Below are 57671 nucleotides of genomic sequence, written 5' to 3' on the forward strand. Positions count from 1 at the left end.
CTAATTCTGTACAAATGGTTCCACACAATGAATCGAAAGCATCTGATGGGATGTTCGTGTGAATTATTGTTATTTTCTGTGATCTTCAATCAATATTTAACTGTTGAATGTATTCTAAAATTAATTCCTTAGCAATTCCTTGCAAATAGTCAAAATGTTCTTCTCTTATAATAGTCGATGTACTACCATGTGCAGCTGCAGAATTACTTAAATCCACTATTTTTTTATCAAAGGTACACGTTTGAAAAGTATGAATTTGTTAAGTGCATTTTCTACCTTTAGTTTTATAAAAATTAATTCTGTCTTATAGATTGATTTTACATGTTCTTTTATTTCACCTTGGGCTAGAATCGAAATTGGAACTATAGGTTTTATGAAGAAGTGGTCTCTGGTGAAAAGATAGAGTCCCGGAAAGAAAAGCAGAAGTTACTTCGGCACGTTTGAAGACCAACTCTATGAGGGCGTAATGGTCATGGATATTGACCGTTTAGGGCGTGAAGAAAATAAGGACTGGGCACTCATAAAAGATACGTTTTTGAACTCAGAGACGGTAATCATTACACCCAACAAAATATACGATCTGGAAATTGACAATGACGATGTATCATTGATATCATGCCCATTTTTGCCCGAATAGAATACAAAACGATTAAACGAAGAATGACGCAGGGCAAAGAGGCCGGAGCGAAGAAAGGCATGTGGACAAACGGAAAGCCCCCTTTCCATACTATTATGATAAGAACACAAGTTCAGTACTGGTAGAGGAAACGAAGCGTCAGATTTACCGAGCAATTGTTGAGAAATATTTTAATGGAAAAAAACTTGGGACATATCGCTATTTGGCTGATGGATGACAAGATACCTCAACAACATTAAGCCGGATGGAAAGAACAAAGGCTGGTCAAATATTACGGTTCAACGGTTGCTGGCAAGCGAAATCCATTTGGGTTACATTACTTATGGAAAAACCCGTTCCAAGCGTGGTCAGGTGGAGCTTGTACCCGAAGAAGAGCGGATTAAGTCATGGGAACACATGAAAAGCTAAAAACGCCGGAAGAACATGAAGCGATTATGGAGCGGCTGCTTAAGAACAGAATGCTGAACCCGAATTCCAGGAAGAGTATTTTTCCGTTGTCAGGCTTGTTGAATTGTGAAAAGTGCGGTTCATGGATGAGATTCCGAGTGGGAGAGAACAAGAAGCAGGGGCAGCACTGGAGTGCACTGTGCTATCACCAGTATAAAGATGGCAGCAAATGTGAGCAGCGTGGCAAAGTAATGGATGCCGATTTTTTCAATGCTCTGTATGATCGTATTATCCATGTAGACCCAAACATTCTGCGGGAGATTGAGTTACATGGGAGTCGTTACAATGATACACAGGTCATTATCGAGGTGCTATTGTAGACTTCTGGAATAAGTTCCAGAAGACTCTTTTCGTATGGTACAATATACCTAAATTAGCTATTATCAGACATAGAATCGTAAATTAGAAGCACATTAAGTTTTTCTGCTGATTTTGGAAATCGATAATTATAAGTATGATTTGATCGTTATATCTCATGAAACGAGGAGGTTAGCCATGTATATACATAAAATGATGATTAATAATTTTAGAAATTTCAAAGAACAAGTAATAGAATTTAATGATGGAGTGAATGTAATTATTGGTCATAATAATGCTGGAAAGTCAAATTTACTTAAAGCATTAGCTTTGGTACTTGATTCTCAAGGAACAAAGCGATTGAATGTATATGATTTCAATAAAAATATTACACTGGCAGAATTGATAGAGAATCCACCTCAAATTAACATATCTTTAGTAATAAAGCAGAGCTTAAATGAAAATTTAAATTCTGATGATTTAGTGACAGTTGGGAATTGGCTTACCAAGTTAGACGAACCATATGAGGCAGTATTAACCTACGATTTTTTTCTTCCTGAAAAAGAAAGAGTTAGTTATGTAGAAGCTATTAGAAATGCCCCTGATCTAGATATAGCTTGGAAAATAATCAATCATGACTTTATAAGGCACTATGTCTATAAAATATGGGGTGGAGATAAGACTGCTCAAAACGTTGCTGATAGTGAATCATTACAGAAGTTTGATTTTCAATTTTTAGATGCAATCCGTGATGTTGAGAGAGATATGCTTTCAGGAAGAAATTCTCTTCTTAGAGATGTGTTCGACTTTTTTATGGATTACGAAATTAAATCAGATTTAGATAAATCTGAGGAAGTAAAGAAAATAGAGATTAAGCAGAAGAAGAAGGATTTTAGTGAGATTGCAGATACGTTATTACGTGACTTACAAAACAGAATGAGTGTTGGTAAGGAACAGATTTTATCATATGCCAAAGATACGGGAGCTTCATTTAACAAAGCAATACCTAATTTTGAAGGAAGTCTCTCAGATGTGGAAATTTTCTCTGCACTTAGGCTTATTGTTGAATATGAATCCGGCATAAAGATACCGGCTACACATAACGGTCTCGGGTATAATAACTTAATTTTTATGTCACTGCTTTTATCAAAAATGCAAGTCAATGCAGACGGAAAATATTTAGGGAGTAATGCGAAGGTATTTCCGATATTGGTAATTGAAGAGCCTGAAGCACACCTGCATCCAGCCATGCAGTATCAGTTTTTAAAATTCTTAAAGAAAAATAAAAATGAAAAAAAGGTTAGACAAATTTTTGTTACCACGCATTCAACGCATATTACCTCCTCTGTTTCTCTAGATGAGATGATTTGTTTGCATAGCGATGGAGGAAACACCTCTGTTGGATATCCTGGAAAAGTATTTCCCACTGATGAAAGTAGTAAAAAATATGTACAGCGATTTTTAGATGCGACCAAATCAGATATGCTTTTTGCTCAAAAAGTAATTTTAGTAGAGGGTTTAGCAGAACAATTGTTGCTGTCAGTTTTCGCGAAATATGAAGGTGTTTCTTTAGAAGAAAATCATATTGCAGTTATAAATGTGGGTGGTAGATATTTCAATCATTTTTTACATCTGTTTGACAGTGAGAAAATAAATACTCTAAACAAAAAAATTGTTTGTTTGACAGATCAAGACCCTGAAAGAAAGAAAAAATCATCTAACACTAATTTCAAAAAATGCTATCCGTTTGAATATGACGCTAATACTAAAGAGTATGAGTATAAAAGAAACACTTTATCATATCAACCAGGTACTCACCCTAATATTGCATTTTTTAGTCAAGATGAAGTTGAAGGAAAGACACTTGAATATGATCTGATTTTATTTAACCCTTCCCTCGAAATATTAGTGACAGATTCTATGAAAAATCAAGATGAAATTAAAAACTTAATGAAGCTTTATACAGACCAAAAACCACAGACAGATTACGAATCCATACTGAGAAAAAGCGATGAGAATGATAGAATTATTGAAGGTATTAATCAAAATACTTCTTGGAGCGAGAAACAAAAATGTAGAGGATTAATTGCTTCACGATATCTTAATTCAGTAGGAAAAGGAGAAAACGCTTTGGAGCTTGCATATATTTTGGATAAAAATTTAGAAAACAAAGGAACTGATAAATATAAAAAATTTATTGTTCCTGATTACATAAAAGAAGCCATCGCGTGGTTATGTAAATGATCCCAATAAACTCTGATACATTGATTCCTATTGAGCACCATTTTCGAGTCTCTGCGGGTCCAGGGGCAGGGAAGACTCATTGGTTAGTTGAACATATTAAAAATGTTCTCCATAAATCAACAAGATTAGAGAAAACTCGTAAAGTAGCGTGCATTACGTACACGAATATTGGAGTAGAAACGATTTTAAACCGTTTAAACACTACAATAAACCAAGTTGAAGTATCTACTATCCATAGCTTTCTATACAAACATATTGTAAAACCATACGCCGTTTTCCTTGTTGATGATTATGGATTAAATGTGGAAGCAATGGACGGGCATGATGATATTATTTTATCAAATTATTCTTTTTTAAACGAATGGAAAGACCGAACTCAACAGCAAAGATTCAAGGAAGATAAATTAATTGTTGAAGCTTTTAATTCAACTCAATGGAAATTTGATGATTTAGGAGCTTTAGTAGTAAAGCCTGATTATCCTCGTAAGATTGGTAAATATTCTATCAAGAATGATTCGTACTATGAATATAAAAAAATGGCGTGGGAAAGAGGTATAATTCACCACGATGATGTACTCTTTTTTAGTTATCAATTAATTAAGAAGCATCCATTTATTTTAAAAGTGTTACAAGCCAAATTCCCATACTTTTTTGTTGATGAATTCCAGGATACAAATCCTATACAAGTGAAGATTATGGGGTTAATTGGAAAAAAAGAAACGGTAGTTGGGATAATTGGTGATAAAGCTCAGTCTATTTATAGCTTTCAAGGAGCAGAACCATCTCGGTTTCATTCATTTAACTTAAACAACATAGTTGACTATGTAATGGAAGATAACAGACGAAGTACAAATCAAATTATAGATATTTTAAATACAGTACGTGAAGATATAAAACAAAACAAATACAGAAACATAAACGGAGAAAAACCCATAATCATTGTGGGAGAGCGGCTTGCTGCCCTTAGAATAGCTAAAGAAAAGAGTAATAACGAGTCGGTAAATTCTTTGTCAAGAATAAATATAATCTCGAATGCAATGAAAAAGGAAATTAAAGGAGATTTATTTAACAATAAGCTAATTGAAGCACTTTTAACCGAAGATAATCCTAGCAGTAGCAATAAATACAGAAGTAAAGTGATTATTGCTTGTATAAAGTCAACTGAGTTTGCTCGCCAGAACGAATTTAAAAGTGCAATAAAAGAATTAGAGAGAATTTTCAAAGATAAGAATGACAAAGATAAAGGAAGAAAAGAAGCTCTGAAACATCTTTGTGTACTCCTTTCTCAGTTTGGGGACTTTAAAGAAAAAAGCCTACTAGAATTCCATTCTTTTGTAAAAAGAAAAATAAAACCTGATATATCAAATTTATTAAGGGGCGCAGCTAAGACTTTCTATGAAGGTCATAGTTACCAGCAATTGGCTTTGTGTGTAAGAATTGATGAAGATACAAGCAGACACAAAACAATTCACAAAGCAAAGGGAGATGAATTTAAAAATGTCTTGGTTGTTCTAAAAGAAGAGAGCGACATCGAATTTTTACTTAATCCTAACTTAAACGATAACGATAAAGAAGAGCAAAGAATAAACTATGTAGCAATAAGCAGAGCTACCGATCGTTTATTTATCAATGTGCCAACATTATCCGAAAAAGAGTCGAAGAAATTAAAATCACTGTTTGACATTGTAAGAACTGAAACATAAATATTTCATTAGCGATTAGAATCATTTCACAGGAAACAAAGAAATTAAACGTACTCATTCCCAATTAATGAAATAACTAAACTAATGACTCCCAGAAGTTTCTCGGAGTTTTTAGCAGATAATAGGGAGAAGAAAATGATAGACGAGTTATAGAAATACTATAAGAGTAACTTATCAACCTATTCATTAGTGTTCAAGTATATGCCATTTTTAAATGCTATGGTCTCATTCCTGTTCGTATTACTTATAATTTCCGGCTACATTCTGATAATAATCTTACCATTAAGTTTCGCTGCTCCAAGTTATGTTAAAGGGACAGCTATTTTTTTCGGAGGAATATTGATTCTGTCAATACTAGTAATAAGTATTTTCAACACAAAGGCTAAAAGAATTTTGAATAATCATTATTCTATTCAAGTTAAAAAAGGGGGGTGGAGAACAGAGCAGTTTGAAAATATGCAGAGAAAATTTCTTACTGAATATTTGAAAAGTAAGGGATTATATTCTGAGGAAAAGTTGAATTTATTAATTAAAATATTAGTAAAAGAAATCGTACGAAGTAAACCCCCAACCTTTTTAGCTCCCGGTGCTTTTTTAGCGTTATTTATACCTGTTTGGTCACAGTATGCTATATTCTTTTTTAAAGCTTTTATAGTACAAAATTCAATGAATCAACCAGTGTTTTTGTAACTTTTACTTTAGTAGCATTATTTATTTCAGTATGTATAGGAACTTTTAAAGCGATGTTTAGTTTAGTTGAAGATTTTTTCATGATAGAAATAAATATTAAGAAGAGATTTTTGGAAAAAGTGGAAGATGCGTTGCTCTTTTATAATGATACATGTGTTGATTTAGAATACGTTCTTAACAGAAGTAATTAGAATAGTGAAACTACTACTCTTGATTAATTGGAAATATTATTAAGAGAGAGAGAATAGATGGTTGTTTGAGATAAGATGGAAACATAATGCTAGAGTTAATTCGAAAGGGTTCTTTAGATCGGCTTATATGACACGGATCAGGGTCGGAATAATTATCATCTAAGGAGTTTTTATTATGAACGAAGAGCAGAAAATTAGAGAACTAAGTTATCTTCGCAATCAAAAAGAGAATCCTACGTCAGGTAATTATAGAAGATATATGGTGAATACTTACAACTATATTTTACAAAATTCCAATGCAGGAAATAAGGGTTGGAGCAAAGCAAATACTCGGGAAATGCTGAATTTTGTATATGAAGGAACTCCGGATCATATGGGCTATGAAATGGTGGAGAAATTCAAAAAAACTCTTAAAGATTTAGGATATATTAAGACAGTAAAAGAAGAGAATGAGTGGCGTACGTACATACTCAAAGAATTAGACTTTTAACTGTTTAAGGAGAATTATGAAAAATACAACTATTATATTTGAAAAGGCAAATAAAACATTCTTAAATAATGAAGTGGATTTGATTCTTAGTGGCGTCTCAGAACGAACATTATGCGGTTCGTTAATGAGATATCTTCAGGAAGAGATTAAAGAAACTAATTATTCGAAATATCACGTGGATGTGGAATATAACAGAAACAAAGGGAAAGTAAAGACCATTATAGATCAAAACATCGAAGTAATACCTATTAATTGTGATATCATAGTGCATAGCCGTGGCGAGATTCCTGAACAAGATAATTTAATTGCAATAGAAATGAAAAAATCTACAAATAGAAATTCCGAAAAGATAAAAGATAAGAACCGTTTAATTGCTCTAACTAAAGATACATTCGATAATGTTTGGTCATTTGATGGGACAAGTCTTCCTGAGCATGTGTGTAGATATAAATTAGGTGTTTATTACGAAGTCAACATTAGAAGAAGGGAAGTTTATGTTGAGTACTATAAAAAAGGGGAATTGAGTTCTACAAAAACATTTGAGCTAAAATCTGATTGCAATCATGAAAGGTAACCCATATCATATGGAGTTACCTTTTTCTATTCTTACACTCTCCCTAGCTTTTTGGATAAACTAACCCAGAAACTGATACTTTACCTAAATCCCATCGAAAAGAGGTAATGCCCCTTTGACAACTTACAAAGTAACCGATAGATTATCAAGGAAAAGTCATTATATCTGCTGCAACACGCTCATAACCCGGTGAACTGGGTTCTTTGGACAGAAGAAGCTTTTGAAATCTCCATGAGCGACAATAAGTCTGTCTTCTTTTTGGCTAGACCATTGATCCTCGTACCTCTCATTGATGAATCGTTAAGAGCAGCCATTATACTTAGCACCAATATTAACGCCGAAACTATGTTTTAACGGACATTTTTGAGGGTGTCGATTCATTGCGGATAAGGTAACAAGCAATAAAAAAGGGGATGCATTGCGATCAAGTTTGGGCTTCCGACCGCTGCCGCTTCTCCAGTCCCAATCTTGCTCTCCGTTCCCCTTTCTTATTGCTTACTAAGCCCGCAATTAATCGACAATCGTTCAGAGCAGCCTGTTATACTTAGCACCAAATACAGGTCAACATTACCATACATCTGTTCTAAGACCGGGGCATCGTCACTTTCTAACGGTCACAAATGTCCCTTAGCAATCACTAACGCGTAATTCTGTTTTCTAACGGACAATTTTGGCCATTAGGGCAGGTTTTCAGTAATAGTATCCCTCTAATAGCCGTATTACGGTCATTTATGTCCGTTAATTGCCAAGAACGCTGCTTTTTCGGCTGTAACGGTCATTTGTGACCGTTACAGCTCAGTCCCTGTTTCCTGATCACTTTGAAACGAAATTCAACTAACCTGAAAGTTTTAAGCGTATGCCCGCACCTCGATGATTTCAGCGCAAGGCTCTCCGTTCGTTGCAGTTACTGCAATTCTAATGCGTTCAGTTGTAATCGCCGCTTCCAGCGCATGAATATGCTTACGTTTATGATTGTTTTTAAATTCGCCCACCACTTGCCATTCGCCCGCTGCAAAAGCCTCGATACGATAATCCTTTACAAGGTTTGGAATAACCTCGAAAGGTGTTTTATGATGATGCAGGTTAATCAGGTCTTCGTTGACATCATCATTAAACGTCAAGTGAAGCGTGCTTATTTGAACAGGTTTAGCCCAGTTCAGCTCTAGCCATTCTTCATGCCCTTCCTTCATAGGCGCCGAGCTCCACAAATGCGGCCCGCCGTAAGGCCGGACAAAGCCATCGATCGCTTTTTCAGGTGCAAAAGCAGCAGTAGCAGCAAGGCGGAAGCAAGGTATTTTGCGCTCGAAAGGGCGGGTTCCCCATAATACAGCCGGCTGATCATGTGAGCGGTCCTCCAGCTGCTTGTCTACGGCAGGCTTCGTGCCCTTTAAATAGGCAAGGGCGCCTGTTCGGGTGCTTCCGGAGAAGTGAAGCTCCAACGCATCATTGGCTTTAATAATAATAAAAGCGTTTTGCGCAAATGCCGGCTTCCACTGTAAATCAAGCTTAACCCATTGCTTGCTGCCGCTTGATATGCTGACAGAGGCCGATGTCTGCAAAACGTTTGGCACGTAGTTTTCGGCGCGGCCTGTATCCCATAGCTCTACGGTTAATGTTGTATCTTTGCTGGCATCAACAAGAAGCTCTAGCCCGTTAATTTCTGGATCTGCCGGAACTGTCAATCCGATGTCGCTGGACAGTGCAACTGTTTCGTTACTTCGCTGGACTGCGAGCTGCGATAATGTGCTTGATGCATTTACGTTTGCTGATAAAGCCAAGTCTTTTTCGTCTTTGTTAGATAATCCGATAACAGATGCATCCTGGCGAAGCAGCGTTTGCTGCAATTCCTGCAAATGATGATGATAAAGCTCGCTAGGCGTTACAGCTTTATCAGCGCATAAAGCAGCGCCTGTTCCAGCAGCCTCGCCCAACAATGCGCAGGTTGCCATAACGCGCGTGGAACCGAAGGCAACATGCGTAGCGCTTATATTGCGGCCGGCCATTAGCATGTTTTTCACATTGATCGAGTAGAGAGAACGAAACGGTATCGAATAAATGCCATCCGTGTGCAGATGCTTGGAGCCCGATTCCGTCGCATACATGCCTTGCGGCGGATGCAAATCGATCGACCAGCCGCCGAAAGCGACATTATCCTCGAATGGCAGCTGCGCAAGCACGTCGTTCTGATTTAGCACATATTCGCCTACAAAACGGCGGTACTCACGCTTGCCAGGTATGGAGCCGACCCATTCCAGCGTCATATTGTCCGCATCAAATTTTCCTGAGTTTTTAATATAATCCCAAATGCCGTATATGACAGACCAAAGCTCATCACGGATTTTTTCGTTATCATGGACGGTGTCATGCTCGCCGCCCCATTCGATCCACCAGTATGCACAGCCATTGTCGCCGCTGCGAATAACCCGGCGTTCAGGTATGGTCGTCTTCGTAATGTCCTTGGTAAAGCTGGGCGCCACATATTTTACGGGATGACCGGCATCCTTTGTGTAAAAAAGCAGTGTGCTGCCAAGCGTAATATCGTCGGCGACCAGCGGTGCCCATTCTTCGTTATATTCTTCCTTGGCCTCGCGCCCAATCCGGTGCTTGGCGCCAGCCAAAAACCCAACCAATCCATCACCTGTACAGTCAATAAACACTTCGCTCTTATAGCGGATTCGTCTTTCTGATCCCATCATCCAGCCGGTAACGGAATGGATTGTACGGTCTGACTCATCTCCGCTTGCATCAACCTCATGAACGTCCGTATTGAGAAACAGCTGGATAAGAGGCTCTGCCAGAACAGTTTCATAAACGACCATATCCCAATAATAAGGATTGCCGTCCATATTGCGGAATTGATTCTCTACAAATAATTCACCCATAATGCCTGTTTCACGTGCATAGCGGTGAACGCCATGGCCCGTTGCTCCGCATACCCATACACGAACCTCACTGCTGGAATTTCCGCCAAGCACAGGCCGGTTATTGATAAGCGCTACGCTCTTGCCAAGCCGTGCTGCAGCTATCGCAGCGCTGACGCCTGCAAGCCCGCCGCCGATAACTGTAATATCTGTTTTTACGATTTCCTCTCTCACCGTGCTTCACTCCTTTAGTTAAAACATATCTATCATTTCAAATATTAATTTATAACATTGTTATTTAACATACATTCAATTATCATTAAGCATATACTTTATTTCACTTTCAATCATTTTGGAGGGGCAGATGCGGAACAACTGGTCGTTACTTCCGAAAGCTTACGTCTATTGGCATCAAAAACAGCAGTTTTTGTTGGATCAGGATAGATATAATAATTGGACAATGTTTGCCGTTGAAGAGGGTGTATTTCAGTTTGAAATCGGTGCGCATAGAGGAGAAGCTTTCTTTGGCGATATCGTCGTATGCCCGCCCGGGCTAGTATTTCATCGCAAAACAGTAGAGCCGCTAACTTTTCATTTTGTGCAATTTACATGGGATGTGGAGCCGACTAAAGAGCAAGCGGAGCAGATGACTGGTAAAATTACATTCATAGATACAGAAAGACTCGCGTCCACCTATCGGTATATACGCAGCCTTAACTTGACGGCCGGACAGGAGCAAAGCGGCAATCGCATCCGGCATTTGCTGGAGGATATCTGGTGGTTATATGGTCAGGAAAGCGGTAAAGCAGATAGGAATAGAGAAGAGGAAGCGGACGATCAGATGCAATATGCCCAACAATGGCTGCTGGCGCACGCCTTTGAACCGCTTTCTATCAGCAAGCTTTCTGATTTGCTAGGCATTAGTGCTGTTCAGCTTACGCGGAAATATAAAAGAAGCTTTCATATGACGCCGTCTGATTATGTAACCGGGCTGCGAATGGACCGGGCCTGCAGTCTGCTTGAAGAAACGACGCTTACGTTGGACCGGATAGCCCAGCAATGCGGTTATGAGAACGGGTTTTATTTGAGCCGCGTGTTTCGCAGCAGAAAGGGGCTTTCTCCGTCCGTTTATCGAAAATTGTATCAAGTATAGACGGCTTGAAAGACTTATTTTGAAATGCGATCCATATTTAGGTATGCTTAAATAAGAAAAATATTGTGCAAGACTGGAATTGTATTCATGTTCATTGGGGTGAAGAGATGGAAAATATTTTAGAGGTCAGTCATCTTACCGGCGGCTACAGCCCGCGCAGGCCTGTACTGCATGATATCGATTTTTACGTAAAGCCGGGAGAGATGATCGGTTTGATCGGACTCAATGGCGCTGGCAAAAGCACGACCATCAAGCATATTCTCGGGCTTATGGAGCCGCATAAGGGCGAAGTGAAGGTAAATGGCGTTACATTAAACGAGGATGCGCAACAATATAGAAGCTCGTTTGCTTATGTGCCGGAATCTCCGGTTTTGTTTGACGAGCTTACTGTCGAGGAGCATTTGCGTCTTACGGGGATGGCTTACGATGTGCAGAATCAGGCAGAAAGCCGGTCAGAGGGATTGCTCGACCAGTTTCAAATGCAGCCGAAACGCAAGGCATTCGCTGCCCATCTCTCCAAAGGGATGAAGCAAAAGGTAATGATTATGAACGCGCTGCTGGCAGCTCCGCAGCTTTATATTATTGACGAGCCGTTTCTAGGGCTGGATCCGCTCGGCATTCGTTCCTTGCTTGATCAATTGGTTGAAGTGAAGCGGCAGGGCGCGGCTATATTGATGAGCTCCCATATTTTATCAACGGTAGAGGCGTATTGCGACAGGCTGCTTATTATGCATAATGGGCGGCTGGCTGCACAGGGCACGCTCTCGGATATACGGCGTGCAGCGGGGGCTGACTTTAAGGAAGCTTCATTAGAGGAGCTGTTTTATTATTTTGTAAAGGAAGGGGCGAGCTAGTGTCCGTTCAAAGCGCATCATTAACTAAGATTTGGACTAGCAGATCGAGAGCCTTCCTGAAGGAGATATTCCCTTACATCAGAATTATGAGCATGAGCGGTCTGCCTGCCGTTTGTTCACTGTTTATTATATATTTTCTAATTAGTTATTTTTCTTTTATTCACAATATACCCGCAGGCTTCCCAATTGAAGCACTGGGTATAGCGTTACTGACGCTTGCACTTTGCTGGAGCCCGCTGCGCACCTGGCTTGTACAAGCCGATATTGTATTTTTGATGCCTAAGGAGCATCAGATGAAGCTCTATATGAAGCGTTCATACCGCCGCTCACTCGTGCAAGGAATACTTCTGCTCGCTGTCATTTTATTGTTTTATTTGCCCGTTTACAGGCAAGCTGCTGAGCCTAATTCATTATGGCTTATCGCTGTTGCTGCAGCTGCTGTGAAAGCGGGAAACAGCTACTTTGGCTGGCGCGAGCGCCGCGTCGTTTACGACGGTGCCCGCATCTTGCTGCGCTGCCTGCGCTGGCTGCTTACTGCAGCCGCTGTCGCAGCATGGCTGATTGCAGCCTGGTGGCAGGCGCTGCTATTCAGCCTGCTGCTAGCTGGTCTGCTGGCAGCGCTGCACAGGCTGCCAGTCCGCTACAGCTTCGCTTGGGAAAGATTGATTCGTGAAGAAGCAGCGACGCGCAAAAGATATTATTTGTTATTCGGCATGTTTACAGACATTCCGGCGCTTATGACCCGCCCTCATCGCCGCAGCTATCTGGCGTGGCTGCTAGGCAAAATTAAATATGGCCCACAGCACGCTTATATTTATTTGTACGCAGCCGCTATTATTAGGCTGGAGCTTAGCGGCATCATTATGCGTTTGATCGCCCTCGGCAGCTTTGTACTGTATTGGGCAGCCAGCGCGGCAGCCTGGTCAGGCTATGCAGCGAGCCTAATAAGTATATTTTGCTTGCTGCTTATCGGCTTGCAGTTGGGCAGCCTTATGCAGCTTCATAAAGAATCTGTCTGGAAGCATGTATACCCGCTATCCGAGAAGGACAGGGTGAAGCAGTTTATTACAGTTGACCGATTTGTATTATTGATCAGCGCGGTTTGGTTATGTGTGGTGCAGGCCGTTCCGCTTATGCTGCAGGGACTTTATACGCCTGTAATTGTAAGCGCAGTGTTCTCTGTTCTGTATATGGCATGGCGACCTAAGCGTATCGAGAAGAAGCTGACCAAGCTGCTTCAAGATTATTGATTATACCAAGGATAAATGGATTCACCGACCTTTGGAAATAACCGATGAAATAGGGAACAGGTAATAAAAAACGCGAGCTTCGGGCTGATCCAGCCTCGAAGCTCGCGTTTTTTATTATTTTGCCGACAGTTCGCTTGCCGCTTTGTAAATAGTATCGAACAATTCTTCCAAATACTCCTCTTCTATACAGGAGAAGGCTACACGCAGATCGGTTTCGCCAAGCGCAATGGTGCCGATGCCGTATTCATTTAGCAAGTGGAGACGAACCGTCTCTGCTGAAATATTAACCAGCTTCAGGCACATGAAATAGCCGGAGTTAAACGGATAATATTGAAGCGTGTCGCTATAACGTCCGCTATCAAGCAATTGCTTAACGCGGTTTGCTCTGCCTTTCATAATGTCGAATTTTTGCTGCTTCTGTTCTTCAAATAGCGGCGATTGCAGAGCGCGCAGCACAAAGGTTTGAGAAGGATGCGGGCCGCTGGAAATCGTGGAGCGGATAATACCGAGCGTTTTTTGCTCCAAAGCAGATAAAATATCGGCAGAGGAGGAAGCGTACGTAATAAAACCGACACGGAAGCCCCATACATATTCTTCTTTGGTTGCGCCGTCTATTTTAACCGGTAGAATGCGCGGATGCAGATCGGCTAGCTGCGAGAACAGCGATTCCTGCAAGGAATCCTCGAAGAAAAGGCCGAAGTAAGCATCGTCTGTAACGGCCACGACATTAATGCCGGCCTCAGCTGCTTCCTTCAGTACAGCTACGATTTCCTGACCCTCCTTCGGACCAGGCGTATAGCCAGTCGGGTTGTTAGGGAAATTCAAAATAACGATTGCTTTTCCTTTATCCTTCTGAGCAAAGAGCGCTTCGCGTAGGCCTGTGCTGTTGAATTTCATAGCATCATTGTAAAGCGGGTATTCAACAATTACAGCGCCGCGGCGAACGCCAAAAGTCAGCTCGTAATTTTCCCAATTTTTATTCGGTATAATAACAGCGTCATCAGCATCTGCGAATAAATCAGCTACGATGCTAAGGCCATGTGTAAGTGCGTTAGTAACAATTGGATTGCCGAAGTTCTTCGTTGCAAGCGATGGATTGTCCTTGATCATTTTGGCTTTCCATGCGGACCGCAGCTCAGGCTTTCCAGCTGGCGGAGCATATTCATAAATATCCTTTGGCTCATAAGCGCTTAAAGTTTCCTGAATCACTTCAAGGTGCATAGGCTTGCCGCCTTCAGTTGCGATTCCGATTGTGGCATTGAATTTGGATGCTTTGGTCTTGGCTTCAGCAGATTGGCTAAGGATGCCTACTTTTGGGAAGTAGATAGCTTTTCCGAGCGAAGAGAGCATCTCGCCAATATGCGGGTTTTCCTTATTAAGCGTGTCATTTAATTGCTTTGCAAGTGAATTCATGAACATCATTCCATCCTTTTAGAAATCAATCATTAGCATACAGAATATTATAGCACTTTTATAGGCGGCAAACTATGGTTTAGCTTATTTTGGAGCAACAAATGTCCCTAATCGCTCGCCCATTTTTACTTTGCTGCCAAGGCTGAGGTCGGCTCTCGGTTCAAAGGTATTGTTTTCAAGCAGCAGCACGACTGTGGAGCCGAATTCAAAGTATGCGAGCTCGCTGCCTTTTTGAGCTTGATCGGAGAGCGGAAGTGCATATTGAATGCTGCTTACATTCATCGCCCCCACCTTTACCACTGCGATTTCGCCGGTGTCATGCTTCATATAAGTAATAAGCCTTTCGTTGCGGCTCAGCACTCGTTTCATGTGGGTAAGTCCAAAGTCGTTGACCGGGTAAACTTTGCCGGCAAGATGCTTGCGCCGCTCGATTAAGCCATCGACAGGAGAGTGGATACGGTGATAGTCGGTAGGGCTCAAATAAAGCACGAAATAAAAGCCGTTATGGTATAGCCTTGCATCCTCACTGCTGTTAAGCAGCTCACTGACGCTGTAATTTTGGCCTTTTACACTCAGCATAAGCCCGTCTTCAATCGAACCAATGCCAGTTATAAGCGCATCGACCGGGCTAACGCAGCTGTCAGGTGCAGGATCGATAGATCTGGCTCCCGGCTTTAGGCGCCTGGAAAAGAAAGCGTTTAAGGTACGATATTGATCAATTGGCTTTTCAGCCTCTTCGATTTTTATATTGTACATTTTCGCAAATCGTGCAATAAAAAGACGGCTGGCAGCTGATTTGGAAAATGCTCCGGTTAGCTTGGAAATCCATTTGCGTGAGCTGAGCTCAGTCATAGATCGAAGCAATAATTTTGACATAGAAAAAGAGGTCACAGCCTTTCTAACAATAGGAATAATTATGCATACTGGTCATAGTGTGACATATGCATTTTGTTTTATCAATACTAATTAACATATTGTTCAAATTGAAATGGTTGCTAGCTTAAAGAGCATCGAGTATGATTTAGGAAAAGATTTGTGAGGGAGATCATTATGACAACTGGAACGACGCTCAAGCTGCCAGAGGCATTAATATTTGATATGGACGGAACACTGCTGGAAACGGAAACCTTGCTGACCGGTGTCAATCAAAGATTGTTCGATACTTTGCGCGAAGAAGGGCTTTATATGGAGGAAGCGCCGCCTGTTTCGGCGCTGCTCAGCTGCCTCGGCATGCTGCTCGAAGATATTTGGAAAACGATTATGCCCGGCAACTCCGAGGAAGCTCGCGAGCGTGCCGATGAGCTGCTGCTGCAATATGAGATTGAAGGATTGGCTGCAGGGGAAGGCGAGCTTTATCCGGGCGTCGCAGCAACGCTTGCCGCGCTTAAGGAAAAGGGAGTTAAGCTGTTTGTTGCCAGCAACGGGCTGGAGCAGTATGTACGCAAAATTGTCGAGCACAAAGGCCTTGGCCATCTGTTTACAGACTTGTACAGCGCAGGGGAGTATAACACTTCGTCCAAGGTGGATTTGGTCGCTATGCTGATGAAAAAGCATGGGCTAACTTCAGCATGGATGGTAGGGGACCGCTCCTCCGACATAGAGGCTGCACATGGCAACGGCATTGTCGGCATCGGCTGTGTTTATGCAGGCTACGGCAAGCCGGACGAGCTAGCCAAAGCAGACGCTGTTATTGCTCGCTTTGAGGAGCTGGCGGACATGCTTGATCAAGCCAAAGCCGCAGTTTAATCAAGGATAAAAAAATCACCCTATAATCAACTGTCTTAATTGCCTAACGGTTGCCAGACAGGCTATTTCGATTATTTTAGCTCATTTGAAAATGTAATGGTTGTCATGAGCGCTATTGTACCCTTTCTCGAGCAAAATCAGTGCTTTTTGGTAAATTAAGTGCAATAGCAACCGTTAGAAAATTTAAACCATCATTTTTGCACGAATAGCGATTGTGGCAACCCTTAGAAGTTCATTAGAAGCCATCATTGCTTAGTATATTAAAAAAAGTCCAATCCGCTGCTGATCTTGCCAGCCTGGATTGGACTTTTATTATTTTTTTATGCACCATAATGCGTATTTAAGCGGATTGGTGATTGCTTTCTGGTAAACCTCGGTTTCCCCAGCTTGAATAAAAACCTCTCTTGCAGGCTTAGGATTTACTTCAATCATCCATATATGACCGTTGCGGTCAATCGCAATATCGAAAGCAAGCTCGCATAAGCTGCCGTAAGATTTTTCCAGAAATTGCGCTGCATCTACCCCGAAGCGTTCAGCCTCCTCCTTAATGGAGGAAATGGAGGATTCGTCATTAATCCACTCGCGCAGCAGTTTTTCCATAGGCACTGCTTTTCCGCCGCCGTGCAAATTTGATGTAATGCTGCCTTGAGCGCCTACACGTCCTGCACAACCGGTTATTTGCCATTTTCCTTCGTCGTTTTTCTGTACGAGCATTCGATAATCATGGACGCGGCCGTTATCAAGCTTCAGCTGAATGCCCTGTTGCGCAATGTAGCGCGTGCTTTTTAAATTCCAAGAAGATATGAAGGTGATGAGCGCAGCAAGGGTAACGCGTCTTGGACGAATGATTTTGCGTTGCTGATCCCGGCCCTGCACATAATATAAGCCGCTTTTCAATCTTTCTATGCGCAATATGCCTCTTCCGCCAGTACCGCTTATCGGCTTCATGTATACGATCGAAAATTTGCGCAGCATATTCGTCACATCGGAAGTGCTGGATACATATTTGGTCACCGGCAAATAAGGCTTGAACTGTTCATCCTTGTTTAATGTTGTATGAACCGTCCATTTGTTGCGCAGCGGCTTATTTAAAAATTTCAAGTGACGATAATGGGAACGGAATTTTAGGAGCTGCTGGAATCGATGTGATTTTTGCAGGCGGCAGCGATCGTATATTGCATGTGGAAGGGAGGTCCATTTTCTTTTCCAGGTTTTATTTTTTGGATTAAAAAAAAGGGCATGAATACGATTTTTTGAATAATTTACATCTTGAGGGGTAAAGACAAAAACTTGAAGACCAAGCTGCTGTCCAGCTATTGTCATTTTTTCATAAATGGGTCTTTCCTCAAGAGCTCTACCTTCATTAAGATAAAGCGTTAGAATGCCAAGTACTGGCGGAGCCATCTTGAAAACCCCTTTCGAAACGCAGCGTCGATTTCCCTGTTGGTCCCTTGTGAAGCTGAACAGCCTTGAAGCCAAATTTAAAGCAAAGCGCCATGCTTGCAATATTATCTGCCGCAACATTGCAGGTCAGTTTGCCTTGCGACTGCAGCAGGGCATTCATAATTGCGCTGCCTGCCCCGCGGCCGCCGGCCTCGGAATGGGCGACAATAAAGCAGCCGTCCATTCCGTAATTATCTGCAAAGCCTAATGCAATTGGCTTACCTTGATGTCTTACTGCGGCAATGACAGCCGGGCTTCTGCCGTCACTATTTGTCACTAGTTTATTGGGGTCGAGCTGTTGCAGCGCTCGAAAAGCGCTTTTCGTAATTTTTTTTCTGCCATGACGTACGATAAAGGCCAGCCACATGCCTTTTTCCAGCATCCATTGCTCATTAGTAAGTTTTGTTGCGAGAAACACTCGCCTCAGCTACTTCCTTTGATTTCTTGTTCATTAAATAGTGGCTGTATTGAAAAATTCTTTCTAATGATTTTTGACGAATTTGCGGCTCATCGAATTTCATAGGTTTAGCATTGGCCTCAAATATCCATATATTCCCTTCTATATCTACACCCAAATCCATAGACATTTCTCCAAGCTTCCGTCCGGAGCCTCTTTCGATTTGACGAGCTACCCGCAAAGCAGTAGATTTTACATCGGCCAATATGTTGACGGAATGTTCATCATCAAAGGAATAACGGAGCAGCTTCTCCGGCTCCTCAATTTGACCGCCGCGCGGCACATGAGTCGTAATGCTGCGTGCTCCTGCAAGCCTGGCTCCGAGCCCGGACAGTTCCCATTTGCCGTATTTGTTTTTTTGAACCAAGGCGCGCAGATCATAGCTGCGGTCCTGGTATGATGCGAGTTTAATGGCTTGCTGTACAATATATGCTTCCCTGTTTCGCTGATTTTGTATTTTTAGCCATAGCTTTCTCATCGTGGAGCAGTAGTAGGTGGAGCTTTTTTTATTTAGTTGAATTTTCAGCCTGTAGGGCAACGTTTTTTCGGTCCGATAAGCGACGGTCATAATGCCGTTGCCTGCCTTGCCGCTAACTGGCTTCAAATATAGATTGGCATGCTTCTGCAGCATCCGATCCAGCACTTCGATAGATATGAGCCGGCGGGTATTAGGAACTAGCGACATCGTTTTTTCTGATTTATTCAGCCATTTATAAAGGCGCCATTTGTTGAAGTAGTACGGATTGAATAAAAAGAGATTAGGATAATCGCGGCAAGCCTTGAGCTTAGCTCTGACTGCAGGCTCTTTTTCATGCTCCCGCTGCGGAATCCGATTATAAATGACATTAGGAAAAGGCAGGTTTTCCCGCTGCCATTTGTTATTCTCTTCGTCAAAAATAAATCCTTTGAGATGGCTGCGTCCTAAAATCAGATTTTTTACAGTCAGTACATATACAATAAAGCCCATGCTGCGGCCTTTATTAATAATATCGATGAAATTTGCTCGGTTGCCTAAAAATGAACGTTTGTTATTATCGACAGTTAGAATAGCAAGTACCGGGGGATTCACATTGGGCTCTTTATTTCTGAAAGCTCTAACTGTAGCCATTAGCTGCTCCCTCCATTAAAACGGCTTAAATATAAGCAGTGATCAAATATATAAGATAAGGAATCACGACCTTCGGCTTTCAGCGCAGGGTGCTTGAAAATGGATCTTCCTGGCTTGGCATTGGCTTCGAACATCCAAATTTCACCGGTATTGTCGATGCCGATATCAAGCCCCAGCTCGCCAAGGCGGTGCGGATAATTGCGTTCAATCGCCTCAGACAGCTTGATGGAAACCTGCTTGGCGCGTTCCAATACTTCGTCAGCCTTGTCGCCAAATGTTCGATGCAGCGCGTGCATAGGCGTCAGCAAGGACCCGCCGCTCTTTACATGGGTGGTGACACTGCCGCGTCCCGCTTTTTTTGCTCCTATTCCTGCAGGAACCCATTCGTTTTGCCCGTTTTTATGCATATGAAAACGGAAGTCGATCGGGCATTTATCCATTTCTATAAGCCGAATGCCTTGCTGAACGACATAGTTTTCAAGCTTGCTGCCATGTCTGGCCTGCAGCATGCGCATTAAACTGCCAAAGTTTTTAAAACGCATCAGGACATTTTGATTATTGCGTCTGAATCTGGCAAAATAGCCGCGTCCAGGCTGGTAGGTAAGTCTGTAAATGCCGATACCAAGACTGCCGCCTGTTGGTTTGTAATAAATAAATTGATGCTTTTCCAGCATTTCTTTAATCGTTGCCGGTGTCGGATTGTTTATAGACTCCGGCAAATGCACCAGAGCCTCCGGATCATTGTCCAGCAATCGATACACATCCGATTTATTCAAGAAACTCCAGTTAAAGAACGGGATAGAATGATTGACAAATCTTTCCCGAAAAGCGCGCAGGGAGGTGGAGGCCTCAGCTCTGCGATTAGGCAGGCGGTTGTAAACAACATCAGGCAAAGGAACGACTTTGCGAGTCCAGCCGCCTTGTGGATTTAAGAAAAAGCCATTGACGGTTTGCTGCCGCCAGTTAATATCATTGGGGGTGAAGCCGAATATAAAGGCTCTTTTTTCTCCAACGCGAATGATTTGCTTTACTAAACTTGCCCGAAGGCCGAATGGATAACTCTCTCCTGGCCGCAAAGTATCAGTTAAAATACCGACAAGCGGGCCAATTCTAATCTCGTCTGGACCAACCGTTTGAATAGATATTTGTCCTATCTTTGGAACGCGAAGAGCTTGCCGGACTCCTGAGGAAATATAGATAACTTTGCTGGATCGATTTAGCTTTCTAATCGCAGCTTTGACGGTTGCATTTCCCATTACAATATGAACCGCTCTTTTTCCTTCAAGCTCGAGCTGTTTGAGCAACGGATTGGACAAATAAATAACATTGTCGTATTGAGAAGAGAAGCGTATGTTACAAGTTGTCAAACTCATCGATGAACCTCCTGAACGTTGAGAGGCCGCAGCCTGCTATTGTTAGCTATGAGCTGTTGGCGGCCTTGATTTGCGACACGAAAAACATGATTGGGTTTGGAAATGCCATACAAATATTTGGCGTAGTGCAAGGGCTGCAGGATGGATAGCGATTGAGCGGCAATATCTCCGGTCGCTTTAAAGCTGCTTCTGCCCGGCTTGGAGTTTACTTCGAGGAGCCAGAGCGCCTGCTGCTGATCCAAGCCAAAGTCAAAGGCCAGCTCGGCAAATTTGCCAAGCCGCCGCTCTAGAGTATGAGCTGCCTGCACACAAATGGCTGTTAAAGTGTTGCGCAGCAGCTCAAGCTCTTCTTTGCTGTACCGGGAAGCAAGGAATTGGTCAATCGGGTAGGCGGTGCCGCCTCCATGCAGATTCGAAGTAACTCCGCCTGATGAGCCGCAGCGAATTGCTGCTCCTGTCAACAGCCAAATTCCTTTATGGTCCTTCTGCATTAGAATTCGGATATCGAAGGGGCGGCTCATATGATCGGTTAATGATAATAAAGGCTGCATAATATAGCGTCTGCTTTTAATTATTGTATGGAGCTTTTGGAATAGTGCTGCTGTATTTTCAATATTTTGCATAAAAGGGCGATTGCTCCTCGTGCGGCCTCTAATATGAATGCGCTCGGACGCTGCTTGTTTTTGTATGCTGATAATGCCTCTGCCCTGCATGCCGGAAATAGGCTTAATAATAAGGCCGCCAGGTTTTTTATTTAGCTGCTCTATCATTTGCAAATGCGAAGTGAGCAGCATTGTCTCGGGCAAATAGGGCAGAAGCGCATCGTTTTGCTTGAGTATGCGGTAGACCTTCCATTTTGACGGCAGAAGTGCATTGAGCCGCTTGAACGGTTTCTTGCAGTGCATAGCATGCAGAAGCATCCGGTTGCTTAGTGCTGCAGCTGGGCTGGAGGCAAAGCTGCGGTCATAGATCAAGTCTGGAAGCGGAACCTGCTGTTTCCGCCACCCCGTCGCCAAATACCGGTAACCAGTCAATAGGCCACGCTGGTTATAATCGGCAGGCTGAAACAAATAAAGATCAATGGCTAATGTTTTGGCGGCAAGGGCAAGCGCCTTGCACAATTGCGGTTCGCCAATCGTCAGCTCTTCAGTCCCGTGATCATATGCCAGAGAGGAAACCATTACGCCAAGTTTTAAGGTTGATCGCTCAGCCATGCTGCTTTGCCCCTTCCTAAAATTTGGATAAATATTTGGAATAGGCCAGCAGCTTCTTGACAGAGGGGCGAATCTTGCCTTCCTGCCAGGGAGTGTTGTCGTTTTTAGACGGTTTTGAATTGACTTCCAGAAGCCATATTCGCCCAGAGCGGTCAAGGGCAAAATCAATTCCGAGCTCTCCGAAATGCCCCTCAATGCCATCTTCTATCCCCTGCGCAATTAATAGTGCGGCCTGTCTAAGACGGCTGGCGATTTCGTACCCGCTTGAGCGGCCCAGCATATTGGATCGGCTAATCGCTTCCTCCACCTTGCATAACGTTCCGCCGCGCGCTAAGTTGGATACAAAATGCTGATTGCCAGCAATTCTGGCTACTACCGAAGTAACAGACCATTCGCCCAACTTGTTTTTTTGCACTAATGCCCTGAAATCAACCGGCCTTTTTTGAATTTCTATCAGCTGCAGGCCTTGCTGCACTTGATATCTGCTTCTTTTTTTACTGAATAAATTGGCATACAGCTTTTGCAGGCTGTTGAACTGCTGCTTGCGGCTGCCGCTACTCGTTGCATGCTGGGCATGATAGCTTGTTTGCTGATCATGTGAAATGCGTATGATGCCTCTGCCCATGCTGCCTGTAACCGGCTTAATAAACAGCGTGTTATATTTGGAACTCATATTTTTTAAGGTGGCGAGGCTTTTAAGGGGCTTTGATTCCGGCAAGTAGCGATTAACGCTGCGATTGGAGCTCAGGGCACTGAAAACTTCAGTCTTATTCAAAAATTTCTCATTAAAAACAGCCGTATTGTGATGCTGCACGGCATTTTGCAGAAATTTCTGCACACTGGGCAAATTTTCTAATTTTCTAGTCGTTAAGCGATTGTATATGACGTGAGGCAGCGGCATGGGGTGCTTTCTCCAACTGCCGCCGTTATACGTCCAGCCTTGTACGTAGGAGACTTCATGATTTAATTGATTTGGGGTGAAGAAGAAAACCTGCCCGCCTTGCAGGCGGCATGCTTCAGCAGCTTCCATGCAAAACTGTGTGATAGCTCCAAAGGGATTATCAGGCGTATCCGGGTATTCTCTGCTCACAAGGATGCCGATTAACGGGCCAAGTTCTAGCGTCGTATTATGTGCTGTATATTTTAAGTGCATATAATGTTTCGTTTTCGGGCTAAAGCCTAATATTTCGCCTACGAATGGATTTAATTTAATGCCGTTTTGTTTTTCAGCAGGAATAATGCGCATTTGCTTCCTGTAGGAACCAAACTTTAAATTGATCGGCTGTGCCGAAGGGATTTTCCATTGCTTAACCAATGCTTCGCCTAATGTCATTACGTCATTCTGAAGCAGGTTGGAAGGGGCTATCCCGACGGCAACTTTTGTTTTGGACATGATAAAACTCCTTCCAGTCAGGAAACCTGGCTGCTGCCTAAACGAATTGCGACTGAATCGTAATACCCTATCATATGAGGACATAAATCTCTTGGTGAATGCATGGAATAGGATAAATGCAGGGGATTTGGGAGAGGGTCAAGCTCATTTTTTGAATGTTGAGAGGACGTCGGAACCGTTTATCCTTAAAAATAAAAGATCGAGCACAAGGGCTTGCGCTGCCCGAGCTCGATCTTTTACAGGTCTTTGAATTGAACCATTTGTTTAACCAGCTTATAAATGACCTCTTGTTCCTTTAAGCTTAGCCCGTTTAATTGGTGAGAAATTTTTTCGGCGTAATCTGAGTCATGCTCTTCTTTAGGTGAGGAGGTTTGCAACGATACGATTTTCTCCAGCGGGGTATTAAGGGCAATGGCGATTTTACCCAATACGTCGATCGTCGGATTTTTTTCGCCACGCTCTACTTGTCCCATATAAGAAGCGTTAATCTCAGCCCTTAACGCAAGCTGTTCCTGGCTAAGCCCTTTAGATTTGCGGATATTTCGAATATTATCGCCAATTTGCCTTACAATATTGCTCATAAAGTCACCTCAGCCTAACGATAGAGCTTTGTATTGACGGCAACAACGTTATATAGGATGTATATTTTTTAGTGACTATAGTCATTGACCAAAAGTGTGAATTTTATTATAATAATTACAAATATTTCAAATATGATAATATTTTCTTTCTTTTGAAATTAAATGAAATTCCCGAAGCTTGAAAAGGAGATATGAGACAATGACAGATGAATCTAATCTTCATCGTAAAGTGCGAGCATATTATTTTAATGCTGCTTTTCAAATGGAATTTTCTTACGAATTTTCTCACCGCTTTATGAAAAAGGCTTCCGCATACGGTTTTTTGAATTGCAATGTGAATGCCCCCATGCAAGTAGTAGAGTATCAAGTAGATTTGGAGACTGACTTGATCATCAGGCCTTATAGCGAGCATAATACATTTCTATTCATGAACGAATACAAAGCAATTCCTCCGCAGCGGGTAGTAATTAAAGATTATGTGATTTACAAAATGAACTATAAGGTGCCGATTACATATGACTGGAAGCAATTTATACAGGAGGGGGCTGATCATGCCGTTAGCCTGCCTATGATGCAGCAGCTGCTGCGCAAGCAGCTAATTTATGATGAGAATAAAGTTCCCATGGATATTTCAATTAAGGTGAACAGCCTATATGTGGAATGGAAGTAGCCGCGCGAAGTTTCCTATTGCATCTGAATCTCCTATAATAAGCAATAAGAGCAGGTTGGGAGGTATTTTAACGATGACATTACAGCATAGCGCCGAGGCTGGGAGCAAGCACGAGCAAGTGCTTCAATATATACAAGGCTTGCAGGTTGGGGAGCGGATATCCGTAAGACCGACTGCAAAGCTGCTGAAAATTAGCGAAGGAACCGTATATAAGGCATTCAAGGAAGCAGAGGCTATCGGTCTGGTTAGCACGCGAGAGCGGATCGGCACTGTCCGAATCGATCGCAAGCGCCGTGATGCTGTAGAACAGCTGACATTTGGCGAGGTTGCAGACATTGTGGAGGGACGATTGTTTGGCGGCGGGCTTGGACTGGATAAGACGCTTCATAAATTTGTTATCGGAGCGATGGAGCTTGATGCAATGCTTCGATATATCGATGAAGGAAGCCTCTTGATCGTAGGTAACCGAGTGAACGTGCATCGCTGCGCGTTGGAGCAGGGCGCCGGTGTATTAATTACAGGAGGCTTTGAGCCAAGCAGCGAGGTAATCGCCTTGGCAGAAGAACGCAGCTTACCGCTGCTGTCCACCAGACATGATACATTTACAGTCGCTTCAATGATCAACAGAGCGATGTATGACCGGCTTATTAAGCGCAAAATTATTTTGATTGAAGATATTGTAACCTTTAGCAGGCCTGCTGATGTTTTGCACACTAGCCATTCAGTTGCCCGTTACCATGAGCTTTCCTTGGAAACCGGCAGCACCAGATTTCCTGTGCTGGACGACCGGGGCAAAGTTGTCGGCATGATGACCGCTAAGGATGCAGTCGGCGCTTCACCTGAGAGCGGCATCGACCGCATCATGACGCGTCATCCAATAACAGCTGCGCCTAATATTACACTTGCCTCGGCAGCTCATACTATGGCTGCTGAAGGAATTGATATGCTGCCGATTGTGGACAGGCATCGCAAGCTGCTTGGTGTCGTGACGAGACAGGAAGTGCTCGATGCAATGCGTTTTGCCGGCAAGGAGCCGCAGTCGGGCGAAACGTTTGAGGATTTAATGTGGAACGGATTTTTACTAGAGGCCACGAACAAAGAAGATGAAGCGGGAATTGCCTATTCCGGCAGAATGTCGCCCCAAATGTCAGGAACGCTGGGCATGGTGTCGGAGGGGTTGCTTTCCACCCTTATGGCGCAAGCAGCCAGAAGAATGATTAAAGAAACGAGTAAGCGGGATTTTCTTATGGAGAGCATGACAACCTACTATGTAAGGCCTATTCAAATTGACAGCGAGATTATGATTAAGCCTTCCTTGCTGGAGATGAGCCGTAAATATACGAAGCTGGAAATTGAAGTACAGGACAAGCAGGGGCTGGCGGCCAAAGCGATGATGACAGCCCAAATTATTGATCCTTATTAAGAGGACCGAGAACAAGATTGGGACTGGAGAAGCGTCAGCGTCTGTTTTGTAAGCTGATTTTTACCTTTAGAGAAAAGTTGTCGATTCATTGTCACAATGAATCGACAGCGGTTGGCAGCATGAATCTGCTACATTTTTTCTTGCTCGATCCGTTTGCGAAAGATGGAATGGTTGCGCAGCCCTGCGAACAGATTGAATATACCAAGCACAAGGAACAAGGCGCCTATTACGATGCGCATTGTTGACTCAGCAGATAGCAGCAGCTGTACGCCTGCGATAAAAATAAGCATAATTCCCATGCTTATATTCATGCGGGCAGTATGCAGACCTCTTATGTTCTGTGCTTGTTCCCGGCGTCCTTTAAAGCTGAATACGACGGACAGCACGAGTGTAATCATAATTCCAGGCGCAAAAAACCATTGCAATAATTGATCCATCTAGCAGTGCACTCCTTTGTAGTGGGAAATCATCTAAAACTGATAAGCATTGTAACATAAAAAAGGCCGCAAGTCTCATGAAGACGGCGGCTTTATATATGTACGAACAGTTATCCACACATACAGTACATTGTCTACAACCAGAACCGTTTTGATTTCTACCACATAATCCTTCTCATACACATCGTTATATACTTTTCGTTCCAGTAATTTTCGGGCGAATTGAGCGTTGGAGTCTATCTCGTAAATGCTCTGTCCGAGGAAGCTGGACAAATCTTCTCTTAATCGTTTAATGATTTCTGCTTCGGTCACTTTGTCGAGATGCGGGCGCTGTGATTGCGAGCCTGCCTCGTTTTCAATGCGGGGAGTAATGCTTTTAATAACAGTATGCTGATTTTTATATTGATTCAATTGCTTTATATCATCTTCGTACTGCCTTATTTTAGCGAGCAGCTCGATCCGATTATTAACCAGATTATCCATCTGCACGACATAGAGTGAATGATAGATAAGCGCGCCGATAATAAATCCGATCAGCAGCACGCCTATGAGCTGCATGGCTCGTGTGAACTTCTCGAAAGGAGGTACACGCACGATTATGCAGCTCCTTTGCATACCAGCTTTATTAATTCTGTTGCCAAATGCGCACCTAGAAAAGCAAATATTATAAAGCAAACCTGCTGAGCAGCCGGGGAAAGATGGCCGCCTGTAATATTGCTTTCAATAACCCGGATAGGGTCTACTGAGCCGCCTATCGCAGCTACGATAGCCCATATTTTCAGTCTCGTGGCAGTGTCGAGCATAACGGCTGCAGGCGGCATAAACATAAATGCAGCGCCAATGCTTGCAAGCAAGGAGCCTCCAAGCACGATTCCAAACGCTATAAAAAAATCGAGTCCGGCTTTAGTTAAAAAATAGCTCACCGCGATCACCTCACTATAATCCCTACACTACCATTGTATGGGCGTGTCCACCCTGAATATGATAAACTGAGAATAACAATATTCGTGATTTTAGCGGAAAGGATTGAATGAGATGAAAGGCATGAACGTTGAAGATGTCATAGACGCTCAATCCTTCGTGCATTTGCACGTTCACAGCGAGTACAGCTTGCTCGATGGCGCTGCAAGAATTCGTGATCTGGTTGATCGTGCCGCTGAGCTGCAAATGGAGGCGCTTGCGCTTACTGATCATGGCGTACTGTACGGCGCAATACCTTTTTACCGAAAGTGCCGCGAGAAGGGGATAAAGCCGATTATCGGCTGCGAGCTATACTTGACTACCGCATCGCGCTTTGAGAAAGGCAGCCGCAAGGAAAATCCGATTTACCATCTTACTGTGCTGGCCAAAAACAAGATCGGTTATCAAAATTTGATGAAGCTTTCATCTATTGGCCATCTGGAAGGCTTTCATTATAGACCGCGTGTAGATCTGGAAAGTCTAGCGACTTATTCAGAAGGTTTAATCTGTTTAAGCGGCTGCATGGGGGGCGAGCTATCTCAACTGGTGCTGCAGGATAAACTGGAGGAGGCGGCTGCCGCCGCAGCAAGATATAAGCAAATTTTCGGCGATGACTTTTACTTGGAGCTGCAGGATCATGGAATACTGGAGCAGAAGCGGATAGCCCAGCATCTGATCCAATTGTCTGAGCAGCTTGATATTAAGCTGGCAGCAACGAATGACGTCCATTATTTGCGCAAGGAGGACGCTGCGGTACAGGATGTGCTTATTTGCATTGGAACTGGAAAAACAGTGCAGGATGAGGAAAGAATGCGCATGACGACTAATGAGCTTTATTTGCGCAGCAAGAGCGAAATGGCCGCTTTGTTCCAGCATGTCCCGCAGGCGATTTCCAATACGGTCGAAATTGCCGACAAATGCTGTCTGGTGCTGGAATTTGGTCAAGCGTTACTGCCTGTATTTGAACCTGTGCCGGAAGGCAGCAGCTCTGCGCAATATTTGGCCAAGCTGTGCGAGGATGGGCTGCATCAGCGCTATGCCACGCTGCCGCAATGGCAAGCGGATGAAGCTTTTGTTCGGATGGCGAGGGAAAGGCTTGCTTATGAGCTGTCTGTTATTGAGACGATGGGGTTTAGCGATTATTTTTTAATCGTATGGGATTTTGTTAGATTTGCACACGAGAAAGGCATTCGAACCGGTCCGGGCCGCGGATCATCGGCCGGCAGCATCGTAGCTTACGTGCTCAATATTACAGATGTAGATCCGCTGAAATATAAATTGCTATTTGAACGCTTCCTTAATCCTGCTCGGATTACGATGCCGGATATCGATATTGATTTCAACGATGAGCGCAGAGATGAAGTGATTGCTTATGTCGCAGCCAAGTACGGCGAAGAGCATGTGGCGCAAATCATTACATTTGGTACTATGGCCGCGAAAGCAGCAGTCAGAGACGTGGGACGGGCGATGAATGTTCCGTTTCAGGAAGTGGACCGGACGGCCAAGCTGATACCCAACCAGCTTGGCATTACGCTGCCGGAGGCGCTGCGCGCCAGCTCTGAGCTTAAGGAGGTATATGAGCGGCAGCCTAGAAGCCAGGCGATGCTGCAGATGGCGATGAAGGTCGAAGGCATGCCGCGCCATGCATCTACCCACGCCGCCGGCGTCGTTATTTCGCGAGAGCCGCTTACCCACTATGTTCCTTTGCAGTCTGGCGGCGAGCATAGCCCGTTAACGCAGTATTCCATGGAGCATCTGGAAGCAATCGGACTTTTGAAAATGGACTTTTTAGGTCTTCGCACCTTATCGATTGTGGAGCGGACCATCTATTGGATTCATGAGCTTTACGAGCAAGAAATCGACTTTCGCCAAATCGACGATGCCGATCCGCTTACGTATGCCATGATTGGCAAAGGCGAAACAACAGGCATCTTTCAAATGGAGTCCGCCGGCATGAGAAGGGTGCTGCGCGAGCTTAAGCCTACTCAATTCGAGGACATTATTTCGGTGCTTGCCTTGTACCGGCCTGGCCCTATGGAGTTTATACCGAAATATATTGCGGCCAAGCACGGCAAGGAGCAGATCGTTTATCCGCATCCTACGCTTGAGCCGATATTACAGGACACGTATGGCATTATCGTCTATCAAGAGCAGATTATGCAGATTGCTTCGACGATGGCTGGCTTTTCGCTTGGTGAGGCGGACCTGCTGCGCAGAGCGGTATCCAAAAAAAATCGTGAAATTTTGGATGAGCAGCGCGGCCATTTCGTAAGCGGAAGCTTGGAAACCGGCTATTCAGAGTCTGATGCTAATCTAGTGTACGATATGATTGTACGGTTTGCTGATTATGGCTTTCCGCGCGCGCATGCCGCGGCATATGGCGTGCTTGCCTTTCAGACAGCCTGGCTGAAGGCGCATTACCCTATAGCGTTTATGGCCGCGATGCTGACGTCTGTAACGGGCAATTTCAGAAAAATAGCTGAATACGCCGATGAATGCCGGCGGATGGGCTTTGCTGTATTGCCGCCTGATATTAATACAAGCTTTGTTACGTTTACACCTGCTGAAGAGGGGATACGCTTTGGACTGGCTGCCGTGAAAAACGTTGGTAAGCAGGCAATCGAAGCGCTGCTGCAGGCCAGAAGCGAAAGAGCTTTCGACAATTTGCTCGATTTGTGCAAGCGGGTTGACCTGCGCGTTGTGAATAAGCGGGTGCTTGAGTCGCTAATTCAGGCAGGCGCATGCGACAGCCTGCCCGGTCATCGCTCGCAGCTGCTTGGCGGGCTGGAGGAGATGATAGAAGCAGCTCAGAAATGGCGCAAGGAAAGCGAGGAGCTGCAAATTGAATTGTTTGGCCTGGAGGAAGTGCAGAACTGGGATGTCGAGCTGCCCGACGTAAGGCCGTTTTCTCTAAGCCAAAAGCTGGAACTGGAGCGCGAGCTGCTGGGCATGTATTTATCCGGTCATCCGCTTGACGACGCAGCGGCTCTTCTTGACCCGCTGGAGCTTGACAGACTCATCGATTTAAGCGATGCGGCGGACGGATCAATTGCTGTTATTGGCGCTATGGTGGCGGATCTCAAGCCATTTACGAATAAGAAAGGCAACGCGATGGCTTTTCTCAGCCTGGAGGATCGCGTCATGCGCGTGGAGGGCGTTGTTTTTCCAGCAGTATGGAAAAGAACCGCCGACAAGCTGGCGAAAGGCGAAATCGTCATTGTTCAAGCGACGGTGCAGCATGAAGAAGAGGATTACAAGCTGCTTATTGAGCAAGTGCTTCCGATAAGCCCTCATGATCCGGCGCTTGACCAGAAGGTACGCCAACTGAAACGGCAAGCGGACGCGCGCGGTGCACGCGAGCGCTCAAGCCAGGATGCTGCTGGAAAAGCTCCGATGAAGGAAAGCGCAAGCAGCCAGTTGCGTCAGTCACCACAGCAGGATTTGCAGGCGGGGAAGCTGCAAGAAAGAAGCAGGGAGCCAGACCGCACGCAAGAGCAGGCCAAAACGCGCAAAGATGCAAGAAAGTTATTTATAAAAATTACAGCAGAACATGATTATCCGGAACAAATGCAGCGTCTCAAGCAACTGCTTACGAGCTATGGCGGCGAGCTGGATACGATATTGTTTTATGAGCATAAGCAGCAAATGATCGCCCTTAATGAACAATACCGCGTCAGTCCGTCCCAAAATTTAATAGCAGCCATCGAGCACTTGCTCGGACAAGGCACTGCAGTTATAAAGTGAAAAATAAAGCTTCTTCATGCACAATCCAACATCTCCTAGCATAAGCATAGAGATACAAGCAGCGAAAGAGGGATGATTGGATGAAAGAAATAGAGAAGCTATTGGAAAAACGCGGCGTTGCTTTGCAGGATATGGTTGATATCGTGTTTTCGTTGCAGCATCCTTATAATGCGAATTTGACTAAGGAAGAGTGCTTGAACAGCATACATTCTGTCATTGCCAAGCGTGAGGTGCAGTATGTATTATATACGGGCATAGCACTGGATGAGCTGGCGGAGAAAAAGCTGCTGCCTGAGCCGTTGCAATCGATTATGGAGCGCGATGAATCGCTTTATGGCGTAGACGAAACGCTCGCGATGGGAATTACGAATGTTTATGGCATGATTGGGCTGACGAGCTTTGGTTATTTGGACAAGGTCAAGCCAGGAATTATTCAAAAGCTGAATAATAAAGGCAGCCATATTCATGTGTTTTTGGATGATCTCGTCGCAGGAATCGCAGCGGCAGCTTCAGCTAGAATTGCACATAAGGACCCAAAAGCGCAGTTATATCATTTGCCCGATTCGCTATGACTATGTTATCATTGTGTAATATATGACCATTGACGGGAATGGGTAAGTTTGAATGGTACGCTTTGCTTTAGCAAAGTTTCAGGGGGTACTAAGATGTGGACAGTAATTTACATCGCGCCGACGGCTAAAATGGCAGAGAATATCAATAAGAGGCTTACGGAGGAAGGTTTTTTAGTGAAAATCCGCCCCGTCAATCTGTCTAAACAGCAATATGAGATTCTTGTGCCGTCAGGTGAACTTGAAGAAGTTCAAGAAGTTTTTAATGCAATTATGCGGCCGTAAAAGAACATAACTATTGCTCCTTGAGAGGTGTCAAAGTGCAAATTAAGGACTTATTTTCGAAGAAAAAATATGCAACAATTCCATCGGGAAGATCCAAGCGAGACATACCTGAAGGATTAATGAATAAGTGCGCCAAATGCGGCACCATTCAGTACAGCAAGGAACTGGAAAAAAATCTTAAGGTATGCTCCTCCTGCGGGCATCATTTTCGTTTGAGCGCTTTCGAGCGCATCGCTATGATAATGGACGATGGACATTTTGTAGAGTACGATCCAGACATGGAGTCTTTGGATCCGCTTGAATTTCCGGGCTATGTCAGCAAGCTTGAGCAGCAGAAGAGCAAATCGGGCTTGCGAGACGGGGTTGTTACGGGAGAAGGCGCAATCGGAGGCTTTTCTGTCGTTGTAGCTGTCATGAGCTTTGACTTCTTCAGTGGAAGTATGGGTTCAGTTGTAGGCGAGAAAATTACTAGAGCGATAGAAGCTGCTCATGAGAAGCGTCTGCCGCTTATTATTTTCTCAACCTCGGGCGGCGCGCGCATGCAGGAAAGTATTTTGAGCTTGATGCAGATGGCAAAGACGAGCGCAGCATTATCCAAATTCCAAAGCGACGGCGGTCTCTTTATTTCAGTCTTTACCGACCCGACGATGGGCGGAGTGTCTGCAAGCTTTGCGAGCGTAGGTGATTATATACTTGCTGAGCCTGGCGCTTTGATCGGATTTGCGGGCCGTATCGTGATCGAGCAAACGATTCGCCAGAAGCTTCCTGACAACTTTCAGACGGCGGAATTTAATTTACAGCATGGGCAGATCGACAAGGTCGTTCACCGCAAGGATATGAAACAGATGCTAACGAAGCTGCTTGATATGCACTGTGTAAGGGAGGGAGCGACTCATGGCTAATGAGCTGCCATTTGAGAAGCCAATTAACGATCTGCGTCAAAAAATTGTTGAGCTGAAAAGCTTAAGCGAAGACAAAGGGATCGACTTCACAGAAGAGATTTTACGGCTGGAGGAACGCTGTAAGCAGCTGGAGCACGAGTTGTATAGCGAATTGACCGCTGCACAAAAAATGCATATGGCTCGTCATCATCAGCGCCCTACCTCGCTTGATTTTATTCATAGTATTTTCGAAGATTTTATCGAGCTGCATGGCGACCGTTTGTTTGCGGACGATCTAGCCATTGTAGGCGGACTAGCTAAGCTTAATGGGGTGCCTGTTACCGTTATCGGGCATCAAAGAGGTAAAGATACACGCGACAATATTGCCAGATTTTTTGGCAGTCCCCATCCGGAAGGATTCCGCAAAGCATTGCGACTAATGGAGCAGGCTAACAAATTTAATCGCCCAATTATTACATTCATTGATACTAAAGGCGCATATCCTGGCAATACTGCTGAAGAGCGGGGACAGTCAGGTGCTATTGCTTATAATTTACGTGAGATGGCAGGCTTTGGCGTGCCTATCATTTGTGTCGTTATCGGCGAAGGCGGCAGCGGCGGCGCGCTCGCGCTCGGCGTGGGCAATCGTGTTCTGATGCTTGAAAATGCGATTTATTCTGTAATATCTCCAAATGGAGCTGCTTCCATTCTGTGGAAGGATGCCTCGAAAGCGGATCAAGCGGCGGAGGCTATGAAAATTACAGCGAAGGACTTGCTCGAGTTTGGCATTATCGAGCAAATTATTGACGAGCCTGAAGGCGGAGCGCATCGCGATTTGGCTTTCCAGGCGGAACAGGTGAAAACTGCGGTATGGGAGCATCTTCAGGAGCTGCTTGCAATGGACAAGGCCCAGCTTATTGAAGACCGTTATGAAAAATTCCGCAAGATTGGCTATTATCAGGTTGTAACTTCTGAGCCGATCCCGCAGCAGCATGAAGAAGCGATCAGCCACGAGGATGAAGCCGAACAGTCGAATGACACAGGTACGGAGACCGTGCACACGACCTTAACATAATCTAAATATGTCGAGTCTTCGAATCTTTGTACTTATCACTGTACAAGCTTTATGAATCGTGTAATGATAGAATTGAAAATGAATCTAAAGGTATGCAACGGAGGAAATAACAAATGCGCAAAACGAAGATTGTTTGTACAATTGGACCTTCCAGCGAGTCGTTGGAAAATACGAAAAAGCTAATTCAAGCAGGAATGAACGTAGCGAGATTGAACTTTTCGCATGGAGATTTCGAAGAGCACGGCAACAGAATTAAAAACATTAAATTTGCTAACGAGGAAATGGGAACTTCTGTAGCTATATTGCTTGATACAAAAGGCCCAGAAATTCGTCTAGGTTCTTTGAAAGAAGAGTATGAGTTAATTCAGGGCGAAGAAGTTACGCTTACAACAGAAGAAATTGTCGGCGATAACAAGCGTATGCCTGTAACTTATAGCAACCTGCCAAATGATTTGACAGTCGGCGCTACAGTTCTCATTGACGATGGCTTGATTGGTCTTTCGGTTGAGCGCATAGAAGGTACGGAAATTTATTGCCGCGTCATTAACAGCGGTCCTGTAAAAAGTAAAAAAGGCGTGAATGTTCCAGGCGTGAAAATTTCATTGCCAGGCATTACTGAAAAAGACGCGAACGATATAATTTTCGGCATCGAGCAAGGCATCGATTTTATTGCGGCATCCTTTGTCCGCAAAGCAAGCGATGTTCTTGAAATTCGAGAATTGCTGGAGCGTCATAACGCAAAGCATATCCAAATTATTTCTAAAATCGAGAACCAAGAGGGCGTAGACAATCTGGATGAAATCATCGAGGTTTCTGACGGACTTATGGTAGCCCGCGGCGACCTTGGTGTAGAAATCCCGCCAGAAGAGGTTCCTCTAGTTCAAAAAAATATGATTAAAAAATGTAACCGCGCAGGCAAGCCGGTTATTACAGCTACGCAAATGCTTGATTCCATGCAGCGCAATCCGCGCCCGACACGTGCGGAGGCTAGTGACGTTGCCAATGCGATCTTTGACGGTACAGATGCGATTATGCTATCCGGTGAAACAGCTGCCGGCAAATATCCGGTCGAGTCCGTACAAATGATGGCTCGCATTGCGGAGCGCGCAGAAACGGCTCTTGAGTATCAGGAAATTTTCTTGAAGCAAGCTAGCGCGCAGCAAATGTCTGTAACAGAATCAATCAGCCAATCTGTAGCGAATTCTGCGCTTGAGCTTGATGCTAAGGCAATTATTACCTCTACTCAAAGCGGATTTACTGCTCGCATGGTTTCCAAATACCGTCCAAAAGCTCCAATCATCGCTGTAACTACTGATGAAAAAGTTATGCGTCATTTGGCGCTTTCATGGGGTGTAATGCCGCTTAAAGGTACAGATGCGGATACGACGGATGAAATGTTCGAAATTGCAGTTAAAAACACGCTTGCAACAGGCCTATTGAGCCTTGGCGATACAGTAGTGATTACAGCTGGTGTTCCGGTTGGACGCGCTGGCACTACTAATCTGATCAAAATTCACCACATTGGCGAATTGCTTGCAAAAGGTCAAGGTATCGGCAGCCAATCTGCAACAGGCAAAATTGTCGTTGCTACTAACCCTCAGGAAGCCATCGAAAAACTATCCAAGGGCGACATTCTTGTAGCGGTTTCTACGGATAAGGATTATATGCCGGCGTTCGAGAAAGCTGGGGCAGTTATTACAGAGCAGGGCGGAATTACAAGCCATGCTGCAGTATGCGGACTGAACCTTGGTATCCCGGTAATTTTAGGCGTTGATAATGCAATAGAAATTTTGAAAGACAATATGGAAGTAACGATTTACGGAGAAACAGGCTTTATCTACTCCGGTCAATCAAAAGTTATGTAATCATATACCCAATCGAAAGTGATTGGATTTGCAAAGCTCTCCTGTTCATCTAAGATGCGGGAGAGCTTTTTTAAATTGCACGAATTTATAACACAACTTTCGGTGCGACCAAGCCTAGGTTGTGAAGGTTAGCAGGTGGAAATCCTGCTTTAATTGTGGGCAACTATTAAAAAGCAATAAGAAAGGGGAAACGGAGAGCAAGAATGGGAATGGAGAAGCGTCAGCGTCCGCCTTTGTAGGCCAATTCTATCCTAAACAGGTTTTATTTATTAAGAAAAATTGGACTACAACAGCGGTCGTAATCCCAATCTTGATCGCAGTGGCACCCCTTTTTATTGCTTGTTGCCATATCTACAATTAACCGATAATCTTTGCTGCCTCTAAATTGCGATTTTGGGCGTAATAACAGAACGACTGACCAGTTAGTTAGATAGACAACCGATATATCGGGGATAAGGCAACACATAATTTTAGTTAATAAATTTGAAATAGCACCGCCAAATTTATTATGATAGAAGAAGATGGCGGAAGGAGGCATCAAACCGGCTATGGCAACGAATTGGCAACTGCACCCGCTGCGGGTGCGCTATCAGGAAACGGATCAAATGAGTGTCGTTTTCCATGGCAATTATGTAACCTGGTTTGAAATTGGACGAACGGAATGGATTAGAAGCAATGGTTTTTCCTATAAAGAGATTGAGAAGCGCGGCTTGCTGCTGCCGGTAATAGATTTACATTGTAAATTTATTATGCCCGCTAAATACGATGATCAAATTATTATTTGCACTCGAGTAACGGAGTGCAGCCCATTGCGCATTCATTTTGAATCGCAGATTAGAAGGATCGGGCAGGCATCTGATTATGAGCAGTGGAGTTTGAGCGGCAAGGAGCAGCTGCCGGGCGAGCTGCTGGTCGAAGGCGGTACGAATCACGTTTGGGTGAATAGCAGCTTTCAGCCAGTAAGGCTGAGCAAGGCTTGGCCTGAGCTCTATCAATTAATGAAGGATATTACAGGATAGGCGGTGGCATTATGAAAAAATGGTGGTTGCTGCTCATCATTATACTTCCAGTTACCGAAGTATGGAGTATTGCTCAAATGAGCAATTGGATAGGCGGATGGCTTACACTTTGGCTTCTGCTTGCGATAGCTGTTATCGGCATTTACAGCATTCGCGTATTTGGCGCCAGATCATGGCAAGCCATGATGCAGCAGTTTGCAAATGGGAGTCCGCCGGGATATGCGATGCTGAACAGCATATGCATAATAGTTGGATCTGTATTGCTGATTATTCCGGGCTTTGTGTCTGATATCATTGCAATATTGCTGCTTATGCCGATTACACGTCCGATATTTAAACGCTTCATGCTTGTATGGATTGAGAAATGGATGCGCAGCGGCAAATTTATGATGATGAGACGTTAAAAGGATTGGAAGAACGTGCTTGGACAGTTTTTCAATGGATAATGAGAGCAAACCTGGGGATAATGAGCGCAGCTGACAAAAGCGATTCAAATAAGTAATGATGCTGATAAAGCATTTTTATAGTGATATTGTTCACTTCATTGTCAAAATCATTTATTATTAAAGAGTTGAGAACAAGCACATTCACCATAATGTATTAATTACAATGAGTATAAAGGAGAGAGTACGATGACAGCAACAAAAGGTCTTGAAGGAATTGTCGCGGCAGCATCATCCATCAGCTCTATTATAGACGGAGTGCTCACCTATCGCGGAATCAATATCGATGATCTAGCAGAAAACGCTTCCTTTGAAGAAGTGGCGTATTTGCTTTGGTATGGCAAATTGCCGAATCGTGCCGAGCTTAATCAGCTGCAGCAGCAGTTGGATGAGTATGCAGTAATCCCGCAACAAGTAATTGATCAAATTAAATTATATCCAAATGGAACAAATTCTATGGCCGCTCTTCGTTCAGCTGTTTCCAGCCTGGCACTTTATGATGAGGAAGCGAACGATATGTCTGCAGAGGCTAATCAGCGCAAAGCGATTAAGCTTCAAGCAAAGCTTCCAACTGTTGTTGCAGCATTTGCTCGTATCCGCGAAGGCAAAGAGCCGGTTGCACCGAAGAAAGGCGTATCCATTGCTTATAATTTCCTTTACATGCTGACTGGCGAGGAACCAGCGGAAGTAGCGGTTAAAGCATTGGATCAAGCGCTAGTGCTTCATGCTGATCATGAGCTGAATGCATCCACCTTTGCTGCTCGCGTAACGGTAGCTACGCTGTCTGATATTTATTCAGGAGTAACTTCAGCTATTGGCGCGCTAAAAGGGCCTCTACACGGCGGTGCGAATGAAGCGGTTATGGTTATGCTGGAAGAGATCGGTTCTTTTGATAACGTTGAGAGTTACATCAACAATGCCCTTGCTAATAAAGTGAAAATTATGGGCTTTGGTCATCGCGTTTACAAAAACGGCGATCCGCGCGCAAAGCATTTGCAGCATATGTCCAAGGAGCTTGGCAAGCTGAAGGGCAATATGGACCTATTCAATATGTCTGTTAAAATCGAAGAGCTTGTAACAGGCCAAAAAGGACTGAAGCCAAACGTAGATTTCTACTCCGCTTCTGTGTACACAAATCTTGGTATTCAGCGCGATTTGTTTACGCCAATTTTTGCAATTAGCCGCGTTTCCGGTTGGACGGCACATATTCTTGAGCAATATCAAGATAATCGATTGATTCGTCCTCGCGCAGATTATGTAGGACCTTCGAATGTGAAGTATGTTCCAATCGAGGATCGCTAAGCGGCGTCTGCCCAAAGGGCGGCGAAGCTTTTATCCTTGAGCAGTATTAACTGCAATAACGTTAAACATGTTATACTAGTATAGTATGTTAGCTTTACCACAATGTTTAGGAGGAATTTATTCATGGCTAAGTTCGAGAAATACGCTTTGCCGACTGAAGGCGAGCAAATCTCTATTGACAACGGTGTACTGCAAGTACCTAATAATCCTATCATTCCTTTTATCGAAGGCGACGGAACAGGCCGCGATATTTGGCGCGCTTCCAAGCGTGTGTTGGATGCAGCTGTAGAGAAAGCTTATAGTGGTTCCAAAAAGATCGCTTGGTACGAAGTATTTGCAGGCGAGAAAGCATTCAATGAATTCGGCGAGTGGCTGCCAGCAGATACGCTTACAGCAATTCGTGAATATATCGTAGCTATCAAAGGTCCTCTTACTACGCCAATCGGCGGCGGTATCCGTTCTTTGAACGTTGCGCTTCGTCAAGAGCTTGACCTATACACTTGCCTTCGCCCAGTACGTTATTTTGACGGTGTACCTTCACCTGTTAAACGTCCTGAGCTTGTTGACATGGTTATTTTCCGTGAAAATACAGAAGATATTTATGCAGGTATCGAGTATGCAGAAGGCTCTGAGCAAGTGAAAAAAGTAATTGCTTTCTTGCAAAATGAAATGGGCGTTAACAAAATCCGTTTCCCTGAAACGTCTGGTATCGGCATTAAGCCAGTATCTGCAGAAGGTTCAAAACGTCTTGCACGTGCAGCGATTGAATATGCAATCAAGCATGGCCGCAAGTCTGTTACTTTGGTTCACAAAGGCAACATCATGAAATTTACAGAAGGCGCGTTCAAAAACTGGGGCTATGAAGTTGCAGAGCAAGAATTCGCTGACAAAACATTTACATGGGGCCAATACGACCGCATTAAAGAAGCTGAAGGCGTTGACGCTGCTAACAAGGCGCAGGCAGAAGCTGAAGCAGCAGGCAAAATCATCGTTAAAGATGCGATTGCTGACATTGCGCTTCAACAAGTACTTACACGTCCAACGGACTTCGATGTTATTGCAACATTGAACCTGAACGGCGACTATCTATCCGATGCGCTTGCAGCACAAGTTGGCGGTATCGGCATCGCTCCTGGAGCAAATATTAACTACTTGACTGGACATGCTATCTTTGAAGCGACTCATGGTACAGCTCCGAAGTATGCGGACAAAGACGTAGTTAACCCAGGTTCAGTTATTTTGTCCGGCGTAATGATGCTTGAGCATCTTGGCTGGCAAGAAGCTGCTGACCTTATCTACAAAGGTATGGAAACATCGATCAACAACAAAACTGTAACTTATGACTTCGCTCGCTTGATGGAAGGCGCAACAGAAGTGAAGTGTTCCGCATTCGCTGACGAAATCATCAAAAATATGTAGTAAAAGCCCGGTAAGCCTGATGATTGGCATCGATTCGCGGCAATAGAAACTTTCGCATCAGAAGCTGCTTGAGCAAAGGCAGCTTCTGATGCATCGTTGTCCACCATCCGCGAACCGGGACATGGCACAGGCAACATTATTGCGGGAGGAACTTACTGATGGCAATTAAACGTAAAAAAATCACAGTAGTCGGCGCAGGCTTTACAGGTGCTACAACAGCGCTTATGCTTGCGCAAAAGGAACTTGGAGATGTTGTGCTTGTAGATATCGCTCCGCTTGAAAATCCTACAAAGGGTAAAGCGCTGGATATGCTGGAAGCGACTCCTGTTTTAGGCGTAGACGCAAATATTACGGGAACAGCAAATTATGAGGATACGAAGGATTCCGACGTCGTTATCATTACTGCTGGTATCGCTCGTAAGCCGGGCATGAGCCGTGACGACCTTGTGAATACGAATGCAGGCATTGTAAAATCTGTTTGTGAGAATGTAAAGGCAACAAGCCCCGACGCTTATGTAATCATTCTTAGCAATCCGGTTGATGCCATGACTTATGTAGCGTTCCAAGCGCTTGGTTTTCCTAAAAACCGCGTAATCGGCCAATCAGGCGTTCTTGATACTGCTCGATATTGTACTTTCATAGCACAAGAGCTGAATATTTCAGTGGAAGATGTGCGCGGCTTCGTGCTTGGCGGCCATGGAGACGATATGGTGCCACTTGTTCGTTACTCCAATGCGGGGGGCATTCCAATCGAGAAGCTAATTCCAGCTGACCGGATTGAAGCGATTGTACAGCGCGCTCGTGTAGGCGGAGGCGAAATCGTAAATCTTCTTGGCAACGGAAGCGCATATTATGCTCCGGCTGCTTCTCTCGTTCAAATGACAGAAGCTATTCTTAAAGACAAGAAGCGCATTATTCCAGTGATCGCTTACCTTGAAGGCGAATATGGCTATGACAACTTGTTCATGGGAGTACCGACGATTATCGGCGGCGACGGTATTGAGAAAGTATTGGAGCTTGATTTGACTGCTGAGGAGAAGGCAGCATTAGATAAATCTGCTCAATCCGTTCGCAATGTTATCGATATTGTTATAGCAGGCCAATAATTTTGTAATTAACAAGGCTTAAGGACCCTGACTGTAAGTAGACAGGGTCCTTTCTTTTTGGAAGCCGACCGAAGTTCATGCAAAGGAGGGTGTCTAATGCTTGAACAGGCTAGAACTGCGCTCAAACAAATATATGGCTATGATTCTTTTCGTAAGGGCCAAGAACAAATTATTGAAAGTGTTTTGCAGTATGAAGATGTGCTTGCGATACTGCCGACCGGAGCAGGAAAGTCTATTTGCTATCAAATACCTTCGGTGCTGCTGCCTGGAACGACGCTGGTTATTTCGCCGCTAATATCGCTGATGAAGGACCAGGTAGACAGTCTAAGGCGAGTAGGGGTCAGCTGCGCTTATTTGAACAGCTCTCTGACAGCCGCGGAATATCGTTCAGTAATTGAACATGCCATTCAAGGGGAATACAAGCTGCTTTATATAGCACCCGAGCGTTTGGATGCCCCATTATTTCAACAGCTGCTCGATCAATTGCATATACCGCTTATTGCTATAGACGAAGCCCATTGCGTATCGCAGTGGGGCCATGATTTTCGCCCAAGCTATCGCCAATTGGCTGCTCGCATAGGACAATTGCAGCAGCGGCCAGGCATCGCGGCGTTTACAGCTACGGCGACTCCTGAGGTAGCGCGGGATATAAGCAGTATGCTTCGCCTGACAGAGCCGAAAATTTATGTTACTGGCTTCGCTCGTCCAAACCTGAGCCTGTCAATTGCAAATGCTGATGATAAGGAACGCTATTTGCGCAGCTTTGTGATGGAGCGAAAGAATAGCAGCGGTATAATTTATACGGCTACCCGCAAAGAGACTGAGGCTGTTTATGATAGGCTGATCAGTTGGGGGATTGAAGCCAGCAAATATCATGGCGGCATGAGTGATCGTGACCGCGAGACGTCGCAGGAGCAATTTCGGTTTGGCCAAGTAGCTGTAATGGTTGCAACAAATGCTTTTGGCATGGGTATAGACAAGCCTGATGTGCGATACGTCATCCACTGGCAAATGCCAGGCGATGTGGAATCGTATTACCAGGAAGCAGGCCGGGCAGGGCGTGACGGAGAGGAAAGTGATTGCGTGCTGCTGTTCAGCGCTTCTGATATTCGCATACAGCGCTTCCTTATCGAGCAAGGCACCGGAGAAACTGAGCATAAGGCGATGCAGCAGGCGAAGCTGAATACAATGATTAATTACTGCCGGACAGAAAGATGCCTGCAGCAGTTTATAGCTGATTACTTCGGCGAATCTGCGGTTGAGCCTTGCGGCAAATGCAGCAACTGCCTGGACGAAAGTGAATCTGCCAATCGGACGGAGGAGGCCAGAATGGCTCTTTCCTGCGTAGGCAGAATGCGCGGCCGTTTCGGAGTGACGATGGTAGCCAAAGTTCTTAAAGGATCACGCGATAAAAAGCTGCTGCAGCTAAGACTGGACGAGCTAAGCACTTATGGGCTGATGCGGCATGTATCCGAAAAGGAAATTACAAATTGGATCTATTGGCTAATTGCAGAAGGCTATTTGCGCCTTAGCGAGGGTCAATATCCGACCGTAGCGCTTACAGCCGCTGCGTTGCCGGTGTTGGAGGGCCGAAAGTCCGTCCATCAGCGCACCTCCGCAGTTATAAAGCATGCTGTCAGCACGGCTGCAGCAACGCCTGCGTTTGAAGCGCTTAGAAGCTGGCGTAAAGATCGGGCAGCGGAGGAGCAGGTTCCGCCGTTTATTATTTTTTCAGATGCTACGCTCAGGGAAATTGCCGCAGCGCTTCCCGGTTCGTTGGAAGATCTGCTCGGCATCAAAGGGATTGGAGAAGCAAAGGCGTTTAAATATGGTCCTTCCTTGCTGCCGCTAATAGCACAGCTTGGCTCCGCAGAAGGCAGCAGAACCCAGTCTTTGCCTATTTCGGGTGCTCAGCGAATTGGAGTCACTCCGGCTATGGCTGGACAGGCAAAAGAAAGTATGAGCGACCCAGACAATGCAACTAGCCAAAGTCATGTATTATCTTTGCAAATGTTTAATAACGGAACAGAACTGTCTCAAATTGCAGAAGCCAGAGGCTTGTCTTTGGCCACAGTGGAAAATCATTTGCTGCGCTGTTCAGAAGAAGGCTGCAAGCTCGAATGGGGCAGGCTTTTGACAACTGAACAGGAGATTCTAATTATAAAGGCTGTACATGATCTGCAAACAGACAAGCTGAAACAGCTGAAAGAAAATCTGCCAGAGGATATTACCTATTTTCATATTAAGGCAGCCTTGCAAAAGGCAAGAGAAGAGCAATAATGGCAGGGCAACAGCTTATTGTAACGCTTTATTTGAAAAAAAATATGATTCTGATAAACTACAAGTAGATGTGATTAGAACATAGGAGGAATAAAAATGGGAAATGCAATGCTATTTTTACACGTTTTAGGAGCAGTAGGAATGGGCTTCTATTTAGTTATGCCGTTTTTGATCGGCAGAGCTACCAAGCTTGCAGGCGGCGGACAAGGCGGGCTTGCTGACGGCATGATTACAGCTAACCGTTTTGCTCAATATTTTCTTGTTTTGCAACTGCTTACAGGCGGGTACTTGATTTCCAAGGCAGAGTATTCTGTTTTGTGGATGGTACTGATTGTTGTATTGTTCCTTGCCATTGCAGCAGTTGGCGGAATTATGGCCAAACCGCTTAAAGGCATTAAAGCTGCTATCGAGAGCGGCCAAAGCGCAACAGCTAATATTAACAAGGCTCGTACTATGAGCTATATCGTTTGGGTTTTATTTATTTTAATTCTAGTATTTATGAAATATCCAATGTATAGATAAGACATAAGAAAGTCCAGTCCAGACAGTTATGGGAGAAGCTGCTGGATAAGATATCAGCTAGCTTTAGCAAAGGCGTAGCAGAGGATTAGGGGGATCAGATCGTGCAACAATCATCACCGGATATTGTAACATTTGGAGAAACTATGGCGCTGTTTATGCCGGAATCGCACAAAGCCATTGAACGCTCTACTACTCTTGAGCAAGGCTTCGGGGGAGCGGAGAGCAATGTCGCTATCGGACTTGCCAGACTGGGCGTTTCAGTCGGCTGGTTCGGAGCTCTCGGCAATGACCCATTCGGTACTATCATTGTAAAAACCTTGCGCGGCGAAGGGGTTGACACCTCGCGCGTAATTCGCAGCAGTGAAGCTTCAACTGGCATGATGTTCCGAGAGCATATAGCTGGCAGAATGGCGGTTCATTACTTCCGCAAGCATTCCGCTGCAAGCCGTATGCAGCCAGAGGATTTGGATGAGGAGTATATTAAAGGCGCGAAGCTGCTGCATATTACTGGCATCACGGCAGCACTGAGCGAGAATTGCCGCCAAACCGTCACAAGAGCGATAAAAATTGCGAAGGAAGCTGGCGTCAAAATCAGCTTCGATCCTAATTTGCGCCTTAAGCTGTGGTCCATTGAAGCTGCACGCGATGCATTGCTCCCGCTAGCTGCAGAGGCGGATTATTTCCTGCCGGGCTGGGATGAGCTGAAGCTGCTGTACAATACGGAAGATTACGAGGCCGTCAAGGAGCAGCTTAGAAAGCTTAAGGCCGTTTCTATTATTAAAGGCAAAGATGACGCGACAATCGTGCTGGACAAGCATTCCGAACAGGCTGTTCCATTTTATAAGGCTGATCAGGTAATCGATACTGTAGGCGCAGGTGACGGATTTTGCGCAGGCTTCCTTGCAGGCATTTCCAAAGGCATGTCTGCTGTGGAAGCGGTTAGACTAGCAAGCATCAATGGCTCCTTAGTCGTTCAAATGCGCGGCGATTGGGAAGCTTTGCCGGAATGGTCCGTTGTAGAGCAATTATTATTAGATAAAGCTTGGGTGGAACGTTAACGATGACAGATCATTCCGCTTCAAAGGGGCAGCGGCGCCGTGAGGCAATTATGCAGCATCTGCGGCAGCATGGACGAATTACAATTCAAGAAATTGTTGAACTGTTTCAATGCTCCGAAGCTACTGCCCGCAGAGATTTGGACCAGCTAGGCAAAAGTCAGCCTATTATTAGAACGATGGGCGGAGCGCTTCATGAAGGGCTTGGAACGCTGAGAGAGCTTCCTTTCTCCGAGAAGGAGCGGCTGTCTATTCTTGAGAAGGAAAGAGTTGCACAGCTGGCTTCTTCGCTGATCAACGAAGGAGACATAGTCGGCTTATCTGGTGGAACGACCAACTTTCTGCTGGCCAAAATTTTAAAGCAGCGCAAAGGAATCACAGTCGTTACCAATGCTGTCAACATTGCCATGGAGCTGGCAGGCAGCAGCATTCAAGTCGTTGTGGCAGGCGGTATTATGCGTCATAACAGCTATGAGCTGTGCGGTCCTCTTGGAGAAGGAATGGTTGCCCAGCTGCATATTGCCAAAATGTTCATAGGTGTCGACGGCATTTCTGCAACGGGCGGCATTTCAAGCTACTCTGAGCAGGAAGCTCATACGGCCAAGGCTCTGATGAAACGCTCACAAGCAACCTTTGCTTTGTTCGACCATACGAAAATTGATCGCACGTCTCTATTTACGATTGCCCATTTGTCTGAGCTGCATGCCGTTTTAACGGATACAGCAGTCAAGGGTGAGCTTGCTGCGGCATTGACCGCTAATAAGGTGCGAATATATACTACGGATTAAAAGAAGGGGTGTTCCGAAAGCCTGGTTAAGGCTTTTGGGACACCCCTTCTTGATTCATTTGTTTATCCTTGAAATTTTACTTGGTAAAAATCGTGCGGCCCTGCACCCAGGTTTGCTGTACGTTATACTCATTGTCCAGCCATACCAAGTCTGCTCGTTTGCCCGTTTCAATGGACCCGGTTTGATCAAATATGCGCAGCTCGCGCGCCGGATTTCCGCTTGCCATACGGCTGATTTGATTCAAATGAAGGCTCGTATTATTCGCCAAATAGCGAATAGCTCTATTCATAGTCAGGCTGCTGCCAGCCAGTGCATTGCCTTCCGTCAAGCGTGCAGTGCCATTGCTGACTGTAACTGCCAGGCCGCCAAGCTGGTAATTGCCGTCCGGCATACCTGCTGCTTCAATAGCATCTGTTATAATAATAACTTTATCAAGCGGCTTTGCGCGCAGCATCAAATTGATAGCAGCAGGATGGACATGCTCGCCGTCCGCAATTATTTCACAATAAATGCGATCATCAGTCAGCACTGCACCTAGCGTGCCCGGCTCACGGTGATGAAGTCCACGCATTGCGTTGTACGTATGAACAGCGTGAGCAAGACCAGCATCAGCCGCAGCCTTCAGCTCGGCATAAACAGCGTCAGTATGCCCGCAAGCAACAATTATGCCTTGCTCGCTCAGCCATTTGATCGTTTCAATTGCTCCTGGCTTTTCAGGCGCCATCGTAAGCTGTTTGATTTGATCAGGCCAGTTGCTGTTCCATTCCTTCACCCATTCTACGGACGGGGGATGAATGAAGCTGGGATTTTGCGCGCCAGGCCACTTTTCACTAATAAAAGGCCCTTCCAAATGAACGCCGATAAGTTCAGTATAAGGCATCTCTGTACTGCGATATTCAGTTACTGCAGACAATACAGCTTCAATCGCTTCCTTGGAAGCGGTCATCGTCGTAGCAAGCATAGCCGTTGTTCCGTGAGCTGCATGGAAGGATGTAATAGCGTCGAAGCTTTCGCGATTCGCATTCATAAAGTCGCCGCCATTGCCGCCATGAACGTGAATGTCGATAAAGCCAGGCATAAGCAAGCCGCCGTTGCCATCAAGGACAGGCAGGTCCTTCTCATTTGCAAAGGAGGCATATTCCGATTCAGACAAAATGTGCTCAATTTTGCCGTCGGCAACTATGACAGCGCCTTTCGTAACAGCTTCCTCTTGAACGATTTGTACGTTGTTAATAATCCAGCTTGTAGTATTCGTAGTCATTAGACCAACATCCTTCCAGCTTCTCGATCCAAAAGTACAGTAACATTAGCATGCAATTGCAGCAATGAAGCAGGAACCTGAGTCGTGATCGGGCCTTGAAGAGCTTCCTTTACAATAGCAGCCTTGTCTGCTCCTCTGACGATAAGCAATATTTGCTTAGCTTTCATAATTGAACCGATTCCCATTGTCATTGCGTGCTTCGGCACCTCGTCGATTGAACTGAAGAAGCGTGCATTGGCTTGCAGCGTTTTGTCATCAAGCTTAACGACATGCGTTTTATTGGATAAAGAGGTATCAGGCTCATTAAAGGCGATATGACCATTATGTCCAAGTCCCAGTAATTGAATATCAAGCGGCTTCTCATCAAGCTTTCTCTCAAAGTTTGCGCATTCTTCTTCGGCATTTGGAGCCATTCCATCTAGCAAATGAATATGTTCAGCTTGCAAATCTACATGGGAGAATAAGTGCTTATGCATGAAAAAGGAGTAGCTCTGCTCATTGTCAGGAGTAACGCCAACATATTCGTCAAGATTAAACGTATAGGCATCTTTGAAGCTGACTTTACCTTCTTTATAGCTTTCAACAAGATTATTATAAAGTCCGATTGGGGTTGATCCCGTTGCGAGACCTAGAACAGCATCTTTTTTGCGAGCAAGCAATTGTATAAAAATATTTGCTGCATATTCATCCAGCTGCAGCTGTGAATCGAAAATTCTAATTTCCATGTCGTAATACCTCCAGCGAAATGTTGTTAGTTCGAAATGAAGAAGCTTTTTGCCTAAAGGTGAACAATTCTTTCTTCCTCTATGAATAGTTTAATCCAATTAGAGAAAATGCACAATAAAATGATTGAAATAATCATTTTGATGAATGTAAAAATCAAAGACTTTGAAAATACTTCTTTCTACAAACTAATGATAGGGCTTGAAACAAGCATGAAAGGGAATTATATGCTATGCTTAAATAAGAAATCATGAGAATTATGAGAGCATATAAATGTATAATTTGGACAGCTGGAATCGGAGGGATGCGGCTTGAGCGAGCAGCAGATGGCTATAACAGCCAAAAGAAAAGCAGAGCATATTCGAATCTGCTTGCAGGAACAGGTTAACAGCAACGGGATTTTAACAGGCTTTGAACAATATAGATTTAAGCACAACGCATTGCCCGAGCTGGCCTTTGATCAAATATCGCTGGAAACAAGCTGGCTGGGCTATCCATTAAAAGCGCCGTTATTGGTCAGTTCCATGACCGGCGGCACGGATGAAGCGGGAGCCATTAATCGCAGGCTGGCCATTGCGGCCGAGGAGAGAGGCTGGGCAATCGGGCTGGGCTCGATGCGCGCTGCCCTGGAGGATGAAGCGCTGGCCGCATCGTTCTATATTCGCAAGGAGGCGCCTTCCGTACCGATTATTGCCAATGTCGGAGCCGTTCAGTTGAATTACGGTTTTCAGACGGATACATGCCGCAAAGCTGTGGATATATCGCAAGCTGATGCGCTTGTTCTGCATCTAAACAGCATGCAGGAGGTTTTTCAGCCGGAAGGCGATACGGATTTTAGCAGCCTGTTAGTTAAAATTGAAAAGCTTTGCGCTGCGCTGGACATTCCGGTAGGGGTAAAGGAAGTAGGCTGGGGAATAGATGGAGCTGCTGCGAGTAAACTATATGAAGCTGGCGTTTCCTTTATCGATGTTGCCGGCGCAGGCGGAACGTCTTGGAGCCAGGTAGAAAAATATCGCACGAACGACCCGATGCGCAGGCTGGCAGCAGAAGCCTTCGCTGATTGGGGCATTCCAACAACAGCATGCATTGCTGAAGTAAGGCAAGCAGTGCCGGAGGCGACAATTATAGCAAGCGGCGGGCTTCATACAGGCGTTGACGCTGCCAAGGCGATTGCGCTGGGAGCTAATTTGGCCGGCTTTGGCAGAGCGCTTCTGCCGCAGGCTGCACAGGGAGATTCGCAATGGTCTGTCCAGCAATTAATTGCGCAATTTGAGCGTATCGAATTTGAACTGCATGCAGCGATGTTTGGAATAGGAGCAGGGACAATAGAAGAGCTTCAGCTGACGAGCAGGCTGCAACGTTATATATAGAAAGATATGAAGGACGATTTAGGACAAGGAGCGGGCTTAGGCAATGAAACCATGGTATGAACAAAGCTTTGGCAAAGATTATATGATTGTATATAAGCATAGAGATTGGGAGCAAGCAGATCGCGAGGTGGCCAAGATGGCTGCTTGGCTTGATCTTCCCAATCATGCCAAAGTGCTTGATATTGGCTGCGGGATGGGCCGGCATGCAGTAGCATTGGCGGCTTGCGGCTATCAAGTAACGGGGGTAGATTTATCTGATACTTTATTGGCGGAAGCAAAAGAAAACGATGATGAGAAAGAAATCGAATGGATGCATGGCGATATGCGAAGCTTACCTTTTGAGGATGGGAGCTTTGATGCGACGTTGAACTTATTTACTTCCTTCGGTTATTTTTCAGCTGAAAGTGATAATATTGCTGTTATGCGGCAAATTCGCCGTGTACTAAAGCCAAACGGTCTCTTTCTTATCGATTTTTTAAATCCTGATTATATTGTACAGCATTTGATTCCTTATTCGGAGCGATTTGAGCCGGAGCATGGGGTACATATAGAAGAAGTCCGTTCGATTCGAGACGGCTGGGTTCAAAAGGAAATAACCGTTTATGAGCCGGGCAAACGCGATAAGGCGCGTCAGTATTTGGAGCGGGTTCGACTCTATTCGCTGGACTGGTTCGAGCAGCAGTTCAAGCATTTGGATTTAAGACTGGAACAGCTGTACGGCGATTATGACGGCTCGGCCTACAAAGCGGGCTCCTCCAAAAGGATGATTATGGTGGGCAAGTCATGCTGAGCGCTGTTACGGAATTACATCATAATTGGAAGCTTGTTAAAGTGCCGCTGCCGTTTTCTTTGAAGTGGGTGAACAGTTATATCATTCCTGACAGCAGCGGCTATACGATCATAGACCCCGGTCTGCGGACAGATGAAGCAATTGGACTGTGGGAGAAAGTGCTTGAATATCTGAACATAGAATGGCATGAAATAAAGATGATTATCGTTACTCATCAGCATCCCGATCATTATGGTTTAGCTGGATTTATGCAGGAACGATCAGCAGCGCCCGTATTTATGTCCAGCCGTGCGCATCAATATGCCCGCAGACTATGGGGGACTGAAGCGGAAAGCGATTATAACGACGCACTGCTAGCGCTGTTTGCCAAGCATGGCATGCCGCAGCATTTGTTGCAGGCGATTGACGAGAATCTTGGCGAGTTCCGCTCGAGAGTGCTTCCTCATCCGGAAGTTACTTATATTCAAGCTGGCGATACCATTACGTTTGGAGATCGGCAGTGGCTGCTGATTGATGCGCCCGGCCATGCTTTTGGTCAATTGTGCTTATTTAATGAGAAAGAGCAAATCATGTTCTGCGGCGATCAAGTGTTGGACCGGATCACGCCCAACATAAGTATTGTGCCAGGCGAGGAGCAGGACCCTCTGCATTGCTTTTTAACGAGTCTCGAGCAGTTGAAGCAGTATAAGGTTCGTCTGGCATTGCCCGGACATAGAGATCCTATTGTAAACTTTGCTGAACGCATTGAACAACTGCAGCAGCATCATGCCAGAAGATTGGATAAAATGCTTGAGCAGCTGCAGGCAGGCAGCTATACTGCGTTTGAGTGCTGCGAGCTGTCCTTTGGCAGCCATCTGCGGCAAAATGCTCATAACTTGCGTTTTGCCATGGCGGAAACGCTCGCGCACCTGGTCTACCTGGAGATCAGGAAGGAAATCGTAAGCGAGCTAAGCGATGAGCAAATTATTTATTATACATCTGTCAAATAAAATGTGCTCTGCAAGTGCTTTGTAAGCCCGGCTAAATCTAAATAGCCGGGCTTTTTTTAATGTAATGAACATCAGCTCCCGACAGCCTCACTAGTTGGTCGGACGTTCCGTTATTACCCCCATAATCGCTGTTCTGAGGAAGCAAAGTGACAGACGTTCCGTTAAAGGACAAAAAAGTCGGGTATATGTGTTGAAAATGCCCCCTTAAAGGAACCTCTGTCCGTGAAAAGTAAAAAACATCGTTTTTTGGACGATTAACGGAACGAGTGTCCACGGGGAGACAGAAGGATGGGATAAACTGTTGGCATCTGTTATCAGAAGAGGCGAATGCACTATTTTTACACATAATAATAGAAATATACAAATATATATTGCGTCATATATAAATATATGTTACATATTAAATAACAAGTTTGCTTCATATATAGCATTTAATCAAAGAAAAAGTGTATCGAATTATCATTTTGTTTAATTTTGTTTAAATATGTGGACAAAAAGAACAGGAGTGTTGGTCATGGAGAGAGAGCTGGCATTGGAAATTGTAAGGGTTACTGAGCTTGCTGCGCTAGCATCGGCGCCGTGGATGGGAAGAGGCGATAAAAATAGTGCGGATGGAGCAGCTACCTCGGCTATGCGTTCGATGTTTGATTCTGTCTCAATTCAGGGCACTGTAGTGATTGGGGAAGGGGAAATGGATGAGGCGCCAATGCTTTATATTGGCGAGCAAGTAGGCAATATGATAGGACCGGAGGTAGATGTAGCTGTCGATCCTTTGGAAGGGACAGAGATTGTGGCCAAGGGGCTCAACAATGCAATGTCGGTTATTGCTGTTGCCGGCAGAGGCCAGCTGCTGCATGCTCCTGATATGTATATGGAGAAGCTGGCCTGCGGTCCTGCCCTAGTAGGCAAGTTAAGTATTGCAGACCCTATTGAGAAAACATTGCAAAAGGCTGCTGAGACATTGCATAAAAAGGTGTCGGATTTAACTGTTATGATTTTGGACCGACCAAGGCACGAGACTCTTATTAAGCAGCTGCGTAAAATTGGCGTGCGAATCAAGTTTTTAACGGATGGAGATGTGGCGGGGGCTATGGCTCCGGCATTTCCGGAAGCAGGCATTGATTTATATGTTGGCTCCGGCGGCGCTCCGGAAGGCGTGCTGGCAGCAGCTGCGCTCAAATGTCTGGGGGGCGAGCTGCAAGCAAGACTGATGCCTGCGGATGGGTCGGAATATGAACGCTGCTTGAAGATGGGGATTGAAGAGCCTTACCGTGTGCTTACTATGGATGATATGATCGGCACGGAGGATGTTATTTTTGCAGCGACCGGAGTTACGCCAGGTGAGTTTTTGGGAGGAGTCCAATACTTTTCCGACGAGCGGGCAGAGACCCATTCTATTGTGATGAGAGCGAAAACTAGAACGATTCGGTTCATACGCTCCATTCACTATTTGCCCAATAAATCGTTGTTGCTGCAAAACCAGGAAATTAAAGATGACAGAGAAACTAAACATAATAGAAATGCAATAGATGCAATAGATGCAATAGATGCAATAGATGCCAAAGATGCCGAAGATGCTGTAATTCAACAAGGATAGCAGCAGTGATCGCAGCAAAGAATCAAGTAAAGAAAACACTTAAGAAATATGCATAAGCTTTTAGATTATGATACACTAGAGGAACAAATGTTCTATTCATGTGAGATCATAATAAGGAGCTATTATGACTGAACTATATACTATTTCACTATCGGTAAGACAATTGGCGGAGCATGTTTATCGCAGCGGCAGTATCGATATCCGCTCTAATGCGCTGAATGCGCTGCAGGAGGGAACAATCGCACATCAGCGTGTCCAAGGATCCTATAAGGCGCAGGATGAGAAAGAGCGCTATTTGAAGACGACTGTGGAGATTGAAGATGAGCTGTTGTTTATTATCGATGGGCGCTGCGACGGCTTGCTTGCTACAGAACCGGCTACAATTGATGAGATTAAGTCGACAAATGGGAATTTGGAGCTTATTGAAGAAAATACATATCCTGTTCATTGGGCGCAAGCGATTTGCTATGCCTATATGTTTGCCAAGGAGCAAGATGCGGCCTCTATGCTCGTTCAGCTTACCTACGTCCAGAAGGAAAGCAAGCTGGAGCGCAGATTTGTACGCGAAATGTCATATGAAGAGCTGAAAGCATTTTTTCTGGATCTCATCCAAAGCTATATGCCCTTCGCCAAGCTGCAGCGATCACATAATGAGAAAAGAAATTCAAGTGCTGCAGCATTAACTTTCCCGTTTGATTCTTACCGGTCAGGACAGCGAAAGCTGGCGGGTGCAGTATATAGAACGATCGAAGAAGGCGTGCGTTTGCTTGCAAGAGCGCCGACTGGCACAGGCAAGACGATCTCAACCTTGTTCCCTGCGATAAAAGCGATCAGCAGCGGGCTGCTGGAGCGTATTTTTTATTTGACGGCACGCACTACAACGAGAGTGGCAGCTGAGTCTGCGCTATTGCAATTGAAAGCGGGAGGTCTTTATTTGCACGCGGTTACTTTAACCGCCAAGGAAAAAATATGCTTCCAGGACGAGGTACGCTGTGAGAAGGAGCATTGTCCTTTCGCGAACGGCTACTACGATCGCATCAATGGAGCCGTACTTGACATATTGACGAATGAAACGATTATGACCCGTCCTATTATTGAGCAGTATGCTTATAAACATCAGGTGTGCCCCTTTGAGTATTCATTGGATATTGCTTATGCAGCGGATGCGGTTATTTGCGACTATAATTATATATTCGACCCGCGTATTTCATTAAAGCGGCAGTATGCAGAAATGAAAAAAAAGACAGCGCTGCTTATAGACGAAGCGCATAATCTTGTAGACCGTGCTCGTGAAATGTATTCTGCGGAGCTGAGGAAGGCGCCATTTCTGGCATTGCAGCGCGAACTGAAGGGCGTGCATGCGGAAGGCTATGCAGCTGCAAAAGCCGTTAATCAGTTTTTTATTGCGCTGCGCAAGGAAAGCGAGAATTCCATAACGATTTCATCGCAGCTGCCGAGTGAGCTGGTGGAACTGGCAGAGGCTTTCGTGCATGCTGCGGAAGCAGCCCTGTCCAGCGGGATTGGATCCAATAGAAATGAAGCAGAACAGGGAGGCAGTCAGCTGCTGGATGCATATTTTGCCGCGCAGCAGTTTGTCCGAACGGCAAAGCTGTTTGATGAGCGTTATGTGGCTTATTCAGAGCTAGGCAGAAATGAAGTAACCTTAAAGCTGTTTTGCATGGACCCTTCAGCAATGCTGCGCCAAATGGGTAAAGGCTATCGTTCCCATATCTATTTCTCTGCTACGCTTTCGCCGTTGTCCTATTACATGGACATGCTCGGAGCTGAGGAGAAGGATTATACGTTGTCGCTGCCGTCGCCTTTTTCCAAAGAGCAGCTGGAGGTAGAGATCGTTCCTTTATCGACGCGCTATCATGATAGGGAAGCTTCTTATGAGCCGATTGCTAGGTTGCTTAAACGAACGCTGGCAGCGAGGCTGGGCAACTTTCTTGCCTTTTTCCCTTCATATGCTTATATGAATGCTGTCCATGAGGCATATATGGAACTGACAAATGCAGAGCATAGTGACGAAGTCATAATGCTGCAAACCGCAAGCATGTCTGAGGAGGAGCGGGAGCATTTTCTTGCTTCCTTTCAAGCAGGCAATACGCGCCCTCTAATTGGCTTTGCCGTTATGGGAGGCATATTCTCCGAAGGCATTGACTTAATCGGAGATCGTCTATCCGGTGTAGCTGTCATAGGAGTAGGGCTGCCTCAGTTAGGTACAGAACGCAATTTATTGCGTGATTATTTCAATAGGCAAGGAAAGAACGGCTATGACTATTCCTATGTTATACCCGGCATGAATAAGGTGCAGCAGGCCGGAGGCAGATTGATCCGCTCTGAGACTGACCGTGGCATGCTTTTATTAATAGATGACCGCTATTTGCTTCCAAGCTACCAGCAGCTATTGCCGGAGGAATGGAGACGCTGAACAGCTGTCTATGCTTTGTGTTGGCAAATCCTGATTTGTGGAACGATCTGTGCCAACAAATAAAAAGATCGTCTCTCTCGACCTGATAAGCAGGCGGAGAGGCGATCTTTTATTTGTAGTAGAACTGAACATGTACTCACGCGCTAAAGCTAACTGCATTTCATGTACTTAGATTTAAGTAATTCGGCTTTTTTGCGATTCTAAGGGGAAAAACTACATCTAGTTTGGCGCGTTTCGCACTATATCGGGTAATTCAATGAAACTAGATGCATGAAATACATGTAGAACCGTTTATTCGGTAAAAAAGGAGAAACTAGATACATGAAATGCATTTAGTTCCTTGTTGGGGCCAAAAAGCAAAAACTAGCTACCTGAAATGTATATAGATTCTTTTTTTGACCAAAAGAAGAAAGCAATTATTAGTCAAGCGGCGGTGTTGTTACGCCTTCCAGCTCAGCCTGTCTGCGGTGTGCCATGCGGCTAGCGGCAGAGGCGGCAATAGCGCCTACGATATCATCAAGGAAAGTGTGCACATGCTGGCCGTTTTTCGCATTTAAGTGTACAAGGATGCCAGGCTTCACTTTGTCGATATAGCCAAAATTAGTAAACCCGATGCTGCCGTAAACATTAACAATGGACAACGCCAATATTTCATCGCAGCCATATAAACTTTCATCATTTTTAATCATAGCTTGTAGCGGTGCCATCAGCTTGCCTTCTTCAGCTAAAATATCAAGCTGAATACCTGTCAAAACAGCATTTTGCACCTCGCGCTTTGATAGGACGGCATCCACATGCACGGTGCACATTTCTGGTGTAAGTCCAGGGAAATAGTCTTTTTGCAGAAAATGGACAAGCTCAGCAATCGCTGTTTTTGTTACTCCTCTTTGTTCAAGCAGCTCATAAGTAGCTGCAGCAACCTCTTTGCTATTCAACATATACTTTGCAGATTCACTCATTGTAAATCCCCCTCATTTTTTAATGGACAAATTGGTCTAAAACAGGGAAGGGCTCGTATACATATTACTACAAATAAGGAATTGTACAAAGCCGACAGGCAAAAATTGATTGGGGAGGATACACGATTATGATGCAGAACAAGTGGATTCGCCGCACAGCGCTTACAGCTGTGCTGGTGTTGCCGGTACTAGTAGCTGGGTGTGGCATTTGGAACAAGGGGAGTAAGGAAATTGACCCGCCGCAGGTGGAACTCGAGGATCAGCAGGAGGATGGAGCAAAATCAACGCTTGGAGCTGTCGACGTGGAAAATATGGAGGGAGCAGAGAATATAACGGTGTACCTGCAGGATCGCAACGGTTATTTGGCGCCTGTTTCCTTGCCTGCAGTACTGGGCTCTGAGGAGGAAGCTGGCCAGAGAGTGCTGGAGATGATGGTTGATAACGGCACATATGCAAACGTATTGCCTGAAGATTTCCGGGCGATGATTCCGCAAGGAACGCAAGTGCTAGAATATGAGCATAATCCGGAAACGCATATTGTAAAGGTTGATTTCTCAGAATCCTTTGCTGATTATAACAGCCAGGATGAGCGTGCTATTGTAGAATCTATCACTTGGGCGCTTACTTCATTACCGGATGTGCAAGGCGTAGAAATTTATCATGAGGGCGAAAGATTAGCTGAGATGCCTGCAAGCGGGATGCCGCTGGATCAAGTATTAACAAGAGAAATGGGCATTAATTTGGAGCTTGCAAATGGTGTTAATTATACAAATTCTTATCCGGTAACGTTATATTTTTCTTCGATGACTTATTATGACGAGCAATATTACGTGCCTGTAACCCGCTTGATTAATCGCTCTGATTCTACCGTGCATGCTGCTATGGAAGAGCTGATAGCAGGTCCTTTAAACAAAAAAGAACTTATTTCGGTTATAATGCCGGGTGTTGAAGTATTGAGCATAGAGGAAAAGGACGGTGTTGTAACGATCGACCTGGAGGACAGCACTTATGCGAGCGACAAGCCAGCTCCGTCTGAAATGCTTGAGGCGGTCGTCTTGTCATTGACGGAAAACACGGACGCCCAGGCTGTTCAAATCAAGCTGAACGGGCAAACAGACGTTGTTGATGACCGCAACCAGATTTATAGCAAACCGGTCAACAAGCCGTTGCATGTAAACAAGATTAAATCTTAACCCCTCTAATGCCAAAGCTGCGCAACTGACGCAGCTTTGGCTCTTTTTTTGCCCGATTGCTTCAGAAAGGTGCATTTCGCATTTTACTTTGTTAAAATAATAAAGATTAAAAAATCAGGAGGCTTTTATACATGCGAAATGACAAGCGGCAGTCCGATCAATTACGGGCCGTTTTAATAACAACAGATGTGAATAAGCACGCAGAGGGCTCAGTGTTGATTGAGGTTGGCGATACGAAAGTAATCTGCACAGCAACCGTTGAGGAACGTGTTCCCCCATTTATGAAAGGACAGGGCAAAGGCTGGGTAACAGCAGAGTATTCCATGCTGCCAAGAGCAACTCATTCTCGCAATCATCGTGAGTCGGCAAAAGGAAAGCTTTCTGGAAGAACAA

At 44.7% G+C, this 57671-nt stretch carries 52 protein-coding genes (1 of these 52 running past the window's edge); 36 read left to right on the forward strand and 16 right to left on the reverse strand.

Going from position 1 to position 57671, the window contains the following annotated elements; all coding sequences use genetic code 11:
- The first annotated feature begins 850 nt into the window (after positions 1–850).
- The 8 genes from ACRRU2_RS14375 (at position 851) to ACRRU2_RS14410 (ending at position 7627) form a co-directional block, all read left to right on the forward strand.
- Positions 851–1045, forward strand: coding sequence for a recombinase family protein (locus ACRRU2_RS14375; protein WP_432502603.1), 195 nt, complete (start codon positions 851–853; stop codon positions 1043–1045).
- A complete protein-coding gene (locus ACRRU2_RS14380) occupies positions 1024–1404 on the forward strand; it encodes a zinc ribbon domain-containing protein (RefSeq protein WP_432502605.1) in 381 nt (126 codons plus the stop codon). Before ACRRU2_RS14375 ends, ACRRU2_RS14380 begins: the two co-directional genes overlap by 22 nt.
- A 175-nt stretch (positions 1405–1579) precedes the next feature.
- Positions 1580–3625, forward strand: a complete 2046-nt coding sequence (locus ACRRU2_RS14385) for an ATP-dependent nuclease (RefSeq protein WP_432502608.1) — start codon at positions 1580–1582, stop codon at positions 3623–3625.
- Positions 3622–5328: a UvrD-helicase domain-containing protein gene (locus ACRRU2_RS14390; protein WP_432502610.1), complete on the forward strand. Its 1707-nt coding sequence runs from the start codon at positions 3622–3624 to the stop codon at positions 5326–5328. Before ACRRU2_RS14385 ends, ACRRU2_RS14390 begins: the two co-directional genes overlap by 4 nt.
- Positions 5329–5667: 339 nt before the next feature.
- Positions 5668–6018 carry a hypothetical protein gene (locus ACRRU2_RS14395; protein WP_432502612.1) on the forward strand — a complete coding sequence of 117 codons (351 nt, stop codon included), beginning with the start codon at positions 5668–5670 and terminating at the stop codon, positions 6016–6018.
- A 366-nt stretch (positions 6019–6384) separates the two neighbouring features.
- A complete protein-coding gene (locus tag ACRRU2_RS14400; protein WP_432502614.1) occupies positions 6385–6699 on the forward strand; it encodes a hypothetical protein in 315 nt (104 codons plus the stop codon).
- 16 nt (positions 6700–6715) lie between these two features.
- Positions 6716–7273, forward strand: coding sequence for a hypothetical protein (locus tag ACRRU2_RS14405; protein ID WP_432502617.1), 558 nt, complete (start codon positions 6716–6718; stop codon positions 7271–7273).
- Positions 7274–7462: 189 nt separating this feature from the next.
- Entirely contained in the window at positions 7463–7627 is a 165-nt protein-coding gene (locus tag ACRRU2_RS14410) for a hypothetical protein (RefSeq protein ID WP_432502619.1), read from the forward strand.
- A 494-nt stretch (positions 7628–8121) separates the two neighbouring features.
- Here ACRRU2_RS14410 and ACRRU2_RS14415 read toward each other — a convergent pair whose 3' ends face one another.
- Entirely contained in the window at positions 8122–10368 is a 2247-nt protein-coding gene (locus ACRRU2_RS14415) for an FAD-dependent oxidoreductase (RefSeq protein WP_432502621.1), read from the reverse strand.
- A gap of 130 nt (positions 10369–10498) precedes the next feature.
- On the opposite strand from ACRRU2_RS14415, the gene ACRRU2_RS14420 reads away from it, so the two are divergent.
- The 3 genes from ACRRU2_RS14420 to ACRRU2_RS14430 all read left to right on the forward strand — a co-directional run bounded on the left by ACRRU2_RS14420 (position 10499) and on the right by ACRRU2_RS14430 (position 13391).
- Positions 10499–11287 (forward strand): AraC family transcriptional regulator, encoded by a 789-nt coding sequence (locus ACRRU2_RS14420; RefSeq protein ID WP_331697121.1) that lies wholly within the window; start codon positions 10499–10501, stop codon positions 11285–11287.
- A 107-nt stretch (positions 11288–11394) separates the two neighbouring features.
- Positions 11395–12141: an ABC transporter ATP-binding protein gene (locus ACRRU2_RS14425; RefSeq protein ID WP_331697120.1), complete on the forward strand. Its 747-nt coding sequence runs from the start codon at positions 11395–11397 to the stop codon at positions 12139–12141.
- Positions 12141–13391 (forward strand): ABC transporter permease, encoded by a 1251-nt coding sequence (locus tag ACRRU2_RS14430; RefSeq protein WP_432502624.1) that lies wholly within the window; start codon positions 12141–12143, stop codon positions 13389–13391. The genes ACRRU2_RS14425 and ACRRU2_RS14430 overlap by 1 nt, the downstream gene beginning before the upstream one ends.
- 114 nt (positions 13392–13505) lie before the next feature.
- Here the strand turns inward: ACRRU2_RS14430 and ACRRU2_RS14435 are convergent, their stop codons facing one another.
- Both ACRRU2_RS14435 and asd read right to left on the reverse strand, forming a co-directional pair.
- A complete protein-coding gene (locus tag ACRRU2_RS14435) occupies positions 13506–14804 on the reverse strand; it encodes an aminotransferase class I/II-fold pyridoxal phosphate-dependent enzyme (RefSeq protein ID WP_432502626.1) in 1299 nt (432 codons plus the stop codon).
- An 84-nt stretch (positions 14805–14888) separates the two neighbouring features.
- Complete coding sequence (gene asd / locus ACRRU2_RS14440; protein ID WP_331697117.1) at positions 14889–15680, reverse strand: archaetidylserine decarboxylase; 792 nt, start codon at positions 15678–15680, stop codon at positions 14889–14891.
- A gap of 174 nt (positions 15681–15854) precedes the next feature.
- On the opposite strand from asd, the gene ACRRU2_RS14445 reads away from it, so the two are divergent.
- Positions 15855–16550, forward strand: a complete 696-nt coding sequence (locus tag ACRRU2_RS14445; RefSeq protein WP_432502630.1) for an HAD family hydrolase — start codon at positions 15855–15857, stop codon at positions 16548–16550.
- 312 nt (positions 16551–16862) lie between these two features.
- On the opposite strand, the gene ACRRU2_RS14450 is transcribed toward ACRRU2_RS14445, so the two are convergent.
- The 7 genes from ACRRU2_RS14450 to ACRRU2_RS14480 form a co-directional block, all read right to left on the reverse strand.
- The gene (locus ACRRU2_RS14450; protein ID WP_331697115.1) at positions 16863–17954 is read right to left on the reverse strand and encodes a YheC/YheD family protein; all 1092 of its coding nucleotides are present in this window, start codon (positions 17952–17954) and stop codon (positions 16863–16865) included.
- A complete protein-coding gene (locus ACRRU2_RS14455; RefSeq protein WP_331697114.1) occupies positions 17914–18411 on the reverse strand; it encodes a GNAT family N-acetyltransferase in 498 nt (165 codons plus the stop codon). The genes ACRRU2_RS14450 and ACRRU2_RS14455 overlap by 41 nt, the downstream gene beginning before the upstream one ends.
- Positions 18386–19558, reverse strand: coding sequence for a YheC/YheD family protein (locus tag ACRRU2_RS14460; protein ID WP_331697113.1), 1173 nt, complete (start codon positions 19556–19558; stop codon positions 18386–18388). Before ACRRU2_RS14460 ends, ACRRU2_RS14455 begins: the two co-directional genes overlap by 26 nt.
- The gene (locus ACRRU2_RS14465) at positions 19558–20931 is read right to left on the reverse strand and encodes a YheC/YheD family protein (protein ID WP_432502633.1); all 1374 of its coding nucleotides are present in this window, start codon (positions 20929–20931) and stop codon (positions 19558–19560) included. Before ACRRU2_RS14465 ends, ACRRU2_RS14460 begins: the two co-directional genes overlap by 1 nt.
- Positions 20928–22145 carry a YheC/YheD family protein gene (locus ACRRU2_RS14470; RefSeq protein ID WP_432502635.1) on the reverse strand — a complete coding sequence of 406 codons (1218 nt, stop codon included), beginning with the start codon at positions 22143–22145 and terminating at the stop codon, positions 20928–20930. Before ACRRU2_RS14470 ends, ACRRU2_RS14465 begins: the two co-directional genes overlap by 4 nt.
- Positions 22146–22161: 16 nt before the next feature.
- Positions 22162–23538, reverse strand: coding sequence for a YheC/YheD family protein (locus ACRRU2_RS14475; RefSeq protein ID WP_432502637.1), 1377 nt, complete (start codon positions 23536–23538; stop codon positions 22162–22164).
- A 236-nt stretch (positions 23539–23774) separates the two neighbouring features.
- Positions 23775–24119: a helix-turn-helix domain-containing protein gene (locus tag ACRRU2_RS14480; RefSeq protein ID WP_331697109.1), complete on the reverse strand. Its 345-nt coding sequence runs from the start codon at positions 24117–24119 to the stop codon at positions 23775–23777.
- Positions 24120–24318: 199 nt separating this feature from the next.
- Here ACRRU2_RS14480 and ACRRU2_RS14485 point away from each other — a divergent pair, with 199 nt between their 5' ends.
- Together ACRRU2_RS14485 and ACRRU2_RS14490 are read left to right on the forward strand one after the other, a co-directional pair.
- On the forward strand, positions 24319–24789 hold the full coding sequence (locus ACRRU2_RS14485) for a hypothetical protein (RefSeq protein ID WP_331697108.1): 471 nt from the start codon (positions 24319–24321) through the stop codon (positions 24787–24789).
- A gap of 73 nt (positions 24790–24862) precedes the next feature.
- Positions 24863–26212 carry a DRTGG domain-containing protein gene (locus ACRRU2_RS14490; RefSeq protein ID WP_432502640.1) on the forward strand — a complete coding sequence of 450 codons (1350 nt, stop codon included), beginning with the start codon at positions 24863–24865 and terminating at the stop codon, positions 26210–26212.
- Positions 26213–26340: 128 nt separating this feature from the next.
- Here the strand turns inward: ACRRU2_RS14490 and ACRRU2_RS14495 are convergent, their stop codons facing one another.
- The 3 genes from ACRRU2_RS14495 to ACRRU2_RS14505 all read right to left on the reverse strand — a co-directional run bounded on the left by ACRRU2_RS14495 (position 26341) and on the right by ACRRU2_RS14505 (position 27572).
- Complete coding sequence (locus ACRRU2_RS14495) at positions 26341–26649, reverse strand: YtpI family protein (protein ID WP_432502642.1); 309 nt, start codon at positions 26647–26649, stop codon at positions 26341–26343.
- Positions 26650–26724: 75 nt separating this feature from the next.
- Positions 26725–27243, reverse strand: coding sequence for a hypothetical protein (locus ACRRU2_RS14500; RefSeq protein WP_432502644.1), 519 nt, complete (start codon positions 27241–27243; stop codon positions 26725–26727).
- A gap of 2 nt (positions 27244–27245) precedes the next feature.
- Entirely contained in the window at positions 27246–27572 is a 327-nt protein-coding gene (locus ACRRU2_RS14505) for a YtrH family sporulation protein (protein WP_331697104.1), read from the reverse strand.
- Between the two features lie 112 nt (positions 27573–27684).
- On the opposite strand from ACRRU2_RS14505, the gene ACRRU2_RS14510 reads away from it, so the two are divergent.
- The 15 genes from ACRRU2_RS14510 to ACRRU2_RS14580 all read left to right on the forward strand — a co-directional run bounded on the left by ACRRU2_RS14510 (position 27685) and on the right by ACRRU2_RS14580 (position 45962).
- Positions 27685–31353, forward strand: a complete 3669-nt coding sequence (locus tag ACRRU2_RS14510) for a DNA polymerase III subunit alpha (RefSeq protein ID WP_432502647.1) — start codon at positions 27685–27687, stop codon at positions 31351–31353.
- A gap of 80 nt (positions 31354–31433) precedes the next feature.
- The gene (locus tag ACRRU2_RS14515) at positions 31434–31925 is read left to right on the forward strand and encodes a phosphatidylglycerophosphatase A family protein (RefSeq protein WP_331697102.1); all 492 of its coding nucleotides are present in this window, start codon (positions 31434–31436) and stop codon (positions 31923–31925) included.
- 93 nt (positions 31926–32018) lie between these two features.
- Positions 32019–32207, forward strand: coding sequence for a glutamate decarboxylase (locus ACRRU2_RS14520; RefSeq protein ID WP_331697101.1), 189 nt, complete (start codon positions 32019–32021; stop codon positions 32205–32207).
- A gap of 35 nt (positions 32208–32242) precedes the next feature.
- The gene (gene accD / locus ACRRU2_RS14525; RefSeq protein WP_331697100.1) at positions 32243–33109 is read left to right on the forward strand and encodes an acetyl-CoA carboxylase, carboxyltransferase subunit beta; all 867 of its coding nucleotides are present in this window, start codon (positions 32243–32245) and stop codon (positions 33107–33109) included.
- On the forward strand, positions 33102–34163 hold the full coding sequence (locus ACRRU2_RS14530) for an acetyl-CoA carboxylase carboxyltransferase subunit alpha (protein WP_331697099.1): 1062 nt from the start codon (positions 33102–33104) through the stop codon (positions 34161–34163). Before accD ends, ACRRU2_RS14530 begins: the two co-directional genes overlap by 8 nt.
- A gap of 113 nt (positions 34164–34276) precedes the next feature.
- A complete protein-coding gene (gene pyk, locus ACRRU2_RS14535) occupies positions 34277–36028 on the forward strand; it encodes a pyruvate kinase (RefSeq protein ID WP_331697098.1) in 1752 nt (583 codons plus the stop codon).
- A 548-nt stretch (positions 36029–36576) separates the two neighbouring features.
- Positions 36577–37047, forward strand: a complete 471-nt coding sequence (locus ACRRU2_RS14540; protein WP_432502650.1) for an acyl-CoA thioesterase — start codon at positions 36577–36579, stop codon at positions 37045–37047.
- Positions 37048–37058: 11 nt separating this feature from the next.
- Entirely contained in the window at positions 37059–37451 is a 393-nt protein-coding gene (locus tag ACRRU2_RS14545; RefSeq protein WP_331697096.1) for an FxsA family protein, read from the forward strand.
- Positions 37452–37679: 228 nt separating this feature from the next.
- Positions 37680–38792 (forward strand): citrate synthase, encoded by a 1113-nt coding sequence (gene citZ / locus ACRRU2_RS14550; RefSeq protein WP_432502653.1) that lies wholly within the window; start codon positions 37680–37682, stop codon positions 38790–38792.
- Positions 38793–38915: 123 nt separating this feature from the next.
- A complete protein-coding gene (gene icd, locus ACRRU2_RS14555; RefSeq protein ID WP_331697094.1) occupies positions 38916–40211 on the forward strand; it encodes an NADP-dependent isocitrate dehydrogenase in 1296 nt (431 codons plus the stop codon).
- A 158-nt stretch (positions 40212–40369) separates the two neighbouring features.
- Positions 40370–41317: a malate dehydrogenase gene (gene mdh, locus ACRRU2_RS14560; protein WP_432502655.1), complete on the forward strand. Its 948-nt coding sequence runs from the start codon at positions 40370–40372 to the stop codon at positions 41315–41317.
- Positions 41318–41413: 96 nt separating this feature from the next.
- On the forward strand, positions 41414–43597 hold the full coding sequence (gene recQ / locus ACRRU2_RS14565) for a DNA helicase RecQ (RefSeq protein ID WP_432502657.1): 2184 nt from the start codon (positions 41414–41416) through the stop codon (positions 43595–43597).
- Positions 43598–43693: 96 nt separating this feature from the next.
- Positions 43694–44119 (forward strand): hypothetical protein, encoded by a 426-nt coding sequence (locus ACRRU2_RS14570; RefSeq protein ID WP_331697091.1) that lies wholly within the window; start codon positions 43694–43696, stop codon positions 44117–44119.
- A gap of 101 nt (positions 44120–44220) precedes the next feature.
- Positions 44221–45177 carry a sugar kinase gene (locus ACRRU2_RS14575; RefSeq protein ID WP_432502659.1) on the forward strand — a complete coding sequence of 319 codons (957 nt, stop codon included), beginning with the start codon at positions 44221–44223 and terminating at the stop codon, positions 45175–45177.
- Positions 45178–45179: 2 nt separating this feature from the next.
- Positions 45180–45962, forward strand: a complete 783-nt coding sequence (locus ACRRU2_RS14580; protein WP_432502661.1) for a DeoR/GlpR family DNA-binding transcription regulator — start codon at positions 45180–45182, stop codon at positions 45960–45962.
- A gap of 76 nt (positions 45963–46038) precedes the next feature.
- On the opposite strand, the gene nagA is transcribed toward ACRRU2_RS14580, so the two are convergent.
- Positions 46039–47223 (reverse strand): N-acetylglucosamine-6-phosphate deacetylase, encoded by a 1185-nt coding sequence (gene nagA, locus ACRRU2_RS14585; RefSeq protein ID WP_331697088.1) that lies wholly within the window; start codon positions 47221–47223, stop codon positions 46039–46041.
- Positions 47223–47948 (reverse strand): glucosamine-6-phosphate deaminase, encoded by a 726-nt coding sequence (gene nagB / locus ACRRU2_RS14590; protein WP_432502664.1) that lies wholly within the window; start codon positions 47946–47948, stop codon positions 47223–47225. Before nagB ends, nagA begins: the two co-directional genes overlap by 1 nt.
- A 324-nt stretch (positions 47949–48272) precedes the next feature.
- Between nagB and fni the strand changes: the two genes are divergently transcribed.
- The 5 genes from fni (at position 48273) to ACRRU2_RS14615 (ending at position 55126) form a co-directional block, all read left to right on the forward strand.
- The gene (gene fni / locus ACRRU2_RS14595) at positions 48273–49316 is read left to right on the forward strand and encodes a type 2 isopentenyl-diphosphate Delta-isomerase (RefSeq protein ID WP_432502738.1); all 1044 of its coding nucleotides are present in this window, start codon (positions 48273–48275) and stop codon (positions 49314–49316) included.
- A gap of 43 nt (positions 49317–49359) precedes the next feature.
- Positions 49360–50106, forward strand: coding sequence for a class I SAM-dependent methyltransferase (locus tag ACRRU2_RS14600; RefSeq protein ID WP_432502666.1), 747 nt, complete (start codon positions 49360–49362; stop codon positions 50104–50106).
- Entirely contained in the window at positions 50100–51095 is a 996-nt protein-coding gene (locus ACRRU2_RS14605) for an MBL fold metallo-hydrolase (RefSeq protein ID WP_432502668.1), read from the forward strand. Before ACRRU2_RS14600 ends, ACRRU2_RS14605 begins: the two co-directional genes overlap by 7 nt.
- A 514-nt stretch (positions 51096–51609) precedes the next feature.
- Entirely contained in the window at positions 51610–52692 is a 1083-nt protein-coding gene (gene glpX / locus ACRRU2_RS14610) for a class II fructose-bisphosphatase (protein ID WP_432502670.1), read from the forward strand.
- Positions 52693–52816: 124 nt separating this feature from the next.
- Entirely contained in the window at positions 52817–55126 is a 2310-nt protein-coding gene (locus ACRRU2_RS14615) for an ATP-dependent DNA helicase (RefSeq protein ID WP_432502672.1), read from the forward strand.
- Between the two features lie 419 nt (positions 55127–55545).
- Here ACRRU2_RS14615 and ACRRU2_RS14620 read toward each other — a convergent pair whose 3' ends face one another.
- The gene (locus ACRRU2_RS14620; RefSeq protein ID WP_331697082.1) at positions 55546–56085 is read right to left on the reverse strand and encodes a phosphatidylglycerophosphatase A family protein; all 540 of its coding nucleotides are present in this window, start codon (positions 56083–56085) and stop codon (positions 55546–55548) included.
- Positions 56086–56213: 128 nt separating this feature from the next.
- On the opposite strand from ACRRU2_RS14620, the gene ACRRU2_RS14625 reads away from it, so the two are divergent.
- Complete coding sequence (locus ACRRU2_RS14625) at positions 56214–57278, forward strand: GerMN domain-containing protein (protein WP_432502675.1); 1065 nt, start codon at positions 56214–56216, stop codon at positions 57276–57278.
- A 131-nt stretch (positions 57279–57409) separates the two neighbouring features.
- Positions 57410–57671 carry the beginning of a ribonuclease PH gene (gene rph, locus ACRRU2_RS14630; RefSeq protein ID WP_432502677.1) on the forward strand. Its footprint extends 485 nt past the window's final position, so the window shows 262 of its 747 coding nt (coding positions 1–262); its start codon is at positions 57410–57412; the stop codon falls past the right edge of the window.

This window comes from Paenibacillus sp. GXUN7292 (genome assembly GCF_050864975.1).
In the GTDB taxonomy this organism is placed as follows: domain Bacteria; phylum Bacillota; class Bacilli; order Paenibacillales; family Paenibacillaceae; genus Pristimantibacillus.

Excerpts from the sequence above, each read along its gene's own strand:
- ACRRU2_RS14375 (WP_432502603.1), top strand. The coding sequence starts at position 851 with ATGACAAGATACCTCAACAACATTAAGCCGGATGGAAAGAACAAAGGC.
- ACRRU2_RS14380 (WP_432502605.1), top strand. The coding sequence starts at position 1,024 with ATGGGAACACATGAAAAGCTAAAAACGCCGGAAGAACATGAAGCGATT.
- ACRRU2_RS14385 (WP_432502608.1), top strand. The coding sequence starts at position 1,580 with ATGTATATACATAAAATGATGATTAATAATTTTAGAAATTTCAAAGAA.
- ACRRU2_RS14390 (WP_432502610.1), top strand. The coding sequence starts at position 3,622 with ATGATCCCAATAAACTCTGATACATTGATTCCTATTGAGCACCATTTT.
- ACRRU2_RS14400 (WP_432502614.1), top strand. The coding sequence starts at position 6,385 with ATGAACGAAGAGCAGAAAATTAGAGAACTAAGTTATCTTCGCAATCAA.
- ACRRU2_RS14405 (WP_432502617.1), top strand. The coding sequence starts at position 6,716 with ATGAAAAATACAACTATTATATTTGAAAAGGCAAATAAAACATTCTTA.
- ACRRU2_RS14420 (WP_331697121.1), top strand. The coding sequence starts at position 10,499 with ATGCGGAACAACTGGTCGTTACTTCCGAAAGCTTACGTCTATTGGCAT.
- ACRRU2_RS14425 (WP_331697120.1), top strand. The coding sequence starts at position 11,395 with ATGGAAAATATTTTAGAGGTCAGTCATCTTACCGGCGGCTACAGCCCG.
- ACRRU2_RS14435 (WP_432502626.1), bottom strand. The coding sequence starts at position 14,804 with ATGAATTCACTTGCAAAGCAATTAAATGACACGCTTAATAAGGAAAAC.
- asd (WP_331697117.1), bottom strand. The coding sequence starts at position 15,680 with ATGTCAAAATTATTGCTTCGATCTATGACTGAGCTCAGCTCACGCAAA.
- ACRRU2_RS14445 (WP_432502630.1), top strand. The coding sequence starts at position 15,855 with ATGACAACTGGAACGACGCTCAAGCTGCCAGAGGCATTAATATTTGAT.
- ACRRU2_RS14450 (WP_331697115.1), bottom strand. The coding sequence starts at position 17,954 with ATGGCTCCGCCAGTACTTGGCATTCTAACGCTTTATCTTAATGAAGGT.
- ACRRU2_RS14460 (WP_331697113.1), bottom strand. The coding sequence starts at position 19,558 with ATGGCTACAGTTAGAGCTTTCAGAAATAAAGAGCCCAATGTGAATCCC.
- ACRRU2_RS14465 (WP_432502633.1), bottom strand. The coding sequence starts at position 20,931 with ATGAGTTTGACAACTTGTAACATACGCTTCTCTTCTCAATACGACAAT.
- ACRRU2_RS14470 (WP_432502635.1), bottom strand. The coding sequence starts at position 22,145 with ATGGCTGAGCGATCAACCTTAAAACTTGGCGTAATGGTTTCCTCTCTG.
- ACRRU2_RS14475 (WP_432502637.1), bottom strand. The coding sequence starts at position 23,538 with ATGTCCAAAACAAAAGTTGCCGTCGGGATAGCCCCTTCCAACCTGCTT.
- ACRRU2_RS14480 (WP_331697109.1), bottom strand. The coding sequence starts at position 24,119 with ATGAGCAATATTGTAAGGCAAATTGGCGATAATATTCGAAATATCCGC.
- ACRRU2_RS14485 (WP_331697108.1), top strand. The coding sequence starts at position 24,319 with ATGACAGATGAATCTAATCTTCATCGTAAAGTGCGAGCATATTATTTT.
- ACRRU2_RS14490 (WP_432502640.1), top strand. The coding sequence starts at position 24,863 with ATGACATTACAGCATAGCGCCGAGGCTGGGAGCAAGCACGAGCAAGTG.
- ACRRU2_RS14495 (WP_432502642.1), bottom strand. The coding sequence starts at position 26,649 with ATGGATCAATTATTGCAATGGTTTTTTGCGCCTGGAATTATGATTACA.
- ACRRU2_RS14510 (WP_432502647.1), top strand. The coding sequence starts at position 27,685 with ATGAAAGGCATGAACGTTGAAGATGTCATAGACGCTCAATCCTTCGTG.
- ACRRU2_RS14515 (WP_331697102.1), top strand. The coding sequence starts at position 31,434 with ATGAAAGAAATAGAGAAGCTATTGGAAAAACGCGGCGTTGCTTTGCAG.
- ACRRU2_RS14520 (WP_331697101.1), top strand. The coding sequence starts at position 32,019 with ATGTGGACAGTAATTTACATCGCGCCGACGGCTAAAATGGCAGAGAAT.
- ACRRU2_RS14530 (WP_331697099.1), top strand. The coding sequence starts at position 33,102 with ATGGCTAATGAGCTGCCATTTGAGAAGCCAATTAACGATCTGCGTCAA.
- pyk (WP_331697098.1), top strand. The coding sequence starts at position 34,277 with ATGCGCAAAACGAAGATTGTTTGTACAATTGGACCTTCCAGCGAGTCG.
- ACRRU2_RS14540 (WP_432502650.1), top strand. The coding sequence starts at position 36,577 with ATGGCAACGAATTGGCAACTGCACCCGCTGCGGGTGCGCTATCAGGAA.
- ACRRU2_RS14545 (WP_331697096.1), top strand. The coding sequence starts at position 37,059 with ATGAAAAAATGGTGGTTGCTGCTCATCATTATACTTCCAGTTACCGAA.
- citZ (WP_432502653.1), top strand. The coding sequence starts at position 37,680 with ATGACAGCAACAAAAGGTCTTGAAGGAATTGTCGCGGCAGCATCATCC.
- icd (WP_331697094.1), top strand. The coding sequence starts at position 38,916 with ATGGCTAAGTTCGAGAAATACGCTTTGCCGACTGAAGGCGAGCAAATC.
- mdh (WP_432502655.1), top strand. The coding sequence starts at position 40,370 with ATGGCAATTAAACGTAAAAAAATCACAGTAGTCGGCGCAGGCTTTACA.
- recQ (WP_432502657.1), top strand. The coding sequence starts at position 41,414 with ATGCTTGAACAGGCTAGAACTGCGCTCAAACAAATATATGGCTATGAT.
- ACRRU2_RS14570 (WP_331697091.1), top strand. The coding sequence starts at position 43,694 with ATGGGAAATGCAATGCTATTTTTACACGTTTTAGGAGCAGTAGGAATG.
- ACRRU2_RS14580 (WP_432502661.1), top strand. The coding sequence starts at position 45,180 with ATGACAGATCATTCCGCTTCAAAGGGGCAGCGGCGCCGTGAGGCAATT.
- nagA (WP_331697088.1), bottom strand. The coding sequence starts at position 47,223 with ATGACTACGAATACTACAAGCTGGATTATTAACAACGTACAAATCGTT.
- nagB (WP_432502664.1), bottom strand. The coding sequence starts at position 47,948 with ATGGAAATTAGAATTTTCGATTCACAGCTGCAGCTGGATGAATATGCA.
- fni (WP_432502738.1), top strand. The coding sequence starts at position 48,273 with ATGGCTATAACAGCCAAAAGAAAAGCAGAGCATATTCGAATCTGCTTG.
- ACRRU2_RS14600 (WP_432502666.1), top strand. The coding sequence starts at position 49,360 with ATGAAACCATGGTATGAACAAAGCTTTGGCAAAGATTATATGATTGTA.
- ACRRU2_RS14605 (WP_432502668.1), top strand. The coding sequence starts at position 50,100 with ATGCTGAGCGCTGTTACGGAATTACATCATAATTGGAAGCTTGTTAAA.
- glpX (WP_432502670.1), top strand. The coding sequence starts at position 51,610 with ATGGAGAGAGAGCTGGCATTGGAAATTGTAAGGGTTACTGAGCTTGCT.
- ACRRU2_RS14615 (WP_432502672.1), top strand. The coding sequence starts at position 52,817 with ATGACTGAACTATATACTATTTCACTATCGGTAAGACAATTGGCGGAG.
- ACRRU2_RS14620 (WP_331697082.1), bottom strand. The coding sequence starts at position 56,085 with ATGAGTGAATCTGCAAAGTATATGTTGAATAGCAAAGAGGTTGCTGCA.
- ACRRU2_RS14625 (WP_432502675.1), top strand. The coding sequence starts at position 56,214 with ATGATGCAGAACAAGTGGATTCGCCGCACAGCGCTTACAGCTGTGCTG.